This is a genomic window from Candidatus Binataceae bacterium, assembly GCA_035308025.1.
Lineage (GTDB): Bacteria > Desulfobacterota > Binatia > Binatales > Binataceae > JAJPHI01.
This window is the reverse complement of sequence record DATGHL010000003.1, coordinates 1-53,333: the sequence shown is the minus strand read 5'-3', so window position 1 is coordinate 53,333 and position 53,333 is coordinate 1. Positions and strand designations below refer to the sequence as shown.

57 protein-coding genes and 1 tRNA gene are annotated in these 53,333 nt (G+C 63.6%); 35 read left to right on the top strand and 23 right to left on the bottom strand.

What is annotated here, in order from left to right; translation table 11 throughout:
• Positions 1 to 543, top strand: a 543-nt coding sequence (locus VKS22_00500) for a helix-turn-helix transcriptional regulator (protein ID HLW69080.1), incomplete at its 5' end; no start/stop codon positions are given.
• Complete coding sequence (locus tag VKS22_00495; GenBank protein HLW69079.1) at positions 540 to 1,202, top strand: hypothetical protein; 663 nt, start codon at positions 540 to 542, stop codon at positions 1,200 to 1,202. The genes VKS22_00500 and VKS22_00495, both read left to right, overlap by 4 nt.
• A gap of 274 nt (positions 1,203 to 1,476) precedes the next feature.
• On the opposite strand, the gene VKS22_00490 is transcribed toward VKS22_00495, so the two are convergent.
• Both VKS22_00490 and VKS22_00485 read right to left on the bottom strand, forming a co-directional pair.
• Entirely contained in the window at positions 1,477 to 2,133 is a 657-nt protein-coding gene (locus tag VKS22_00490; GenBank protein HLW69078.1) for an ATP-binding domain-containing protein, read from the bottom strand.
• 14 nt (positions 2,134 to 2,147) lie between these two features.
• On the bottom strand, positions 2,148 to 5,270 hold the full coding sequence (locus VKS22_00485) for an AAA family ATPase (protein ID HLW69077.1): 3,123 nt from the start codon (positions 5,268 to 5,270) through the stop codon (positions 2,148 to 2,150).
• A 267-nt stretch (positions 5,271 to 5,537) separates the two neighbouring features.
• On the opposite strand from VKS22_00485, the gene VKS22_00480 reads away from it, so the two are divergent.
• The 24 genes from VKS22_00480 to VKS22_00365 all read left to right on the top strand — a co-directional run bounded on the left by VKS22_00480 (position 5,538) and on the right by VKS22_00365 (position 25,693).
• Entirely contained in the window at positions 5,538 to 6,488 is a 951-nt protein-coding gene (locus tag VKS22_00480; GenBank protein HLW69076.1) for an ATPase, T2SS/T4P/T4SS family, read from the top strand.
• Positions 6,488 to 6,883: a hypothetical protein gene (locus VKS22_00475; protein ID HLW69075.1), complete on the top strand. Its 396-nt coding sequence runs from the start codon at positions 6,488 to 6,490 to the stop codon at positions 6,881 to 6,883. Before VKS22_00480 ends, VKS22_00475 begins: the two co-directional genes overlap by 1 nt.
• Positions 6,884 to 6,912: 29 nt before the next feature.
• The gene (locus VKS22_00470) at positions 6,913 to 7,104 is read left to right on the top strand and encodes a hypothetical protein (protein HLW69074.1); all 192 of its coding nucleotides are present in this window, start codon (positions 6,913 to 6,915) and stop codon (positions 7,102 to 7,104) included.
• Between the two features lie 11 nt (positions 7,105 to 7,115).
• The gene (locus VKS22_00465) at positions 7,116 to 7,415 is read left to right on the top strand and encodes a TrbC/VirB2 family protein (GenBank protein ID HLW69073.1); all 300 of its coding nucleotides are present in this window, start codon (positions 7,116 to 7,118) and stop codon (positions 7,413 to 7,415) included.
• Positions 7,416 to 7,438: 23 nt separating this feature from the next.
• Positions 7,439 to 7,735: a hypothetical protein gene (locus VKS22_00460; protein HLW69072.1), complete on the top strand. Its 297-nt coding sequence runs from the start codon at positions 7,439 to 7,441 to the stop codon at positions 7,733 to 7,735.
• Complete coding sequence (locus VKS22_00455; GenBank protein HLW69071.1) at positions 7,732 to 10,191, top strand: hypothetical protein; 2,460 nt, start codon at positions 7,732 to 7,734, stop codon at positions 10,189 to 10,191. The genes VKS22_00460 and VKS22_00455 overlap by 4 nt, the downstream gene beginning before the upstream one ends.
• A complete protein-coding gene (locus VKS22_00450; protein ID HLW69070.1) occupies positions 10,188 to 11,417 on the top strand; it encodes a hypothetical protein in 1,230 nt (409 codons plus the stop codon). Before VKS22_00455 ends, VKS22_00450 begins: the two co-directional genes overlap by 4 nt.
• Positions 11,404 to 12,579: a type IV secretion system protein gene (locus VKS22_00445; GenBank protein ID HLW69069.1), complete on the top strand. Its 1,176-nt coding sequence runs from the start codon at positions 11,404 to 11,406 to the stop codon at positions 12,577 to 12,579. The genes VKS22_00450 and VKS22_00445 overlap by 14 nt, the downstream gene beginning before the upstream one ends.
• Before the next feature lie 29 nt (positions 12,580 to 12,608).
• The gene (locus tag VKS22_00440; protein HLW69068.1) at positions 12,609 to 13,265 is read left to right on the top strand and encodes a type IV secretion system protein; all 657 of its coding nucleotides are present in this window, start codon (positions 12,609 to 12,611) and stop codon (positions 13,263 to 13,265) included.
• A complete protein-coding gene (trbG, locus tag VKS22_00435) occupies positions 13,265 to 14,143 on the top strand; it encodes a P-type conjugative transfer protein TrbG (protein ID HLW69067.1) in 879 nt (292 codons plus the stop codon). Before VKS22_00440 ends, trbG begins: the two co-directional genes overlap by 1 nt.
• 3 nt (positions 14,144 to 14,146) lie before the next feature.
• Positions 14,147 to 15,292, top strand: a complete 1,146-nt coding sequence (locus VKS22_00430) for a TrbI/VirB10 family protein (protein ID HLW69066.1) — start codon at positions 14,147 to 14,149, stop codon at positions 15,290 to 15,292.
• Entirely contained in the window at positions 15,289 to 15,942 is a 654-nt protein-coding gene (gene traF, locus VKS22_00425) for a conjugative transfer signal peptidase TraF (protein HLW69065.1), read from the top strand. The genes VKS22_00430 and traF overlap by 4 nt, the downstream gene beginning before the upstream one ends.
• Positions 15,943 to 15,953: 11 nt before the next feature.
• Positions 15,954 to 16,214: a DUF2274 domain-containing protein gene (locus tag VKS22_00420; protein ID HLW69064.1), complete on the top strand. Its 261-nt coding sequence runs from the start codon at positions 15,954 to 15,956 to the stop codon at positions 16,212 to 16,214.
• A gap of 168 nt (positions 16,215 to 16,382) precedes the next feature.
• Positions 16,383 to 16,823: a hypothetical protein gene (locus VKS22_00415; GenBank protein ID HLW69063.1), complete on the top strand. Its 441-nt coding sequence runs from the start codon at positions 16,383 to 16,385 to the stop codon at positions 16,821 to 16,823.
• Positions 16,824 to 16,830: 7 nt separating this feature from the next.
• On the top strand, positions 16,831 to 18,702 hold the full coding sequence (locus VKS22_00410) for a type IV secretion system DNA-binding domain-containing protein (GenBank protein HLW69062.1): 1,872 nt from the start codon (positions 16,831 to 16,833) through the stop codon (positions 18,700 to 18,702).
• A gap of 3 nt (positions 18,703 to 18,705) precedes the next feature.
• On the top strand, positions 18,706 to 21,489 hold the full coding sequence (gene mobF / locus VKS22_00405; GenBank protein HLW69061.1) for a MobF family relaxase: 2,784 nt from the start codon (positions 18,706 to 18,708) through the stop codon (positions 21,487 to 21,489).
• An 18-nt stretch (positions 21,490 to 21,507) separates the two neighbouring features.
• The gene (locus VKS22_00400) at positions 21,508 to 22,236 is read left to right on the top strand and encodes a hypothetical protein (protein ID HLW69060.1); all 729 of its coding nucleotides are present in this window, start codon (positions 21,508 to 21,510) and stop codon (positions 22,234 to 22,236) included.
• A gap of 275 nt (positions 22,237 to 22,511) precedes the next feature.
• On the top strand, positions 22,512 to 22,721 hold the full coding sequence (locus VKS22_00395; GenBank protein ID HLW69059.1) for a hypothetical protein: 210 nt from the start codon (positions 22,512 to 22,514) through the stop codon (positions 22,719 to 22,721).
• Between the two features lie 49 nt (positions 22,722 to 22,770).
• Positions 22,771 to 22,923 (top strand): hypothetical protein, encoded by a 153-nt coding sequence (locus tag VKS22_00390; protein ID HLW69058.1) that lies wholly within the window; start codon positions 22,771 to 22,773, stop codon positions 22,921 to 22,923.
• A gap of 59 nt (positions 22,924 to 22,982) precedes the next feature.
• Positions 22,983 to 23,387 (top strand): single-stranded DNA-binding protein, encoded by a 405-nt coding sequence (gene ssb / locus VKS22_00385; protein HLW69057.1) that lies wholly within the window; start codon positions 22,983 to 22,985, stop codon positions 23,385 to 23,387.
• Complete coding sequence (locus tag VKS22_00380; protein HLW69056.1) at positions 23,387 to 23,674, top strand: helix-turn-helix domain-containing protein; 288 nt, start codon at positions 23,387 to 23,389, stop codon at positions 23,672 to 23,674. Before ssb ends, VKS22_00380 begins: the two co-directional genes overlap by 1 nt.
• 27 nt (positions 23,675 to 23,701) lie before the next feature.
• Positions 23,702 to 24,844, top strand: coding sequence for a site-specific integrase (locus VKS22_00375; GenBank protein ID HLW69055.1), 1,143 nt, complete (start codon positions 23,702 to 23,704; stop codon positions 24,842 to 24,844).
• Positions 24,822 to 25,181 carry a DUF1778 domain-containing protein gene (locus VKS22_00370; GenBank protein ID HLW69054.1) on the top strand — a complete coding sequence of 120 codons (360 nt, stop codon included), beginning with the start codon at positions 24,822 to 24,824 and terminating at the stop codon, positions 25,179 to 25,181. The genes VKS22_00375 and VKS22_00370 overlap by 23 nt, the downstream gene beginning before the upstream one ends.
• A complete protein-coding gene (locus VKS22_00365; protein ID HLW69053.1) occupies positions 25,178 to 25,693 on the top strand; it encodes a GNAT family N-acetyltransferase in 516 nt (171 codons plus the stop codon). Before VKS22_00370 ends, VKS22_00365 begins: the two co-directional genes overlap by 4 nt.
• Positions 25,694 to 25,774: 81 nt before the next feature.
• On the opposite strand, the gene VKS22_00360 is transcribed toward VKS22_00365, so the two are convergent.
• From VKS22_00360 to VKS22_00335, 6 genes are all read right to left on the bottom strand, one after another.
• Entirely contained in the window at positions 25,775 to 26,524 is a 750-nt protein-coding gene (locus VKS22_00360; protein ID HLW69052.1) for a hypothetical protein, read from the bottom strand.
• A 310-nt stretch (positions 26,525 to 26,834) separates the two neighbouring features.
• A tRNA-Ala gene (locus VKS22_00355) sits at positions 26,835 to 26,911 on the bottom strand.
• Between the two features lie 86 nt (positions 26,912 to 26,997).
• Positions 26,998 to 28,695, bottom strand: coding sequence for a DNA repair protein RecN (gene recN, locus VKS22_00350; GenBank protein ID HLW69051.1), 1,698 nt, complete (start codon positions 28,693 to 28,695; stop codon positions 26,998 to 27,000).
• 9 nt (positions 28,696 to 28,704) lie between these two features.
• Positions 28,705 to 29,571: an NAD(+)/NADH kinase gene (locus tag VKS22_00345; GenBank protein ID HLW69050.1), complete on the bottom strand. Its 867-nt coding sequence runs from the start codon at positions 29,569 to 29,571 to the stop codon at positions 28,705 to 28,707.
• A gap of 122 nt (positions 29,572 to 29,693) precedes the next feature.
• A complete protein-coding gene (locus VKS22_00340) occupies positions 29,694 to 30,956 on the bottom strand; it encodes an FAD-dependent monooxygenase (GenBank protein HLW69049.1) in 1,263 nt (420 codons plus the stop codon).
• Positions 30,957 to 30,961: 5 nt separating this feature from the next.
• The gene (locus tag VKS22_00335; protein ID HLW69048.1) at positions 30,962 to 31,363 is read right to left on the bottom strand and encodes a hypothetical protein; all 402 of its coding nucleotides are present in this window, start codon (positions 31,361 to 31,363) and stop codon (positions 30,962 to 30,964) included.
• 127 nt (positions 31,364 to 31,490) lie between these two features.
• On the opposite strand from VKS22_00335, the gene VKS22_00330 reads away from it, so the two are divergent.
• Both VKS22_00330 and trpS read left to right on the top strand, forming a co-directional pair.
• On the top strand, positions 31,491 to 32,393 hold the full coding sequence (locus VKS22_00330; protein ID HLW69047.1) for a deoxyribonuclease IV: 903 nt from the start codon (positions 31,491 to 31,493) through the stop codon (positions 32,391 to 32,393).
• Between the two features lie 88 nt (positions 32,394 to 32,481).
• The gene (gene trpS / locus VKS22_00325) at positions 32,482 to 33,483 is read left to right on the top strand and encodes a tryptophan--tRNA ligase (protein HLW69046.1); all 1,002 of its coding nucleotides are present in this window, start codon (positions 32,482 to 32,484) and stop codon (positions 33,481 to 33,483) included.
• On the opposite strand, the gene VKS22_00320 is transcribed toward trpS, so the two are convergent.
• Positions 33,480 to 34,439: a hypothetical protein gene (locus tag VKS22_00320; GenBank protein HLW69045.1), complete on the bottom strand. Its 960-nt coding sequence runs from the start codon at positions 34,437 to 34,439 to the stop codon at positions 33,480 to 33,482. The two genes, trpS and VKS22_00320, sit on opposite strands and share 4 nt — an antisense overlap.
• Before the next feature lie 85 nt (positions 34,440 to 34,524).
• On the bottom strand, positions 34,525 to 35,100 hold the full coding sequence (locus VKS22_00315; GenBank protein HLW69044.1) for a sigma-70 family RNA polymerase sigma factor: 576 nt from the start codon (positions 35,098 to 35,100) through the stop codon (positions 34,525 to 34,527).
• A 335-nt stretch (positions 35,101 to 35,435) separates the two neighbouring features.
• On the opposite strand from VKS22_00315, the gene VKS22_00310 reads away from it, so the two are divergent.
• The 3 genes from VKS22_00310 to VKS22_00300 all read left to right on the top strand — a co-directional run bounded on the left by VKS22_00310 (position 35,436) and on the right by VKS22_00300 (position 37,452).
• Positions 35,436 to 35,693, top strand: a complete 258-nt coding sequence (locus VKS22_00310; GenBank protein HLW69043.1) for a hypothetical protein — start codon at positions 35,436 to 35,438, stop codon at positions 35,691 to 35,693.
• 76 nt (positions 35,694 to 35,769) lie between these two features.
• Positions 35,770 to 36,624 carry a DUF692 domain-containing protein gene (locus tag VKS22_00305; protein HLW69042.1) on the top strand — a complete coding sequence of 285 codons (855 nt, stop codon included), beginning with the start codon at positions 35,770 to 35,772 and terminating at the stop codon, positions 36,622 to 36,624.
• Positions 36,625 to 36,627: 3 nt separating this feature from the next.
• On the top strand, positions 36,628 to 37,452 hold the full coding sequence (locus VKS22_00300) for a DNA-binding domain-containing protein (GenBank protein HLW69041.1): 825 nt from the start codon (positions 36,628 to 36,630) through the stop codon (positions 37,450 to 37,452).
• Here VKS22_00300 and accD read toward each other — a convergent pair.
• The 10 genes from accD to argS form a co-directional block, all read right to left on the bottom strand.
• Positions 37,382 to 38,287 (bottom strand): acetyl-CoA carboxylase, carboxyltransferase subunit beta, encoded by a 906-nt coding sequence (accD, locus tag VKS22_00295; GenBank protein HLW69040.1) that lies wholly within the window; start codon positions 38,285 to 38,287, stop codon positions 37,382 to 37,384. The two genes, VKS22_00300 and accD, sit on opposite strands and share 71 nt — an antisense overlap.
• A 5-nt stretch (positions 38,288 to 38,292) precedes the next feature.
• Positions 38,293 to 39,141, bottom strand: a complete 849-nt coding sequence (gene trpA / locus VKS22_00290; protein HLW69039.1) for a tryptophan synthase subunit alpha — start codon at positions 39,139 to 39,141, stop codon at positions 38,293 to 38,295.
• The gene (gene trpB, locus VKS22_00285) at positions 39,138 to 40,331 is read right to left on the bottom strand and encodes a tryptophan synthase subunit beta (GenBank protein HLW69038.1); all 1,194 of its coding nucleotides are present in this window, start codon (positions 40,329 to 40,331) and stop codon (positions 39,138 to 39,140) included. Before trpB ends, trpA begins: the two co-directional genes overlap by 4 nt.
• Positions 40,315 to 40,923, bottom strand: a complete 609-nt coding sequence (locus VKS22_00280) for a phosphoribosylanthranilate isomerase (protein HLW69037.1) — start codon at positions 40,921 to 40,923, stop codon at positions 40,315 to 40,317. Before VKS22_00280 ends, trpB begins: the two co-directional genes overlap by 17 nt.
• On the bottom strand, positions 40,920 to 41,744 hold the full coding sequence (gene trpC, locus VKS22_00275) for an indole-3-glycerol phosphate synthase TrpC (GenBank protein ID HLW69036.1): 825 nt from the start codon (positions 41,742 to 41,744) through the stop codon (positions 40,920 to 40,922). Before trpC ends, VKS22_00280 begins: the two co-directional genes overlap by 4 nt.
• Before the next feature lie 9 nt (positions 41,745 to 41,753).
• Positions 41,754 to 42,776 (bottom strand): anthranilate phosphoribosyltransferase, encoded by a 1,023-nt coding sequence (gene trpD, locus VKS22_00270; GenBank protein ID HLW69035.1) that lies wholly within the window; start codon positions 42,774 to 42,776, stop codon positions 41,754 to 41,756.
• A complete protein-coding gene (locus tag VKS22_00265; protein ID HLW69034.1) occupies positions 42,773 to 43,354 on the bottom strand; it encodes an aminodeoxychorismate/anthranilate synthase component II in 582 nt (193 codons plus the stop codon). The genes trpD and VKS22_00265 overlap by 4 nt, the downstream gene beginning before the upstream one ends.
• Before the next feature lie 5 nt (positions 43,355 to 43,359).
• A complete protein-coding gene (gene trpE, locus VKS22_00260) occupies positions 43,360 to 44,871 on the bottom strand; it encodes an anthranilate synthase component I (GenBank protein ID HLW69033.1) in 1,512 nt (503 codons plus the stop codon).
• 1,403 nt (positions 44,872 to 46,274) lie between these two features.
• Positions 46,275 to 47,000 carry an SPOR domain-containing protein gene (locus VKS22_00255; protein HLW69032.1) on the bottom strand — a complete coding sequence of 242 codons (726 nt, stop codon included), beginning with the start codon at positions 46,998 to 47,000 and terminating at the stop codon, positions 46,275 to 46,277.
• A gap of 36 nt (positions 47,001 to 47,036) precedes the next feature.
• Positions 47,037 to 48,698, bottom strand: coding sequence for an arginine--tRNA ligase (gene argS, locus VKS22_00250; protein HLW69031.1), 1,662 nt, complete (start codon positions 48,696 to 48,698; stop codon positions 47,037 to 47,039).
• 102 nt (positions 48,699 to 48,800) lie between these two features.
• On the opposite strand from argS, the gene VKS22_00245 reads away from it, so the two are divergent.
• Positions 48,801 to 49,439, top strand: a complete 639-nt coding sequence (locus VKS22_00245; protein ID HLW69030.1) for a CoA pyrophosphatase — start codon at positions 48,801 to 48,803, stop codon at positions 49,437 to 49,439.
• Here VKS22_00245 and VKS22_00240 read toward each other — a convergent pair.
• Positions 49,403 to 49,918 carry a class IV adenylate cyclase gene (locus VKS22_00240; GenBank protein ID HLW69029.1) on the bottom strand — a complete coding sequence of 172 codons (516 nt, stop codon included), beginning with the start codon at positions 49,916 to 49,918 and terminating at the stop codon, positions 49,403 to 49,405. The two genes, VKS22_00245 and VKS22_00240, sit on opposite strands and share 37 nt — an antisense overlap.
• A 72-nt stretch (positions 49,919 to 49,990) precedes the next feature.
• Here VKS22_00240 and VKS22_00235 point away from each other — a divergent pair, with 72 nt between their 5' ends.
• Both VKS22_00235 and VKS22_00230 read left to right on the top strand, forming a co-directional pair.
• A complete protein-coding gene (locus tag VKS22_00235) occupies positions 49,991 to 51,181 on the top strand; it encodes a hypothetical protein (GenBank protein HLW69028.1) in 1,191 nt (396 codons plus the stop codon).
• Positions 51,178 to 52,398 (top strand): CaiB/BaiF CoA-transferase family protein, encoded by a 1,221-nt coding sequence (locus VKS22_00230; protein ID HLW69027.1) that lies wholly within the window; start codon positions 51,178 to 51,180, stop codon positions 52,396 to 52,398. The genes VKS22_00235 and VKS22_00230 overlap by 4 nt, the downstream gene beginning before the upstream one ends.
• A 21-nt stretch (positions 52,399 to 52,419) precedes the next feature.
• On the opposite strand, the gene VKS22_00225 is transcribed toward VKS22_00230, so the two are convergent.
• Positions 52,420 to 53,058, bottom strand: a complete 639-nt coding sequence (locus VKS22_00225) for an MFS transporter (protein ID HLW69026.1) — start codon at positions 53,056 to 53,058, stop codon at positions 52,420 to 52,422.
• Positions 53,055 to 53,192: a hypothetical protein gene (locus tag VKS22_00220; GenBank protein HLW69025.1), complete on the bottom strand. Its 138-nt coding sequence runs from the start codon at positions 53,190 to 53,192 to the stop codon at positions 53,055 to 53,057. Before VKS22_00220 ends, VKS22_00225 begins: the two co-directional genes overlap by 4 nt.
• A gap of 63 nt (positions 53,193 to 53,255) precedes the next feature.
• Here VKS22_00220 and VKS22_00215 point away from each other — a divergent pair.
• Positions 53,256 to 53,333, top strand: a 78-nt coding sequence (locus tag VKS22_00215; GenBank protein ID HLW69024.1) for a transposase, incomplete at its 3' end; no start/stop codon positions are given.

Sequence of the window (53,333 nt, the reverse complement as noted above, 5' to 3'; positions counted from 1 at the left end):
CCGCACTTTGGCGACCGCGGGCAGGCAACGCTACGGAGGAACAAAGGAGTAGGCGCTTGGTTAGACCAGGAACCCAGAGGAACCGGCGATGTCGGCCTCGAAGACGATGAGGACATCAGCGGAAACCATCCAACCGACGCGTCGCACTACGTCGGCGACCGCCGGCCAAGAGAGCGCAACCATTCGAGGAAGACTGGCGCCGCGATGAAGACGCTGGGACAATTCCTGATAGAGAGACGCAAGGCGCAGGGGCTCAGCCAGAAGGAGTTTGCGGCGCTGATCAAGAACCGTGACGGCAAGCCGATTTCAGCGACCTACCTGAATTACCTCGAACACGACCGCGGCAAGCCGCCCGACTACCTGCTCGACCAGTTCGCCGATGTCCTGAAGGTGGAGCGCGACATGCTGTATTTCTGGGCGCAGCGAATGCCGCCCGACGTTTGGCCGGACGAGGCGAATGAGGAGCAGGTTACCGCCGCGTACCGTGCTTTCCGGCGCGAGCTCAAAAGTAAAGGAGGGGGGAAAGGTGGGAAACGATCATGAAAATGATTCCGGACCGGAGCGGCCGTTTTCCCCAGCGTCCGTTTTATGAAACCGAGGAGCTTGAGGAGGAGTGCGAGAGTATCATCGAGTCGCTCCTGCTAAGCCGGTACGGGCAGTACGCGATTCCGATCCCGACCGACGCGTTTGTTGAGCTGGTAGAGCGCGAAACGGCCAAGATCGACCTGTACTGCGATTTGAGCGCGGAAGGGGAGGAAGTGCATGGCGTAACTGAATTCTTCCCCGGCCAGAAGCCTCACGTGAGCATCGCGCGAGAGCTGTTGTTCCAGCACTGGCGGGAGCATCGCAAGCGGAGCACGCTGCCGCACGAGTACGGCCACGTACACTGGCATGCGTGGTTGTTCGACCGCTACTGCAGCCGGCAGGAGCGCCACAAGTGTTTGCGAGGCCAGATCGTACCGACCGATGGGATCTATTGGATGGAGTGGCAGGCCGGCTACATCTCGGGCGCGATGCTGATGCCGAGAAGTCGGATGCAACTGCATGTCGCCGCGTTTCATTCCGAGCGCGGCATTGACGGTCAGCTTGCGGTCAACTCGATTGAAGGGCAGGTACTGATTCAGCGCACGAGCGAGTTGTTCAACGTATCGCCCGAAGCTGCGAGCGTCCGTCTGCGGCAGCTCGGCCATCTACTGTCCTAATGGCACTTTAGTAGCCTTATTGGTTAACTCGAAGAACCCAAAATTTCGTAGCTGCTCGGGCGAAGACGCTCACCGGCGGCTAAACCCTTGGGTTTTGCGATTTAATCAAAACATCCGCGGTATCGGGGCGATGTCGGTACAGCCGCAAAGGCTCCAGCGAAGGCCTCTTTCTTGCCGTCGCACAAGCCAGAATTCGAGATTCGTCGATTGAGGCGGCGAGTCGTCGTCGCCGGCGGCGTCGTCGCCCAACTGGTCCGGTTTCCTTATGGGTTCGCTAGCCGCCGCTTTTGATTTTCTTAATCAGCCCCAAGATTTGGCCCTGATCGATGCCATCGGTCTCGGTACTTGTGAGCAGCATACCGTTCGGGCCGCCGCCTTCTTCTTCGAGGTCGATCCCGTTCCCGCGATACCATTCTAGCTTCAATTTCCATTTCCGCTCGTATTCTGCATCGCCGAGCATACCAAGATGCTCCCAGAACCAAGTCACGCCGGTGTCGGCATCCTCGATCGTGAAATCCGGATAGCGCCGCGTGTTGTCCTTGCCGATGTAGGGACGCTCGTATTCATACTCGATACCGGCTGAGGCGAGTTCGTTGGCGATGATGACTTCGGACTTGGAGATCATCAGTTCGCCGCGACGGGAGCGGTGAATGTGCTTGTTGTCATAGACGCGCTGTCCAACCCGAACCGGCTCCGGCGGCTCGAATAGATTGGTCAGCCTGCGGGCTGCATCGGAGAGATGCCGGTAGTCAAGCAGCTCGTTCGGCTCGCCCTGACAAAACAGGATCAGACGCGAATTCTGGCGCGTGAGGGCGGTGTATAGAAGTTCGCGCGACAGTATGCGGCAGGGATTGGGCAGCACCACAAACACCTTATCGAATTCGCTGCCCTGTGCCTTGTGGACGGTGAGGGCGTAGGCGAGCTCCAGCAATCTCCTATCTTCGTTCAGATCGTTCTCCCAGTACGTGTAACGATAACCGGGTTGCGATGAGAGAGTGACCTGCAGGTTGTCGAGACTGATGTTGCTGCCCTTCTTTTTGAATGGCCCGGTGACAATGCCGATTTCACCGTTGGCGACGTATTTTTAAGTGGCTCATTTCCATCCTTGTCTTCCTTTGGGAAAACGCTGTAGCGCCGGTGATTGCCCAGATTGATCACCTTGTCGCCGTAAATGATCCCGTCGCTTCCCATTGGCGAGGCGGTTTTCGCAAATCGTCGATCCTCGCTCTGAGCGCGTTTGCGTGTCACGCCGCGAAATCCGCTCTGAATGAGTCGGTTCAGGATCAGAGTCCCCGCCGCTTCACCTTTGACGGGTGACAAGACCTGCCATTTGTCGGCTGCCGGTCCCGCCGACCAGAAATTGAAATAGACGTAGCCGCCGCTTTCGGTGCCTCCGAGCGCTTGCAGCGCAAACGACTTTTCCAGATCGTTCTGGTCAACATCCAACTCCTCGCCGATGACCTTTGGCAGCAGGGACGCCAAATGGGATGGCGAAGTCCAAGGGCAGATGCGCAAATGATCGCCGCAGTTTCCTTCGGCGAGTTTGGAAATGATCTCGTCGCCACCAGGTCCGCTCGGGCGGCCGCTGAACAGTTCGGCCAGTTCCAGATCCTGGCGGTGAGCGCCTTTCTGGCGGCTGCCGATCGTGAGTTCTGCGTAACCTGCGGATACGCGGGGCTTGCTCACCGGGAATGTTTCCGGCGCGAGAAGCTTGACGATATCGATGAAAGGCCGGCCGGCACCAATCGGCGGAAGCTGGCTCGGGTCGCCGACCAGTATAATCCTGTCAACTCCGCTCAGACTGTCGAACAGAGCCGCCAGTTGATCCTCGGTGAGCATCGAGGACTCATCGACAATCACCGTCTTGCAACTTGAATATCGCTCGACGTCGCCGATAACGCGGTAACTCTGCGTTGCTTCGTTGTATCGATTCGGGCGCAGAAACTGCGCGAGCGTCCGGGCCTCGACGCCCGTTGCCTGTTGCAGGCGCACGCGCGCCTTTCCGGTTGGCGCCAGTAGCAGAACGCCCCGTTGCTGGATAGGCGCGGCCCGGCACAGAAACTTCAGCAGCGTCGTCTTGCCGGTTCCGGCAGCGCCTATCAGCACCGAGAATCTTGATGAGGCAAGTTCGGTCAGCGCCGCCGCCTTCTCATTGCGCCCGCGATCTTCGAGGGAACCCTTCGGCGCGGACATATCCTTGAATTCGCGGTCAATCTCCCTCCGCCAGTCGATATTGACCGTGAGACGCTTCCCCATCTTGACGCGCTTTTGCACCGATGATGCGATGACCTCGCGCGTCATGACGAGACGATCAATTTGGTAGGCCAGCTTGCCATTCTCCAGCGCGCACGGCGCGATTACCGGCGCGAGTTTATCGCCGTAAATCTCGTATTGGTCTTCGGTCGCTGGTAGCGAGGGGCTGAGATTGAATTTCTTAAGCCGCGCGATTATCTCCTCGCGCGACAGCAGCGTATGGCCTTCCACCGCCGCGTCTTCCAGAACCGCCGCCGTCGCGGACCGCAGGCGCCTACCATCGACCGGCCCTGACAACACCGACGGTGCGGGAATGGGATGGGCGTCTGCTACCGGCTTTTCTGGGAAGGCACCCTGATCGATGGTCCGAAACGCGATGGGTTCCGGCTGCAAGCGGTCGCATTCGTAGAGCGCGTAAGGATTCTTCAGGATTGCCGCATCGCTGATTTCGTCATTGGCAAGCCGAAGCCCGGCTGTGTTGCGCGCCGCGGGGTCCCACCACCGAGAGGCTTGGTCAAAGGTAATATCGAAACGCGCGAGCAGCTTCGCCAGCGCCATACGCGTTTTGCCTCGGTCGCTGGAGAGATACTTCCATGTGTCCACGAACCCTGCGACTTGGACCTTTAAGTCGCCCGGGAGAGTCTTTGGGTTTTTCACAAGCGCTGCGAGCACCAGCCATGGATCGCCGTTCTCTCCTGCCGCCTCCCAGCACTGATATGCGAGCTGATAGCCGTATTCGACGCCCATGGCGCACAGGATCGAACCCAATCCCGGATAGGGGCCGCGCAAAAGCCACAATTCTCCAAGGCGCTGATCGATCCACTTTAGTTGCGCTGTCCAGTCGCCGCCGAACCGCTCATTGTAAGCGGTCAGCGCTTCCTTCACCGAAAGCAGCCCGGCAATCGCGCTTGTCGGCGTGACGTGCTCGCTCGCGTATGAGAATTCGTTCCGATATTCCTCCGGCACAAAGGCGATGCAGTCCCGCGGATCAAGATCGGCGTTCTTTTCGCATCGGCTCAGCAGGTCATGATAGGGAAGCAGGACTCCGTCCCCGCCGTTGGGACGAATGCTATGGCACACCGACCGCTCCCACAGATAGGAGCGGATGGGAACGTTCTTTGGCGGATCGTAGTCCCATTCCTGAAGGTCGCCAATCGATGTGATGCGTCCGACGCCGACGATCATCCACTGGTCGTCGTCAATGAGCGGCGTGCGCTTCGCATAGACGAAAATCAGGCTGCGTTTCGGTTCGAGCGCTCCAAAAAACGCATCCAACAATGCCTTTTGATTGGCGTGACCTTGAATCCATGGCCTCTTGTCGAGCCAATCCGGCTCCTTAGGTTCGTAATCGGGGCGAGAGTCTATGCCGTAGCGCTCGGCAAGCGACTGGTTGTCGCTTTTGCCTTTGCGCCATTCCGCACCCCACGCCCTGTCTTTCAATAGCCAGCCGAACGGCGTTGCGGCGGCGGAGAAGGCGGGGTGCATGAACGGCGTATTTAGGATGTGCTTGTGATGGTCACTGGTCTTCGCATACGCGTGACGTGCCAGCCGCCGTTGCGGCTTGGGCGACAGGAAGTTCACGCGCTCGGCAAAGCAGGGCGGCACATTCTCGTCGGGAATGTCGCTGAGGAGCTGTCCGGCGTAACGCTCTTCAGCCGCTTCGTTCTTCGTCGAGCCAATGCGGTTAAGGGCCAGACAGCTCGAATTCAGCTGCGGTGACCGGCAGACCGTGCCGTCCCAACCGGCATCGTGCCACGGAACGCGAACGGACAGATGCCGTAGCGGAATGCGGGCGCCGCGTTCTGTTTTCGCCATCGCTTGGCCCCTTCTGGTCGTTCCCCGACAGGTTCAGGTCAGGGTACGGCGCGCCAGACGCGCAATCAACATGCGCGTCTTGCGATTACGGGAAACGTATGATCTCGAAAAAGAATTACATTCTTCGATTACGAGGCCCTTGACACGCGCCTCTTTTCTTCGCTACAACGATTGCACACTTTCAAAATCTCGGAGTTTCGGAGTTATCTCATCGAGGCTCGGGATTTTGGTGAAGAAGGTCGGCGACGGAGTAGAGGCGAGCCGGTCATGTCGCGAAGCCACGATGAGTTCCTGTGGCGACGAGCCGCGGAACTGCTGGAAGTCGAGAGGCTGCTCGAAGGCAAGCCCCAGGAGCTGTCGGGCAACTACGACGGCGCCACTGGCGCCTGCCCTTTGTTTGCGGACTTCGGCGCGGGCGGCATGCGGGCGCTGGGGGTCAGGTTGCCGGCGGCGCAGGTGGAGACGGCGATCCGGTTCCTCGCGGCGGCCAACGGCAAGGCGATCGACGCAGGCGCTCCCTTCCTGAATCTGGTCCTGCCCAACGGCGCGCGGTTTTCGGCCTGCCTGCCGCCGGCGTCGGACGGACCCACCTTTTCTATCCGGCTGCACTGGCGGGCGGTACGTCCGCTGGCGGAATTCATTGAAGCGCCGTGGCGACTGGCGGTCATCGACCACGCCATCCGCCGCCGCGACAACATCGTCGCCATCGGCGGGACCAGCGCCGGCAAGACCACGCTGCTCAACGCGTTGATTGCGCGAGTGTCGGAACTCTTCCCCGACGAGCGGCTGGGAATCATTGAGGACGAACCGGAGTTTCGCATCGACGCCAACAACGCGATCCGCAGGATTGCGCGCGGGGGCGCCGATATGCGCCGGCACGTGCGCGAGATGCTGCGGATGCGGCCCGACCGGATCATCGTCGGCGAGGTGCGCGGCGGCGAGGCGCTCGACCTGCTGAAGGCTTGGAACACCGGCCACTCAGGCGGTTTCACCACGATTCACGCCAACAGCGCCCGCGCCGCGTTGCTCAGGTTGGAGAGTCTTATGCAGGAAGCGGGCGTGCCGGCCAATCCGAGACTCATCGCCGAGAGCGTCAATCTCTTGATTTTCATCTCCCGCCGTCCGGAGGGCGCACGCAGGATTGCGGAGATCGTGCGGGTGGAGGGTTGCGCCCCGGACGGCGGCTACCTGCTCAAGGCGATCGAGGGAGGCGAATGATGCGAACGGTTAAAGGGCTGACGGTGATTGCCTGGCTGCTGGAAGCCGCGGGCCTGGAGATGGCGGCGCTTGTATGTGTAGCTCCGCTCGAAACGCCGCGGATGTGGGCCAGGACGATGGCGTGGCGGGCGCGGGCCGCCGCGCGCGGCGAGTTTGTCTGCGTTTACGAGGGTTTGCCCCTTCTGCATCGGCCGGCGGTCCACGCCTTTCTCACAAATTGGGCGGCGCTCTGGTGGGCGGCGGGACTGTTCGCGGCGGGTATAGCGGTCCTGGCCGCCGCGGCCAGGTTGGCGGAACGGTTGAATCTCGGCCCCGAGGCCGCGCTCAGCGAGAGAACGTTGATGGTGACGATGATGGCCTGCGCGAGCGCCTTGGGCGTCCTGCTGATGCTCTGAAAGGAGACGCCGTCGTGGCTCATCGCCTTGTGAGTTTCCTGATCTGGTTAAACGCGGCGCTTCACGGCGCGCCGCTGCTGGTTCTGACGGCCGTGGTTCTGGCCGTCTGGCTTACGACCGTGTTGAACGACGGTTCTTCCGCGCTGACGGCGATTCTTACCGCCGCGCTGCTCATCTGTTTCGCCATCCAACTGGCGCTGTTGCTGGCGCCGAGGTTTTAGGAGGTGTGGTCATGCGCAAATCGATCGTTATCGTTTCGTTGCTGATGCTGAAGACCGTTCCGGCCTTCGCCTACACGCCGACGGGACTGCCGTGGGACGGGCCGCTGACGATGTTGATCAATGGCATGCAGGGCGGACTCGCCCACGCGATGCTGGCGGTCGGGATCATCGTCGCCGGCATCGGCTGGACCTTCTGGCAGGAGTTCGGCCCGGCGGCCAAGGCGCTGGTCGGCGTAATCGCCGGCGGCGCGCTGGCAGGAGCGGCGCTGGAGATCATGACCTATCTGGGTCTGGCGGCGGTGATTCACTGATGCGCGCGCGGATTCATCAGTCGATGACAAGAGCGCCGCTTTTGGGCGGCGGTCATCCGCGCCTGACGGTCATCAACGCGGTGCTGGCGCTGGCGATTCTCTCCACCGGGCTTCACTGGTGGACGGTCGCCCTCGCCATTGGCGTCGGACTCGGCGTGCAGTGGGCGCTTAGAGCGGCGGCGAAGCGCCATCCGGAATGGCCGATCGTCTATCTGCGCCACCTGCGCGAACCGGCGATTCGGCCGGCGCACGGGCGGGCGTGGGGCGTTCCCGAAAAGCCCAGGCCGACCGTGCCGCCGCTGCCGAGGTGGACGCCATGAATCTCTGGAAATCGAACATCGATCATTCGCTGGCCGATCTGGCGCAGGTCGGCGGCTTCTCTGCCGAGGGCGAGGCGTTCCTGAAGCCGGGCGGCCTGATGGTCGCGTGGGAGATTCGCCACGACGACTTCGAGTCGCTGGCGGCGGAGGAGGTGGACGCCATCTGCGAGCGCTTCGAAGGAGCGCTCGGGCAGTTGGGCGACATGGACATGCTGCATGTCGTTCATCACCGGCTGCCGGCGCCCAACTATCCGGAGCGGGAGTTTCCCACACACGCGGCGGCGCTGGTGGACGCCGAGCGGCGGGCGGCGTTCGGCGCCGAACGCTACTGGATCACAAAAACCCGAATCCACCTGAGCCACTACTTCCCGCCCGACGCCAGGGCGCGAGTGTCATCGGCCTTCTTCGCGGGCAGCGGAGCCTCTGGAGGCTCGGCAAGCTGGCAGTACGAGGTCGAGCGTTTCCGCGAGCGGGCGCGCGCCTTCGGCGACGCGCTATCGGGAGCCGCACAGGCAAGGCGGCTCGGCTCCGCAGAGATGTTCCACGATCTACATCTTTGCCTCACCGGACTTGAGCATCCGATCGCCCTTCCATCGGTGCTGGTTCATCTGGACGAGGCGCTGGCGGATCAGAACTTCTTTGGCGGCCTCTATCCGCGCGTCGGGCAGCTCCATATCCGGCCGGTGGCGATCAACGGCTATCCCGCCGAGACCATCCCGCAACTGCTCTGGTTCATCCTTCATGAACGCGGCCGGATGCGCTTTACGCTGCGCTGGATTCCGCTCGATGCGATCACCAGCCAGCGCCACGGCAACCAGGTGCGCGGCCAGTGGGCGCGCCGCCGCCAGGGACTGCTGCAGATCATCCTTGCCGCGATGAACGTCCCGCGCACCCGCGCCAACCGTCACGCCGACGAGATGGTCGCAGACGCCGAGGAGGTGATTGCGCGGGCCGCCGGCGGGACGCCGTTCGGCTTTCTGAGCCTGTGGGCGCACATCTTTGACGAGGACGAAGGCCGGGCCGATCTGCGGGCGCGCGAGATGGTCAGGCGGCTGCAGAACGCCGGCGCCGGCGCGCGGGTCGAGGATGTGAACGCGGTTGAGGCGTTCAAAGGCTCGCAGCCGGGTAATGGCTGGTCCGATGTAACGCGCCCATTGGTTAGCGGCATCAACTTCGCCCATCTGGCGCTGGCAAGCGAGCCGTGGCCGGGCACGCCGACGATCGATTCGCCGCATTTTCCGCCCGATACGCCCGCGCCGCTGGTCTGCTGTTCGTCGGGACATGCGCCCTTCTGGCTTCCGCCCCATTCGGGCGGCGGCGTGCTGCACATGCTGATCGTCGGGCCGACGGGCGCCGGCAAGTCGGTCCTGCTCGCCCTGATGGCGATGGCGTGGACGGGACTTCCCGGAGCGCGGGTGAGATGGATTGACCTCGACTATTCGTCGTTCGTCGCCGCGCATGCGCTCGAAGCCGACTATCGCGAACTGGGCAACGAGGGTACGCCCGCGCTCTGCCCGCTCGAGCACGCGGGAACGCCGGATGAGGACGAATTCCTGCTGGCGTTCTTCACCCGCCTGTTCGCGCGCTGGCAGACCTCGCTCAGCGCCGCGCAGCAGGATGAGCTGGCGCATTCGATCTCATTGGGAGCGGGTCAGGAACTTCGGCGCTTCCGCCATCTGGCGGGACTGATTCAGGACCTCGCGCTGCGGAGCATCCTGAATCAGTACACGGAGGCCGGTCCGTGGGGCCACATCTTCGACGGCGAGCCGGGAAGCAATCGTGATTCCCAGGTGCGCGTTTACGAGACGCGCGGATTGATGGCGCTGGGCGAGCGCGCCGCCGCGCCGGCGCTGGAGTGGCTGCTGCATGACATCGAGCGCGAATGCACCGGCGCGCCGACATTGATCTTTGTGGACGAGGCGTGGCGGCTGCTCAACGATCCGGTTTCGGCCGACTGGTTCTACGCGGCGCTCAGAACGCTGCGCAAGCGCAACGCCGGCATCGTGATGGCGACGCAGAGCGTCACCGAGATCGCGGCGTCGCCCTACTGCAATCTGCTGCTGGAGAGCTGTCCGGCGAAGATCTTCCTGCCCAACCCCGAAGCGCGCGGCGAGCACGTGCGCGACTCCTATCAGAAGCTCGGCCTGACACTACGGCAGATCGAGATCATCGCGCGGGCCGCGCCACGCTCGCAGTACTACTACACGTCGCCGCTCGGCAGCCGCCTGTTCAACCTCGATCTCGGGCCGATCGCGCTCGGGCTGTGCGGCGCGACCGGACATCCCGATCTGCGGCGCGCCCGAGAGCTGCTGGCGCGGGGCGGAGAGTTTCTGGAGGCGTGGCTGGCCGAACGCGGCGTCGGCGAATTGGCCGCGCGGCTTGGGTCGCGGACTCCAGCTTCAGAGAGGTTTCCTTTGTTTCTCAACGGAGGGGCGGCGAAGGAGGAACGCGCGTGAACATCTTATTTATCCCGCCCATTGGGCGGCGCGGAATTGTGGTCGCCTCGTTGGTCATCGGCCTCATGTTGATCGGTACGCGGGCGGCGCGGGCGCAGTTCGGCGGATCGTGCGGCTGTCCAGTGATCGTGAGCGACCCGCAGATGTACGGCCGCCAGGGCGAGCAGCTCGCGCAGGAGGGCCGCCTCGCCGATCTGGCGGCGCAGAACACCACCGCCGGCGATGCTGGCCTCTGGCAGTCGCAGCTCGGCTTCCTGAACAGCCTCGGCGGCGCGATGAGCGAATCGGGCGGCTTGTGCTACGTGGCGCCCAACGCCGCGCAGCAGTTCAAGGCGGACTTTCCGGGCGCGGCGGCCCCGCCGGTCAACGCCGCGCAACAGATGCGGCAGCTTGCCGCGCTCACGCTCGGCACGCTGGGCGGCGCGCTCGCCGTAGCGCAGCGGCAGGCGGCGCACTTCCAGTACGAAGATCAACAGCTCGCGGCGCTCGAATCCAGAAACGCGTCGGTCAGTGGACGCCTTCAGGCGGCGCAGGTCACCAACGAAATCCTGCTGGCGCAGGCCCAGCAGCTTCCAACTCATCCGCCAATTGCTTATCACGCTGATCAACGCCGAGGCGGTCGACCGCGGCGCGCGGCTCAGCACCGACGCGCAGGGCGTCGCCCAGGCGAGCCAGTTCCTGAACGCGGGAGGCGTCGAGCCATGAAGAAAACCGTTGCAATCGCGCTCGCGGCGCTGGCGCTGGCCGCGTGCAAACCGCGTCCCGGCGCGGCGCCGGCGGTAAGCCAGAACGCCATCAAGGCGCTGGGCAGCACCGTGCCCGAGCCGAGCTTCGATCGCGCCTACTGGTTGAAACAGCACGACGCCGATACGCCCGAGTGGCGGCAGGCCAAACGGCTGTGCGGGCAGACCGTGCTCGCGAATTATCCCAACTGCCTGCCGGTCAACGACATCATGCAGGCCGATCAAAAGAAAAAGGCCGAAGCCGGGCACAACGCCGCCCTGAAAATGGAGAAAATGTTCAGGCGCGGCTACCAATACGACTTCGTCCGGAAAGAATGGCTGCCCTACCGCCAGATGCAGGCTGCCGGGTGCTGGTACGCAGACGCAGACCCAAACAATTCAAAGCTAATCCAGTCCTTTTGGAAGTGTCCGGACAGCGCGGTGATCCCAAACGGCATTCCGGATCCCGATTTCAGCAAGGAGGAAGAAGATGCCACCGACTGAATTCGGCGTCTTTCAGGACGTACTCACCCAATTCCAAACCGTCACGGCGACCTGGCTGGGCGGCCTTTATCAGATCGGCACGAATCTCTTCTACATGCTCGCCACGATCGAGCTGATTCTGGTCGGGATAACCGGCACGCTGCGGCGCGACTTCGACCAGCTTGCGATCGATCTGGTCCGTACCGTCGCCGGCGTAATGGCGATGTTCACGCTGTTCAAGTACGGACCGGACTTCCTGCAAAACGGCGTGATCCTGAGCTTTACCGGTTGGGCGTCGGTTACGGGCCATGTGCCGGCGAACGCGATGACTCCGGGCGGCGTGATGGTACAGGGCTTCAATCTCGCGCTCATTCTGCTCCAGGCGATCGCGTCGGGATGGACGGTGTTCCATCCAAGCGCGACGCTGAATGCGCTGCTGCTGCTCTTCTCCGCAATCGTGATTCTGATCTGTTTCGCAATCATCGCCTGCATTCTGCTGGAGGCGCTGGTCGAGGGTTACGTGGCGTGCGTCGCCGGCACGGCGCTGGTCGCCACTTCGGGAACGCGATTCACCTGGCGCTTCGGCGAGGGTTACTTCGGCTGGGCGCTCGGCGTCGCGGTTCGAATTTTCTTCCTCTACCTGATGGTAGGCGTCGGAACTCAGCTAGCAAATCAATGGAAGAACGGCGCTATGAACAACGCCGCCTACCTCATGACCAACTGGTACTACGGCATCGAGGCGGCGGTCGAGGCCTTCCTGCTGGCGGTGATCACGGCGCGGATTCCGACCAAGGCCGCCCAGATCGTCGATCACACCGTCAGCTTCACTCTGGGCGACATCATTCTGGGCATGACGCTGAGCGGCGCGATCCGCGACGGCATCAAAGCCATCCCCAAGGCGCTTGAAGTCAGCGGCAAGCTCGGCGGTCAAGCCTTCAACGGCGTGCTCAATCTGGCCGACGAGGGCGCCACCCGCGCGATGCGGATGTGGGATCGGCTGCGCAACGACCAACTCAAGCCGCCGGCCCCGCCGACCGCGGATGACCTCAATCCCAAACAGACTACATCTCTCGGACCGCGCGCCGAGAAGACCCGGCCCTTCAACCAGCCGGTGCAATTCGGCCAGCCGGCGCCGGGCACCAACCGTCTCAACGGCGGCAACAAGGGAACCAAAAAACTCTGAGCCCGAGCGCAACCATGTCGCTTACGTCGATGTTTAACGCGAATCCTGAAAATCCGTATGTGGCGGCCTCGGCCGCGCTGCGCTCCGAGTACGAGCGGCTGGCCAACAGCAACCGGGCGTTGCGTCACAGCCTGATCGCGGTCGCCGCGGCGCTGGCGTTCACGTCGACGCTGAGCCTCTACCTTGCGCGCAAGCCGCATGTCGTCCCCTACGTGGTCGAAGTCAACAAGGCGGGCGAGATCGTCGGCGTCGCGCCACCCTTCGTTGGTAATCAGGCGGTAGGCGAGGCGGTAATCCGCTTCGAGCTGGCGCGCTTCATCACGGACGCGCGCTCGGTGCTGGCGGACGGCGTGGCCGAAAAGGCGGCGCTGCATCGGGTCTACGACATGGCGCGCGGGGCGGCGGCCACGACGTTGCCGACTTGGTACCGCAAGCACCCGCCCTTCGAGACCGCGGCGAGAGAGACGATTCAAGCGGAAGTCGATTCGGTCCTGCGCGAACCCAACGGCGCCTACGAAGTGCGCTGGACCGAGACCAGCCGGAACCTCAACGGCGACGTGCTTTCCAGCGCGCACTGGCGGGCATTGCTCGCCGTGCAGCTCGCGCCGCCCGACCCGGAGCGGATGCTCAGCAATCCCATCGGACTTTACGTGACCGAGATCGACTGGAGCGAGGAGCAGGGATGATGAAGCGCGAAAAGAAGTTCATCTGCGTCGTTGCGCTTGGGTTGGCCGCAATGCTTGCGGGATGCGCGGCGCAGCCGCCAACTCCGCCGGTCGAATTGGTTCCGGCGAAGCTGCTCGAACCCACGCCGCCGCCACCGCCGCCCGAGAGCGTGCTGGACAATCAGCCCGCCAATGTGAAGGCGGCGATCGACGCCTACCAGCGGAGCAGTGTGGCGCCCGTGCTGCACGACGGCATCACCACCCGGTTTCCGTACGATGCGGACGCGGAATCAATAGTCTTCTGCAAGCCGCTGCGCATCACCGAAATCCTGCTCGCCCCCGGCGAGAGCGTCGCGCAGGCCGCCGCCGGCGACACCGAGCGCTGGATGATCCAGCCGGTCGAGGGCCGCGTGCTGGTCAAGCCCAAGGCGCCGGGCATCACGACCAATCTCATCATTCTGACCGCCCGTCACACCTACCATCTGACCTTGCAGTCCGGCGGACGGTACATGCCGCGCGTCGCCTTCTACTATCCGAAGGAAATCATCGCGGCCGATGCCAATCGCAAGCGCGAGCTTGAGCATCGCGCCGAACAGACCTCGACTCCGACCCCGCTGGCCAAACTTAACTTCGGCTACGCCGTCTCCGGACCCAATGTGCCGTGGAAGCCGGTGCAGGCGTTCGACGACGGCGAGCGGGTTTACATCGAGATGCCGGAGAAGCTGATGGCTTCCGACGCTCCGACGCTGATGGTGAACGCCGACGGCGCGGACGCGCTGGTCAACTACCAGGTCGAAGGGCGCTACTACGTGGTCGATCGGCTGTTCAAACAGGCGGTGCTGGTCTCGGGAACGGGCAACGAGCGTCAGGAGATCACAATCGCGCGCACCGGAGCCTGAGCCATGGATCAGAATCAACAGCCGGTGAAGAAGCCAGAGGACCTCGTGCGCAAGCTCAAGCCGTGGTGGGGCGTCGCGATCGCGGGGCTGCTGTCGGCGGGCGTGATGGGAGGCATCATCGCCATCCACTACGCCGGACAGATCGCGCCGGCCAAGAAATCTGTCAGCTATCAAAAGGCCGACGGCAGTTGGATCGACCACGAACCCGACCGCGTGGCGCACGCCGAGGCGTCGGTCGCGCGCGTCGCATCGCCCACGCCGACGCCTACGCCGCAGGCGGCGGCCACGGCCATTCCGCAGTATCAGCCGCCGGCGCAGAGTTACATTCCGCCGTCGATGCCCAACGCAGCGGCGGACCATCGCCGGCAGGAGTACGAAAAGGCGCTCGCCTCCGATCTGCTGGTCGCGCCGCGAGGACAGGGACAGGTGCTTGAAACGCCGCGCCTGGTGTCGGCCGGCGGTGTATCGCTTGAAGGCCAAGACAGCGGAGCCGCGCAGAGCAGCGGTCCGATTATCGCCGACGCGCATCCCGCCTCGTTCTACACCATCACCACCGGGACCGTCATCTACGGCACGCTGGAGACCGGCATCAACTCCGACATTCCCGGCGACGTGCTGGGGCGCGTCGCCCAGGACGTGAAGGACAGCATCAGCGAACGCTACGTCCTTATCCCGCAGGGCAGCAAGCTCATCGGCTCCTACTCGAACCAGCTCATCCCCTCGCAGCAGCGCCTTATGGTCAAGTGGAGCAGGATCGTCTTTCCCAACGGCGGCGAGCTTAATCTTCCCGACCTCACCGGAACTGACGCCGCCGGTTACGCCGGCTTTCAGGATCAGGTCAACCATCACTACGCCAAGGTTTGGGCGCCGGCGCTGCTCATGTCGGCGATCTCCGCAGGCATGATGATGTCCGACTATCCGATGATGTCGGGCGGACCGTACGGCGCCGGCGGCTACTACATGAGTCCCGGCCAGATGGCGGCGATGGGCGCGGGGCAGCAGCTCGGGCAGGAGGCGATGGGCCGCATGGCCAACGTGCAGGTCGCGCCCACGATTCAGATCCGGCCGGGCTATCACTTCCGCGTGCTGGTCACCCGCGACCTCGTTTTCTCGGGGCCATATCAGGACAACGGAGGCGCACAGCAATGAGCAGGCAATTGATACTCCGCTTCGCAGTCGGCCTCATAGGCGGCGCGATAGCCATGGACGTATGCGCCCTCGGCGGGTGGCTGCCGCTGAAAGTCGGCTATTGCTTCAACATCACGCCGAGCGAGCCGGTCGGAATTTATGAGCTGGTTTCCGGAGGCGCCAGCCGCGGCGCGCTGGTCCTCATCGATCAACCTCACGATTCGGCGGCCTCGACATTGCGCCGTTACATTCCGGCCAAACTGCCGCTGATCAAGCGCGTCGCCGCGCTCCCAGGCGACTCGGTGCGCGTGGAATCTGATGGCATTTACGTCAACGGCGTGCCTTGGCCCGACAGCGTTCCGCTGCACGACGATGAAGGGCGGGCGCTCCATCCATATCCCTTCGGCGTCTATCGCGTGGCGGCGGGGAAAGTCTGGGTGCTGTCCAATCATCCGCGCGGCCTCGACAGCCGCTACTTCGGCCCGGTGCCCGCGGCCAGCGTCATCTCGCGGCTCGAACCGCTGCTCACATGGACGAGCGCGCCGCTTGCCCAGTGGCTGGCGCTCGCCTACACGCTCTGCCTCGCGGCGTTCGGGGTTCTCGCCGCCACCGCAACCATCAACGCGCTTTCCGCATGGGTCATCGGTCCGTGCGAAGTCAGACAGCAATAAGGAGGTCTTCCATGAAGCTCGCCAAACTTGAGAAGCAGCTCCCATCGGCGCAGGTCAACATCACCCTGTCCGGCAGGCTCAAGGCTCAACTCGACGGTTATGCCGCCTACTACCAGCAGATCCACGGCGAAGCCATCGGCGTCCGTCGGCTCATCGTCGAGATCGTGCGCAACTTCGTCGATTCCGACCGCGAGTTCCAATCATGGCTCAAACGAAATTCCAGGCCCGTCGCAGGCGCCAACGGCGGCCCCGCCCATCCGGCAGTGCGGTGAGGTTGTGCATGTCCCGGCGTATCAGGTTCAGCGTGGCGTCCGTTGACGCGCTTCGCGCGTTTCAGGCTTTGACACGTCACTCATCCCCCGATGAAGGAGTTTTCGCGGAAAAGGCCCGGAATCCGGACGCTATCACGGATATCAGAAGCGGAGTTGGAGGAGAGGAAGATGCCCGACAACAAAAGGATATCGACTGATATCAACGAGAGCGGCGAGCAGCCGCGCGCGGTGCTGGTGCGATTCGCGCCGGAAATCGCCTCGCGGCTTGAAGCCGACGCGCGCGAGCGCGACGCGAGTCCGACCGAAATCGTGCGCGCGATCGTCTGCGAGCATTACAGCGAAGCGGGCAGGCAGACGGAGCTGATACGCGAACTGGGCGATCTGATCGAGGACCGCTTCCGCCACCTCGTCTATGAGATCTCCCGCACCCGCTCATCGCTCTACAACATGGTCGAGCAGGGCAACGGTTTCGGCCTTGACCGCGCCAGGCTCAAGCACATCCAGCAGCTGTCGCGCCAGGACGCCAGCGACTATCTGACCCGCCTCGACGCCGAGATCGAGGGCCGAAAGAGCCTCGGCAGGGCAAGCGGCGCGGCGCTGAAGGAGTAGCGGAACCATGTGGTCGGGCGGACGGCAGGCGGCGAGCTGGCAGGCGTATGCGACCGGGGCGCGGATGAACGCGCGCTTCGTGCTGGTCTGGCTCAAGCTCTGTATCTTCTCATGGCTCGCGGCGACCCTCGGGCTGGTTTGGTACTGGACCGGATGGTATTTCCGCGACTTCGGCCACCAGCTCTTCATTCCGTGGTTCGCCGCGTGGGCGCTGACCAGGCTCGGCCTGCCGCTAATTCAGCCTACCCTGCCGTACCAGGGCAAGCGCTATCCGTATCAGGTCCTCTATGCGTTCCTGAACGGGAAGCATTTCTACCAGCACTCGTTCGGCGAATGGGTGGTCCATTACTGGCGCTGGGGCCTGGCCGGGCCGGCGTTGGTGACGATTGCGGCGGTCATGCTGCTGCGGCGCAAAGGCTCCGATGCGCGTCACGTGCGCGGCCTGCGGTTGATCGAAAGCCGCGAACTGTCCGGAGCGATCGAGAGTTCGAACGCGCGCGGAATCTTCCGCGTGCCCGTGATGCGGCGGCTGGCGAGCCGCGATGACGGCGCGATCCACGTCGCCGACGTGCCGATTCCGCCGGAGCTGGAGCCGCAGCACTTCCTGGTCACCGGCAAGACCGGCTCGGGCAAGTCGAACTTCATCCGTCAGACGCTCCGCCAGATCGAGGCGCGCGGCGGGACGGCCGTCGTGCTCGATCCCGATGCCGAGTACATCTCGGAGTTCCACCGGCCCGAGCGCGGCGACGTGATTCTGAACCCGCTCGACGAGCGCTGCCCGGCATGGTCACCGTGGGCGGAGCTCCGGGCCGAGAGCTTCCGCATGGACGCCGAGGCGCTGGCGCAATCGCTGATTCCCGACGCGCCCAACAGCTTCGCCCAGAGCGGGGCGGACAGGTTCTTTCGGCGCTCCGGCCGGACGACCTTGGTCAGCATCTTCGAGACGGCTAAGCCGCGGACCGCGGATACCATCACGCAACTGCTCACCCTGCCGCGCGACCGGCTCAAACAAGCGCTCAAGGGTACGGCGGCGGAGCCGTTGATCGATCCCGGCGCGCACGACCAGGGCGCGGGGATCGTGGCGATGGTCACCAACGCGACTAACCCATTCCGCTTCCTGCCGCCCGAGGAACCTGGCCGCCCAACATGGAGCGCCGTGGAGTGGGCAAAACAGCGAAGCGGCTGGCTCTTCCTGACCTCGACCGAGGATTCGCGCGCAGCGGCGCTGCCCCTGCAGAACGTCTGGCTCGACTGTCTCGTTCGGCAGCTTTTGACTTCGGACCTCAGCCTTTCGAACGAGCAGGTCTGGATCGTGATCGATGAGTTGGGCGCGCTGGACTATCAGGGCCAGCTCGAAAACCTCGTCGTGCGCGGGCGCAAGCGCGGCCTCTGCGTAGCGCTCGGCTTCCAGGCGGTTTCACAGTTGCATTCGATTTACGGGCGCGACCGCACGGTGACGCTGCTTTCGGCGCCTGCCACCAAGCTGATTCTGCGCTCAGACGAGGCCGAGACGGCGGAATGGGCCAGCCGCACGCTCGGGCAGCGCGAAGTCGTTCGTCTACAGATGACGACGCTGACCGGGCCGTCGCTGTATCGCGACGGCTTCAACCTGCAACCCCATCAGACGCTGGAGCGCGTGGTGCTGCCGTCTGAGATTCAGAAGCTGCCGGCGCTCGAGGGCTATCTCTGCATCGCCGGCTACGACCGCGCGCGCGTCAAGATGCAGTGGGCGGAGCCCAGGCGAAACGCGCCCGCCTTTACCCTTCGCCGCAGCGCTGACGCGGTTCAACCGGCGCTGACAGGAACGCGCGAGTCGAAAGTCGCAAGTTCGCAAGCGGGCACGCCGGGCAAATCGGCGAGTGACGGCGGCTGGGGGTAACCGATGCTGGTGATGTCGAAAGGCGCGCTGACCGCCGGCCAGGCTGAGACCTACTACGAAGAGAAGTACAGCCGCGACGACTACTACACCGAAAAGCGGCGCGTCGTCGGACGGTGGTTCGGCAAGGGCGCGGCGGAGCTGGGCCTCGGTGGCGAGGTCGATACCAAAGATTTTCGCGCGGTTCTGGGCGGACTCGATCCGAGTACCGGCGAGATCATCGTCCACGCCGCGCAACGCGAGGGTGAACAAAGACGCGCCGGTTGGGACGCGACCTTCAACGCGCCCAAATCGGTCAGCGTGCAGGCGCTGGTCGGCGACGATTCGCGTTTAATTGCGGCGCATCGCCGGTCGGTCGAACGCGCGCTTGAGGAGCTGGAGCGCTTCGCGCAGGCGCGCATCCAGCGCGGCCAGGAATGGGTGACGACCGCCAATGTGGTCGCCGCGCGCTTCGATCACATTGCGGCGCGGCCGACCGACGCTGCCGCCAATGACGGCTACGGCCCCGACCCGCACCTGCATACCCACGTCGTGGTGATGAACATGACGCGGCGGCCGGACGGCGCCTGGCGCGGACTCGATCCGGTCGAAATCTACCGCTCGCAGGCTTTCGCCACCGCCGTCTATCGCGCCGAGCTGGCGCGCGAAGTTCAAAAGCTGGGATACGCGATCGTTATCGCGGGGAGCGACGGGCGCTGGGAGCTGGAGGGCTACGGACGCGAACAGGTGATGGCGTTTTCGCTGCGCCGCCAGGAGATCGAGCGGGAACTGGCGAAGCTGGGAGTGAACGGCGCCGCCGCAGCCCAGATCGCCGCGCACCGCTCGCGCCTTTCCAAGGACCAGCGCGACGAGCAGGCGCTCAAGGCCGAATGGCGCGAGCGCGCTGCGGCGTATGGAATTCCAATCGAGCGTATCGCCGCCGTGGCGAACAACCGTGGAACCCTTAGCAACGAGATCGACGCGCAGAAACTTGACGAGGCGGTGCGCCACGCCACGGCGCACGCGGTCGAGCGCGACGCCGCGCCCGACCGGCGCGAGCTTGAGGCCTTCGCCCTTCAACATGCGATGGGCCGGACCGTGCTCGAACGCGTTCGCAGCGCAATCGATGCGCATAGAAGCGACGGCAGGCTGATCGATCTCGCTGCGGACCATCGCCATCCGATTGGAGCTTTCACCACGCCGCGGATGGCGGCGCTGGAACAAGACAATATCGCGCTGATGCGCGAAGGCCGGGGCCAAGGCGAGGCAATAGCGAGCGCCGACGAGATCAGGCGCCGGACGGCGCGCCGTGGACTGGCCGCGGATCAAACCTCAGCCGCCGGGACCACGCTTTCCACCCGCGACTGGCTGAGCGCGATCGAGGGGCGCGCGGGCGCCGCCAAGACCACCACGGTCGGGGCGATCCGCGAGCTGGCGCGGGAGCGGGGCTGGTTCGTGCGCGGCTTTGGACCGACCAGCGGCAGCGTCAAGGCGCTGAGCGAGGCGGGCGTGCTCGCACGAACCGTGGCGAGCCTGCTCGAAAACCCAGGCGTCGAGAAACACGGCCGCGAACTGTGGATCGTCGACGAGTCGAGCCTGCTCGCCACCCGGCAGGTGAATCGTCTGCTCCACCTCGCCAAGGTGGTCGGAGTCGAACGCGTCGTTTTCGTCGGCGACGAGCGCCAGCATCACGCGATCGAAGCCGGCCGGCCGCTCCACCAGATGCGGCAGGCGGGCATGACGACCGTGTCTCTGACGGTGATTCGCCGTCAGCGCGATCCTCAGCTGCGGCACGCCGTCGAGCTGGCGGCGGCGGGAAAGCTGGCCGAAACGATTTCCGCGCTTTCCGAACAGCAGCGCATTAATGCGATCGCTCCACCCGTTGAACGCTACCGGGCGATCGCCGAAGACTATCTGCGCTCCCATCAGGCTGGACAGACCACGCTGGTCGTGAGTCCCGCCATTGAGGAGCGCACCGAGCTTAACCAGGTCATCCGAGAAATCTTGGTCGAGCGTGGCACCGTGGCGCGCGAGGGCATCGAACTGGCGACGCTCTCGAATCTCGATTTGACTCGCGCGCAGCGGGCGCATGCGCGCCATTACGCGGCCGGCGACGTGATCCGTTTCCGGCGCGGCAGCGCGAAGCTCGGCGTCGCCGCCGGCGGCTACGCCACCGTCGAAGCGTTGGATACGAAACGCAACCTGCTCAGAATCAAAAACGAAAGCGGCGCCATCGTCGAATACGCGCCGGGACGTTTCAGGGGCGTCGAAGCGTTTCGCGCGGAGTCGCGGAACTTGGCCGCCGGTGACCGTATCCAGTTCCGCGCCCCGGACCGCGCGCTTGGCGTCGCCAATGGCGAATTAGCGACCGTAGTCGCGATCGATGCCGGCCAGATCCGGCTTCGCACGGACAAGGGCCGCGAAATCGCAGCGACGAACACGCGGCTCCGCCATATCGATTACGGCTACGCCTCGACCTCGCACGCCAGCCAGGGCGCGACCGTGGATAGAGTAATCATCAACGTCGACACCGAGCGGAGCGTGCGGCTGGTAAACCGCCGGCAGTTCTACGTGTCGCTGAGCCGCGCCCGTCACGACGCCCGCATTTACACCGACAACGCCGACGCGCTGGCGCGCGCCGTGGGCCGCGAGCAGCTCAAGCCGACCGCGCTTGAAAATCTCTCTCCGGCTCAGCGGCGCTCGCTGCCGAGGTTCAAGCCGTTCGATATCGAAGAGCCGTTCGCCGCCCGCCTCAAACAGGGCGTGGGTCAGGATCGCAAGCTCAAGCGGAGCCAGGGAATCCGATGGTGAGTAAGAGGAGGTAGCGTCATGAACTTTTGCACCCGTTGTGGTTCGAGGATGGCCGGTCTGGAAATTTGCCGCGTGTGCGGCGCGCGTCCATACAGGACGGAACGCCGCCTATCGGCCACCGAGTATCCTCCAGCCGGCGATCTGCCATCGTTCACCTTCAAATACAACGTCGCGCTTCTCGGTTTGGTCGAGCGCGAGCAGCAAGTGAGCGTTCCTTTCAGCTACATCAACGGCTTGCTGGTGGACGTTCGCACCCACGAAGACCCGGCGAATGCGGTCCATACGAAGCTTTGGCAGCAGCAGGACGATCCGAACTCAGGGCCGCGCGGCCCGATCGTCGGCAGGGAATCGCAGCCGTCGATCAGAAATATCGTCCGGCTCCGACTGGGAAACGGCGCCGAGCGCTCCTTTGTGCTGACCCAGGTAAGACTTCGAACCAAAGTCGGCAGTCGCGTGACGTTGATCTTTCCGGTTTCCATCGAGCGCGCCATCAATCCGGTTTACGACTACGCCGCGATCGCGGCGGTCGAGTACGCGGCGAATCATTTCACGTGGAGCACGACCCATCCGGAGATTCACGCGATCCGCTCGCGCCTGCCGGAAGACCAGGCCGAGCCGTTCGCCGATTCCCTAGCCGGTTATCTCAACGGACTCTGCCGCCGCTGCCTGCGGCTTTTCGGAATGCACGGCCGAGTGGCGGAACGCCGGTACCAGGCGGGCGCTCGGCATGGGGAGTTAATGCGATGAAGGCAAAGCCCGCCCACCAGCACCCCGCCTTGCGCCGGCTTCGCGCAATTCCGCCGCGCCCGTCCCACGGGAGCGCTCCGCTCGGGCACGTCGGAATTGCACGGCTTCGCCGGCGCTCATTGGTGGCGGCGCCGCGCGCCGCGTCGAGTCCCTTTCCGCCGTCGCCCTTCCAGATGTTTGCGAGAAGGGCGGCGGCGAAAGATGGCGCTGGGTTTCCAAGCCCAAGCCATGCGCGCCCTGGCCGCAGGCAAGCGGGCGCGAAAGGAGAAAGACCGATGCGTCGTTACAAGTGCGATCCGCGCTGGATCACCGTCAGGTTCGAGGGCAAATGCGTGCGCTGCAAGCGTCCGATTCACACGGGCGAACGTGCCTTCTACTACCCCGAGGATCGTTCGCTCTACTGCGAAGGAGAGGAGTGCGGTAAGGCGGCGAGCCGCGAGTTTTCGGCGCGGGCGTTCGACGAGGAGAACAACACTTCGATGTAGGGAGTGGAGAACGATGTATCAGGGAAATTGTGGCCGCTGCGGTCAGAAGGTGAGGACGGACGAAAACTACTTGAAGGCGCATCTGTGGGCGAGCACCGCAGTGTTCCATTGGTCGTGTTTTGTGGCGCTGATGAAGGAGCACGGCGAGGCGACGGCCGAGGACGCCACGTGGAAGGCGAGCAGGGTTACGCGGGAACGGTAAACGAAAGCTCCGTGTCGAGGCCGCTACCCCCGGCACGGAGCGCAAAAGGAGAAACAGTCATGTCGCTCAACAAGGTAATGGTTATCGGGCACCTCGGGCAAGACCCGGAAGTCCGGTACACGCCCGCCGGCCTGCCGGTCGTAAACTTCTCGGTCGCGACCGACGAGCAGTACACCGACAACGACGGCAAACGCCACGAGCGGACGGAATGGCACAGGGTCGTGGTCATCGGAAAGCTCGCGCTGACCTGCAACGAGTACCTCAAGAAGGGACGGCAGGTTTTCGTCGAGGGCCGATTGCACAACCGCGAATTCGAAACCAGGGACGACGGACGCAAACAGCGCCGCACCGAAATCGTCGCGATTCGCGTCCAATTCCTCGGAGCGCCCCCGGCGGAGAAGGTTGAAGACTGTACTGTCGCGACCGACCCTGTCTTGTCCGTTGAATCCGAGATTCCATTTTGATGTTGCGGGTAGCGGTGGAGGTGCCGGGTAATGCCTCCACCACCACGCTTTCGACGATCAACATAGCCTTGGGGAGATCGGTGGTCATGGAGCACGATAAAACTGTTAATCAAAAGCTCGGTTGGACTCTCGATGAACTCGCGAACAGCCTGGGCGTCTCGGTTCCTTTTCTGCGCCTGGAAATCAAGCGGGGAAAGCTTCGCGCGGCACACCTCGGCCGCCGAATTGTTCTGCTTGATGCGGAAGTGCGGCGGTACTTGGCGGAAGCAAGCGATCGCGCCGCTTAAACGCTGGCCGAGCAGGAGTAAGAGACGATGAGCGTTTACAAACGAGGGGAAACCTACTGGTTCAAGTTCCTGTTTCAGGGGCAGCTTATCCGCGAATCAGCCAGGACGAACTCGAAGACGGTCGCGCGCGAGGCCGAACGTGCGCGTCGCCGCGAGCTTGAGCTCGCGGTCAACCGCATCCAGCGTCGTGAACGCATGCCGTTATTTTCCGTCGCGGCCCATCAATGGCTTGATACGAAAGCATCTCTTGCGGTCAAGACTGTTGCGGCCTACCGGCAATACGTGAAGAGCCTAACGAAATACTTCGGCAATCGTCTCGTATGCGACATCGGTCTACAGGAAATCGCGAACCTTCAAACAGAGCGCAAGGCTGCGGGCCTATCCGCGCGCACTATAAACTACGAGGTTCACACTCTTAGGGGCATCCTCAAGCACTTCAGCCTTTGGTCGTCTATCGCGGACAGAGTAAGACCCATGAAGGGCGAGCGGCAACCCGGTCGGGCCCTGAGCCGCGAAGAGGAAGCACGGCTTCTTGCAGCGATTCGGAAGAGCAATTCGCCCGCGCTTCTGCCTCTATTTGTGCTATCGATCGATAGTGGCTTGCGTGCGTCCGAGGTACGCGCACTACGACGCGGTAACATGAATGCGAGGTGGAAAAACGATGAGATCGAGGAAGCCGAGATCGTCGTTCCAAAATCCAAAACCGAGGCCGGAACGGGGCGCGTCGTGCCTCTCACAAATCGCGCGAGGGAAGCGATCGCCGAATGGTTGAAACTTGTCGGTGAGGCTGGACCGGACGCATTTCTGTTTCCGCGCCATGGCGTTGGCTTTAGTCCAGGCGGTAATAAAACCAGCATGCGCGATGTAGATTTCGGCAGACCGATCGGTGAATGGAAAAGCGCCTGGCGACGCGCCCTGAAGATCTCCGGCGTCAAGGTTCGTTGGCACGATCTGAGGCACACGCTCGTTTCGCGCCTGGCGGAAAACCCTGCCGTTAGCGAAGAAACGATTCGGGCGCTCGCCGGTCATGTTTCACGTTCGATGCTAGCTCGATACAGCCACATTCGCGCAGACGCCAAGCGCGCAGCGATCTTGGCCTTGGAGCAGCAAGAAGCCGCCAGCGAACCCTCCGCTTCGGGCACAGATCGTGGACACGCTGACGAGCACTGAGGACTCCGGCCTTGTCCGGACAACGTCCGGATGCTATAAAGAGCAAGAAGAGGTGATTTCGATGCCGGTGACAGTTTCAAAAACAAAGCGTATAGACGTGCGGGTCAGCCCCGCCGCTAAGGACACGTTGCAGATGGCCGCAACGCAAGTAAACAAGACGGTGAGTCAGTTTCTTTTAGATGCCGGTCTGACTGCAGCGGCCGAGACCCTCGAAGACCGGCGCTCTTTCGTGCTCGACAAACAGCGATGGAATGCATTTCTTAAGATTTTAGACCGTCCTGCCCGAGAGAAGCACCGGCTTGCCCGGCTGCTAGCCGAGCGGAGCGCCCTTGAGTGACCAAGGCCCCGCCCGAAGGACTCTCGCCAGTCCACAAGCTGAGCGCTCAGGACATCACCGATCCGTTCGACTGCGGACAAGAAGAGCTCAATCGGTTCCTGAAGAGATTCGCGCTCTCGAACCAGGCGGCCAACGCGGCGCAGACATACGTCACCTGCCGCACGAGCCGCGTTGTCGGCTATTACAGTCTCGCGGTTGGATCCGTCCAACCTGAAGAGTCGCCTCCGCGCGCGGTCAGGGGGCTGGCGCGGCATCCGGTCCCCGTGATGATGCTGGCCAGATTGGCCGTGGACGGGTCCGAGCAAGGAACCGGCATAGGCAAAGCTCTCCTCAAGGACGCCTTATTACGAACGGTGCAGGCTGCGGACATTGCAGGAATTCGCGCCCTTGTCGTGCACGCAAAGGACGAGAATGCGCGCCGCTGGTACGAGCAATTCGATTTCGAACCAAGCCCTACCGACCCTCTTCATTTATTCCTCCTGCTGAAGGACCTGAAAAAGCTTTTGAAATGACTCTCTGGCGCAAGAACTGAATGATATCAGCGCCGCGATTTCGCGGTGTTTTTCCGGTTGCTTAAGGAGTTCTGAAATCGATCAGTGCTTGACGACAACGACTGACACGCCAGGCGCATCCTCGAGATCACGCTTGAATTCAAGCTCGTCTCGTATGATTCCGAGATCGTAGACGATGTAGAGTTGGCGTTCGTATCGCGTGCTGTACGATCTTATGTCGGCGTTTATCTCATCCACTATTTGCCGAAGCTTGTCCGGCGACTTCGACAGTTTAACCTCGAGGCAGAGCTTTAAACTTGGAAAGATAAAATCGGGAACCGATTCCTTTCCCGAGGTCTTAACCCTTCCGGTCTCCCTATCGTAATCTACCCCCTTTGCCATACCCCTGCCGACTATCAGGGATTCGATGGCGTTCTGGACCTCCACCTCTTTGTCAGGGATGGCGAAAACGGCCCTTCGCAAGTGGGCTTGAATGAAGTCCCTCAAATTGTGCGTTTCGTTTTCGGCGTATCCGATCGCTCCTTCCAGGAGTGACTTCAAGATAGCAGCGTTGGAGTCGGCGGCATCGAATAGGACTTTCTGCTCCGGCCACGTCGTGTCTCCGATTCCTTTGACCTTGTCTAGGTCAATACCGTCCAGCATCGTTGTGTCTGAGAGAAGAGGTGCGGCCTGTTTGACCAAATCGTTGTACTTGCGAATAAACGTTTGATAGCTACTGTACCTTCCGATGTTTGCATGTTCTCCGCTAGCAGTGCCAGCGCTGTACCGCATTGCCTCAAGCAGAGCATTAACATTGCTCAGAAGCTGCTTTAGCTGGTTTTTTTGATCCATTTTCGGCCGCCCCAGCTTATCGTATTTCCGTCGAGGGCGTTAGACTGCCAAGGGGAGCGGCTTGCAGACGAGCCAAGGAACAGGCTTGCCGGGCGGCGAAGCATGTTGTTTTGGCGACGGCCGTCATGTTCGAGGAATTCGCCGAAGAGGGTTCGTTTTTCAGAGACGACTGGGGTGAAAGCCGGGTTCGGACTTTATTTTCCGGCCGCAGGTCAGTGTCTTGCCCGAGACGGCTGGCGCGGGAGGGCACAAAATTGGGCACAGAAACTGGCCAGCTAAAAGTGGGATGCCGATAAAGCCTTGATTTTATTGGTGGAGCTGACGCGGATCGAACGCGCGACCTCCTGAATGCCATTCAGGCGCTCTCCCAAACTGAGCTACAGCCCCACCGCCAAGAGAGAGCTTCAACTAAGCCGAAGCGCCCGCCACAGTCAACCGAGGACGGCTGCGGCCGGCGCCCCGCAAGGTCGTAATCAGACGCCGGCATGATCGATTAATTCCCGCGCGGCGCGCAGGAACTTGTCGTTGGTTTCGTCGCCACCCAGCATCCGGGCGATTTCCGCGGGACGATCATTCGGGGCGAGCGTGACGACGCGGCTACGGGTTACCCCGCGCCGCTCCTCCTTCTCGATGACAAAATGGCCGTCGCCAAAGGCCGCGATCTGCGCCAGATGCGTCACGCAGAGAATCTGATGGAAACGCGCGAGCTGCTTGAGCTTGCGCCCGACGATCTCGGCGACCGCCCCGCCGATACCGGCGTCAACTTCGTCAAAGATGAGCGTCGCGACGCCGCGACGCTGCGCCTCGAGCCGCTTGAGCGCGAGCATCATGCGCGACAGCTCGCCGCCCGAGGCGATCCGCGCCAGCGGCATCGCCGGCTGCCCGAGATTGGGCGCGAGGTAGAACTCGACCGCGTCGCCTCCCGCGGGTCCCAGCGCGACGCCATCGCTGACGAGTCCGCTGCCGTCGGCGGCTCGCGGCGACAGGCGTGGTTCAAAGACCGCGCTGCGCATCCCGAGAGTCTTCAGCTCGGCGTTCATGCGGCGGGCCAGTTCCGCGCCGCTTTGGGCCCGGCGGGCGCTGAGCTTGTGCGCGGCGCTCGCGAGGGTCGCGAGTGCTTGCGCGAAGTCAGCCTCGAGCGCGGCGCGATTCTCTCCAAGAGCCTCGAGCTCGGCGATCTCGATGCGCAAGCGCTCAAGCGTCGAGAGCGCCGCGGCGAGTGTCCCGCCATACTTGCGCTTGAGCCGCGCGAGTTCGTTGAGCCGCGCGTCGACCTGATCGAGCCGCGCGGGATCCGCCTCGAGGCGGGCGGCGTAGGCGCTAATCGCGTGCGCCGCCTCTGCGAGATTGGCGCGCGCGCCGCCGAGCAGATCCCGCGGCGCCCGCAGCCGCGGGTCGAGCGCCGCAGCTTCCGCCAGCCGCGTCTCGGCCTTCGCCACGATGTCGACCACCGCGCCGTCACCCGCATAGAGCAACTGGTCGACCGCTTCTGCCGCATCGGCGAGTTTCGTGGCGTTGGCGAGCAGCAGGCGCTCGGCTGCGAGCGTCTCGTCCTCGCCTGCGACCAGTTCGGCGCGTTCGAGTTCGTGCGCGCGGAAGCGCGCAACTTCAAGCAGCTCGGCGCCTTCCCGTTCGCGCCGTTCAAGTTCACTCCGACGTGCGTTGAGCTGGCGCACTCGTTCGTACAAGTTCGCGTACTCTGCCAGCGCCTGCTCGAGTCCGGCGTGCCGATCGAGAATCGTCAGGTGATTATCGCGCTGCAACAGCGCCTGCTGCTCATGCTGCCCATAGATCTGCACCAATGGGAGGCCGGCGCGGGCGAGCGCCTGCACGGTCGCGAGCTGGTCGTTGATCGTGACACGGGTGCGCCCGCTCTCCGCGATCACGCGCCGCACGAGCAGCTCGCGCGGACTCTCCTCATTGAGCCACTCCTCAAGGCCCGGAGGCGGCGTCTCGCCGTCGAGCTCGAAGATACCCTCGACCACCGCCTCCTTCGCGCCGCTGCGGATTAGGTCGGGCGAGGCGCGGCCGCCGAGCAGCAGGCCCAGCGCCGTCATCAGGATCGTTTTGCCGGCGCCGGTTTCGCCCGAGAGCACGTTGAGGCCAGGCCCGAAGACGAGTGCCGCTTCTTCGATCACCGCGAAGTTGCGGATGCGCAGCTCGGTCAGCATCGCGCGCGGTCACCCCCAGCGCAGCTTGTCGCGCCAGATTTCAAAATAGGCATGAGCGGAGCGGACCAGCGAAACCGGATGCTTCGCGCGATGGACACGAATCAGATCTGCGGGTCCGAGCTGCGCCGACTCCTGACCGTCACAGGTCAGCATCGCGCCGTGATCGTCCGACTTCACGCGCAGTTCGAGCTCGAACGCATCGGGCAGCACGACCGGTCGATTGCTCAGGGTATGCGGGCAGATCGGCGCAAGGACCAGGACGCGCAGATTGGGGAAGACGATCGGGCCGCCGGCGCTCAGGGCATAGGCGGTCGAGCCGGTCGGCGTCGCCACGATCAGGCCGTCGGCGCGATACGAACAAAAGGTCTTGTGATCGGCGACGACGTGCAAATCGAGCATCCGGCCCAGCTCGCGCTTGGCGATCACGACATCGTTGAGCGCGCGGAAGTGCGCGGCGGCTTCCCCGTTTTCACGCTCCACCACAGCTTCGAGCGCGATCCGACGATCGACTTCGTAGTCGCCGGCGATGACCCGGCTGAGGGTCTGCAGGGCCTCGTCGACGTGAACTTCCGTAAGGAAGCCAAGGCCGCCGAGATTGATCCCAAGGATGGGCGTCTCGCGCGCGCCGAGCAGGCGCGCGATTCCGAGCAGCGTGCCGTCGCCGCCGAGCACGACAATCAGATCGGCGGTCTGCACTATCTCTGCCGGCTCTGCCGCGCGCGCACCAATCGCGGCGGCGACGCCAGGCGCCGTCATCGCTACGAGGTTGCGGGATTTTATCCAGCCGACGAGTTCAGTTGCGAGCGCAATCGCGGCGGACGGCGGATCGCGCCTCACAACGAGGCCGATCGAGGCTATGGATTGCTTCGCCGACACCGCGTTTTGGGATTATCACGCGCTCCCGAGCGGGGCAACGCGGTCTTGAGAACTCATAATTTGCGGCCGCTCATTAACCGAGCAATCGATTGTCTGTTTTGCGTGAAATCGCGCTCACGCGACTAGATCGGTTGCGGACGATTCTGCTCGAGCACCGCGACCGGAACGTCGACGATCGCGTCAAACCAACGCTTCATACCCGCGGCATCCATCGTCGACCAGTCCGGAATCTCCTCCACGAGGGCACGCCCCAACTGCTGGCCGTAAATGACCAGCCGGTTGTTGGTGTCGACCCGGCCTTGATTCCAGGTCGCGAGCGCCGCTTCGAGCGAACGATGCGCCTTGAGCGCCTCGGCGAGCGCGATTGCATCATTAATACTTTTGAGCGCGCCCGCTGCGGTATGCGGTCGCGCGAAGGCGCCCGCGTCGCCCGCGAGACAGATGCGGCCGTGGCGAAAAGCCGGCACCTGGCAATCATAAATCGCGTAGGCGAAGGTGTTTTCGCTGCGCCCGACGATTTCGTTGTAGTAATCCGGCAGCCCGGCGCGCGCCCGCCGTCTGAGTTCGCTCTCGGTTGCGAGCGGCATCGCGCCCGGCGGCATCGAGCCTTCGTGCGTGCGCCCATCGCGATCGGTGAAAAACGCGGCCAGCTCGTCCTCCGGCACCGACAGGTACATGCCCCAATTGACCAATCTTCGGCCTGCCGCGACTGAGCCGTCCGCGCCCGGCACGAAGTAGAAGATTCCGTGCCCGCCCGGATAACCCGGTGAATGCACTCCGCGGTCGAGCGGTTCAGCATCGCGCATCGCGTCCTCCCGAAGGATGCCGCGCCACAGGACATAGCCGGCGTACTCGATTTTGATGTCAGGAAAGAGTCGGCGGCGTCCCAAAGAGTTGTAGCCGTCGGCGCACACGACCAGGTCAAAGGAGGGCGTGGCGCCGTCGCTCAGCTCCACGCGCGCCCGCCCGCTCGGCGCTTCGCGCAGATCGACGACGCGTTTGCCGGCTTGATAGATGCGATCGGGCACGCGCGTGCGCAGGTTCCGATAAAGCCCGCCCCAGTTGAGCAGCGCCAGGTCGGCGGGTTGATTCCAGGCGACGTAACCGAGCCGCGGCGCGCCCGACGTGCGCCACGACCGGATCATCGCGTGACCGGCAAAATAAGGCGTATCCGCATCGACCAAATCACGCCGAATCAAAGTGTCGATCACAGGCTTCGGGATGCCGATTCCTGCTCCACGATCTTTGAGCGCCTCGCCGGAGCGCTCGAACAGCGTAACGTCGCAGCCAATTCGCAAGAGCTCGATCGCGACGGCGCATCCCGCGATCGAGCCACCGACAATCGCCACTTTCAGCCCTTCGGCAATCGTCGCTTCGTTCGCCATTTCAGTCACATACCACGGTCGGACTTGAGCGTCAGGCCGCAACTGTCGCATCGGCGGTTCAGCAAGCCGCTCCAATAGGGAAGCTGCTCGCGGCCGCTGAACTGCTCTCCGCAGCGCGGACAGGGGATCGCGCTGACGCGCTGGGCGAGAACCATCCCGGCGACGATCCAGAAGAGCGTGAGCGGCACGAGCAAGTCGCTTGAGCCAGTGGCGATCGCGGCTATAACTCCCGCGGGCAACAAGCCAATAAGCCATATGATTACGAGATTTTGCCGGCGCTTGAGCCGGGTCAGCGCGGCGCGCTCGCGCGGATTGGGCGGAAGCCATGACGGATAGTATCGACGCGGCTGCATCGTGATTGTGTGGCGCCCCGCGTGAGTAGCGGCCGGGAGTGCGCGGGCCTTCACTTCCTCACTACCGCAACGCCTCGCGCCGCGCCAACTCTCCACGTAAGGGGTTCTGCCACGCGCAGGATATGGTGTCGCGCGGCGGACGCGTTCGTATAGAATTGCGGCTCTAGCCGAGAGGTTACGTATGGCCGGGGCAATGGAAAAGGCGGAGGGTACTTCGGCATCGAGCCGGCCCCTGCTCGGTGCGCACATATCGATCGCGGGCGGAGTCAGCCAGGCGCTCGGACGCGGCCGTGACGCCGGATGCGAATGCATCCAGATCTTCACCAAGTCGTCGCGGCAATGGGCGGCCAAGCCCTATCCGCGCGAGGAGATCGAGGGCTTCCGCGCCGCGCAGCGCGAGTCGGGCATCAAGCTCGTCGTCGCGCACGATTCCTATCTGGTTAATCTCGGCGCGACCGACGAGACTCTGCGCAAGAAGTCGATCGCCGGCGTGATCGACGAACTCGAACGCTGCGAGCAACTCGGCATCCCGTTTTTGATTGCTCATCCGGGCGCGCACGTGGGCGCCGGCGAGGAGGCTGGGATCAGGAATATCGCGCGCGCCATCGACGAAGCGCATACCGCCTGTCCCGGTTATCGGGTCAGGCTGGCGCTCGAAATCACCGCTGGGCAGGGCAGCAACCTCGGCTACAAGTTCGAGCAGATGGGCCAGATTATCGACGCGGTGGCGGACAATGGACGGCTGCGCCTGTGCTTCGATACCGAACACGCCTTTGCCGCCGGCTATGATCTGCGAGATGACGAGGGCTATGAGCGGACCTTCGCCGAACTCGATCAACATGTCGGACTCGAGCTGCTCGCCGCCTTTCACATCAACGATTCGATGAAACCGCTGAACTCAAGGGTCGATCGCCACGAGCATATCGGCAAGGGCCATCTGGGGCTCGAGCCTTTCCGCCGCCTGGTCAATGACCCGCGTTTCGTGGGCGTTCCGATGTGCCTCGAAACCGAGCCCGGTCCCGAGATGCACGACATCATCGAGGACCTCCAGCAACTCCATCGGCTGCTCAAAGCCGCCGCCTGACTGACACTAGGCGGAACGAGGCTCTGCGAGTAGAGCCGAGCAAAGGAGTCTGCGACGTGCGCACAGCGAACGAAGTGAGCGATTAAGAATGAGCAAGCGCATCCTCACCGGCGACCGGCCGACCGGCCCGCTGCATCTCGGGCACTACGTAGGCTCGCTGCAGAATCGGGTCAAGCTGCAGGACGAGTACGACACCTTCGTCCTGATCGCGGACGTGCAGGCGCTCACCGACAATTTCGAGCACCCGGAGAAGCTCGCCGGCAATATCTTTGAAGTGGCGCTCGACTACCTCGCCGTCGGTCTCGATCCGACGAAGGCCAAGTTCGTCGTGCAATCGATGGTGCCGGAGCTGGCCGAGCTGACTATCTATTTCATGAACCTCGTGACGGTCGCGACGCTGGAGCGCAATCCCACCGTCAAAGAGGAGATTAAACAGCGTAATTTCGTCAAGGGCGTACCGGTCGGCTTCTGGTCGTATCCGATTTCGCAGGCGGCCGATATCACGATCTTCAAGGCCGACCTCGTACCAGTTGGTGAAGACCAGTTGCCGATGATCGAACAAGCGCGCGAGATCGTGCGCCGCTTCAACCGGCTCTACGGCAAGGTGCTGATCGAACCGCGCGCGATGCTCGGTGCCGTCGCGCGGCTGCCCGGCACGGACGGCGACGCGAAGATGTCAAAATCGATCGGCAATTGTATCTACCTCGGCGATCCGCCCGAAGTCGTCCGCAAGCGTGTGATGTCGATGTTCACCGATCCGACGCGGATTCATCCGACCGACCCGGGCCATGTCGAGAACAATCCGGTCTTCACCTATCACGACGTTTTCAATCCGAATAAGGCGGAAGTCGAGGAGCTGAAGGAACGCTATCGCGCCGGCACGGTAGGCGACGTCGAGGTCAAGCAGCGACTCTATGATGCGCTGGTCGAATTCCTGACACCAATCCGTGAGCGCCGCGCGGAGTTCCAGGCAAAGCCCAAGCAGGTTTACGAGATCATCGCCGAGGGAACTCGCCAAGGGCGCGCCCTTGCGCAGGCCACGATGGCCGAAGTGCGCACCGCAATGAAGATCGCCTACCGCTTCGACTAGGAGGTCGATGCTGTCTGGTCCGCGAGGGTCACGTCGCGAAGGAGATCGATCGCCGGCTCGCGCGCAACCAGCATCGAAACGAAATGGTCCTGCGGATGGAAGGTCAGACAGATGCTGTAACCCTTGTACTGATAGAAGGTGTGCGCGCCAGCCCAGTAGCGAGCGCCAGTCGGGGCGACAAAGCCCGGCGCGTGAAGACAAATGCTCAGAATTTGCCCCTTCTCTCCTCGATAGAGCGTGTACGTGACCGGATCGTCGCCTGCGGTATGCTTCGGTAATAGCCCCGCTAACTGATCGATTCGGCCGCCATATAGCCCGTAGCCTGACGCGCGAAAGTCATAAATCTCTTCTGGAACGTTGGCTTCGCGGTACGAGCGCGCCAGGTCGGCGGACTCGCCGGCCGAAGGCGACTCCGAATCCCTGTCCATCACCCATGCATAGTAGGAATCGCCGTGGCCGCTTGCATCCTGATCCGTTGCATTGGCGACGAAGTTCGAACCGAAGGCGTTGAACTTATTCACAGCCAAGTCAAAGAGTTGAGTAGGCGGCACTTGCGGCAGCGCGATTCCAGTTCTGACGTGACCAACGATGAGTCCCAACGCAAGAATTAATGAGCCGAGCGCCGCGATAGGTAATGCGATTCTGGCGGAACGGGATCGCGCCCAAACTGCGATACGACCGCCACGATCGGCAAAAGCTGGTCTCACCGCGGGACGCGAATCGGCTTCAATCAGTTCGCCCAAGGCGGCGCGAATCCGCAGTCGAACGTCGGCGGGAACTTTGGCAATAACGCTATGCGTCCTGATCAGCGTCTTCAGTTGACGCTCGCTGATAAAGCGCTCGCGACACCTGAGGCAATCCGCGATATGCTCGTCGGCAAGCCGATGTTCGTGGCCATCCAGCTCGCTGTCGGCGTGAGTGGCTAAATAATTTTCAATGTAGGTTTGGCAGGTCATTGGAATTCAAGACTTCTTCACGGGAATCAGTGACAATCGCTTATCATTCACCCTTTTCGAATGCTTTGCGTCTTTAATTTGCGAGTCAAGTACCAGTTTTCCCACGCACCATTGAGAGCTTCTCGAGACTCAGCCGCATCAGCATTCGCCCGCGCGAAACTCGCGACTTGACGGTTCCCAGGGGAATCTCCAAAACTTCCGCGACCTCGTGATAATTCAATTCATGCAGATCGACGAGGAGCAGCGCTTCACGATACTCCGACGGCAAAGTCGCGAGGGCCCGCTCGATCAACCGCCCGGTCATGCGTTGGGCCGCCAAGTCCTCGGGATTTTCCTGTGGCGAATTTTCAGCGAAACTTTGCTCTTCTATCTCCTGATCGAACTCCTCACTCGTTGCCGCAAGTTGCTCTCGCGCATTACGGCGGTAAGCCGTGCGAAAGATGTTATACAGGATGGTTAACAACCAGGCGCGGCAATTCGTTCCCGCCTTGAATTGATGGAAGCATCGGTAGGCGCGCAGGACTGTCTCCTGCAGGAGATCTTTGGCGTCGTCGGGATTGCGGGCGAGTCTAAGCGCGGCGGTATAGACTACGTCGAGATAGGGAAGCGCGGTCTGCTCGAAGCGCTGGCGCCGATTACGGGACGTGCCGCTCTTTCCCATGTTCCGCTTGGCTAAACCCTAGTATGCTGGTACTCAAACCAATTCAATAAATTAGCTACGCAGGCAATTGCCGGCGCGGATGGATTCGCGGTGATCCGAAGCCGCGCCAGGTTTGTAGTTCAAGAGGTATCATCATAGTCACAACAATTTCAGGTGCTGCGGGCTGAATAAGTGGCCTAGAACATTCGTTACTAAGCGCATCGGCAGTCAGGCGAGCGCGGCCGACCGTTGCTCCATCATCGGTAATCCGGGGGCACTTTGGCAAGAGCTCCAATCCGGGGGTAGAATCGCGGCGCAAGCCTCTTTATTTTTGACCGGTAGAAAAGGAGATGGACATGGATAAATTGAAACTTTCGGGTGCGGTGCTTGCGACTGCGGTTGGGCTGCTGTTCATGGCGCAGCCGCTGGTGCTGGCCGACGACTCTGGCGGCGCGCAAGTGAAATGTGTCGCGGGCAACAGTTGCAAAGGCCAGAGCGCCTGCAAGAGCGCAAGCAACAGTTGCAAGGGGCAGAACTCGTGCAAGGGCAAGGGCTGGGTGATGACTCCCACCGCCGCCGCATGCTCGCAGGCGGGCGGACACGTCGAGTCATAACGACTGTGTTGCGGCCGTGCGCGTTGGCGAGTGGACGCGCACGGCCGCTCGACTTTTTAATCTTTCCGCCATTCTGATGAACCGTTTTGGCCTGCCTGCTCTCGGGACCGGGGTGGGGCTACGGCCCCCGCACTACGCAGAGGTGATTGCGGAACGGCCCGCGATCGACTGGTTCGAGGTCATCACGGAAAATTTTATGGTCGCGGGCGGGCGTCCGCTCGAAGTGCTCGAGCAGGTTCGCGCGAATTATCCGATCGTCCTCCACGGCGTCTCGATGTCACTGGGTTCCGCCGATCGGCTGAACCGCGGCCATCTGCGCGGCGTCGCCGAACTCGCCAAGCGCTTCGAGCCGGCGTGGATTTCCGATCATCTCTGCTGGACCGGGGTGGGCGGGCGGAATCTTCACGATCTCATGCCGCTGCCCTACACCGCGGAAACCGCGATGCATGTGGCCGGACGCCTCCGCCAGGCGCAGGAGCTGCTTGGCCGCCGCATCCTGATTGAGAATGTCTCGAGTTATCTTTCCTATACTCAGTCGACGATGCCGGAATGGGAGTTCGTGTCGGCAATCGCCGAAGAAGCTGATTGCGGGATTTTACTGGACATCAACAATATATTTGTCAGTTCGTTTAACCATCGCTTCGACGCCAAACAATATATCGAGGGGATCCCGCTTGATCGGGTCGTGCAGTTCCATCTGGCCGGCCATAGCGATCACGGGAAGTACCTGCTCGACACGCACGACCATCCGATTCGGCCGGAAGTTTGGGCGCTCTATGACTACGCAGTGCAACGGTTTGGCGCGGTCTCGACGCTGATCGAGCGCGACGACAATATCCCGGAATTCGCGGAGCTGCAGGCCGAAGCTGACGAAGCGCGCCGGCGAAGCGATCTTACCATTTCGCCGGCCCAAAGCCTTGTCGCGGAATAAGCGATGGAACTTGAGCGTATCCAGAGTCTGCTCTACCGCTTGATCACTGCGCCGAGCGGAGTCGCGGAAGGACTCGCTGCGGAGGGCTTGCGCGGCGCCGACGAGCTGTCGGCGCTGATTTCCGGCGATGAACGGCTGACGGCATTTGAGCGCCTCGGAATATACGCGGACGCCTATTTTTATCGGCTGCTCGAGGTGCTCAAGGAGGACTATCCGGCAACTCTCGCGATTCTTGGCGACGCGCAGTTTCACAATCTCATTACCGGCTATCTGCTCGAGGATCCGCCGACCGAACCCTCGATCATGTACGCGGGCAGCAAACTGCCTGCCTTTCTCCGCGGGCATCCGTTAGCCGAGCAACGGCCCTTTCTGGCCGATCTGGCGACGCTCGAACGCGCGCTGATCGAGATCTTTCATGCGGCGGACGCGATTGCGCTGGACGCCGCCACGATGAAGGCGATCGCGCTTGCGGAATGGCCGGCGATCACTATTCGGCGGCATCCGGCGTCACGCATTCTGGAACTCGACTGGCACGTCGAGGGGGTGCTGCGGGCCGTCGAGCGCGCGGAGGATTGGAGCGTTCCCGCCTGCGCGCCAGTGAACCTTCTCGTTTGGCGGCGGAACGCGCAAGTTTCTTACCGCGAGCTCGAGCCCGGCGAGCGCGACGCCCTGATGCTCGCGGAGCGCGGCGCCAGCTTCGCGACGATCTGCGGCGCCGTTGCGCAGGAGACCGGTGATCCGGCGCCGGCCGTGCGGATCAGCCGCCTACTGAACGGCTGGATCGCGCAGGGGCTTTTGCTCCGCGACGAGACCGGCGCGGCGGTTTGAGCATCGCCAAGACCTGGCCGAGCATGTAGCGGAGCTTGTTGCGCGGCACGATCGCGTCGATCATGCCATGCGCCAGCAGAAACTCCGCGGTCTGAAAATTCTCCGGCAGTTGCTGACTGGTGGTCTGCTCGATTACCCGTCGTCCCGCAAAGCCGATCACCGCGCCGGGCTCGGCGAAATTGAGGTCGCCGAGGCTCGAAAACGAAGCGGCGACGCCGCCGGTGGTCGGATCGCACAGCACCGAGAGGTACGGGATGCGGGCGTCGCGCAGGCGCGCGATCGCGGCGCAGACTTTCGCCATCTGCATAAGAGAGAGCGCGCCTTCCTGCATCCGCGCACCGCCGGACGCCGAGAAAACGATCACCGGCAAACGCCGCCCGCGCGCGTAATCCATCAGCCGCGCGATTTTGTCGCCAACTACCACCCCCATACTGCCGCCCATGAAGTTGAAGTCCATGATCGCAAGCGCGGCCGGACGTCCTTCGATCTTGCCGAGCCCGGTGACCACCGCGTCGTTGCGGCCGCTGGCGCGTCGCGCGGCTTCGAGGCGCGTGGAATAGGGTTTGGAATCAACGAAGCCCAGCGGATCACCGCCGGCGACTTCGGCAAACAGCTCGCACCACTCGCCACGATCAATTGTAACTGCGAGGCGCTGCTCAATCGTGAGCCGCAGATGCCAGCCGCATTTCAGACAGACATTGAGATTGCGTTCGACTTCCTTGCGGAAGGCGATTTCACGACAGCCCGGGCATTTGAGCCAGATGTCATCAGAGGCTTGCGCGGGGGCGGCCTGCGGCGAGGGAGTCTGCACTGCTGCTTGGAGCTTTTGCGCCATGGGCGTCAAGCCTCGGCGACAGCGCTGGGGTTGGCCGGGCGCATCGCGTCCTTGAGAGCGGCGGCAAAATCGCCGATCACCGTTACCAGACGATCGGAGGCGGCGTGGTCTTCGATGAGTTGAGAAATCGCGCTGCCGACCACCACGGCGTCGGCGAAGGCGGCAACCTCGCGGGCTTGCTCCGGCGTCGAAATGCCGAAGCCGACGCCGATCGGCAACTCGGTAATTGCCCGCAGCGCACGCACCTTGCCCGCGAGCTCGGCGGCGAGGGCGGCGCGCGCGCCGGTCACGCCGGTGACCGCGACGTAGTAGAGAAATCCACTGGCGCTGGCGGCGATCGTGCGGGCGCGCTCAAGTGGTGTCGTCGGCGCGAGCAGGTAGATCAGATCAAGCCCGGCGGCGCGCGCCGGCTTGGCCAGCTCGGCGCTCTCTTCGGGCGGCAGGTCCACCACCAGTAGGCCGTCGAGTCCGGCGCGCGCCGCGTCGGCCGCCAGACGGGCGGGGCCGTAATGGTAAATCGGATTGTAGTAGCCGAAGAGGATCAGCGGAATCTCGGTCTGTTTGCGCAACTCGGCCACCATCGCGAGGATCGCGGGCAAGGTCGCGCCGGCGGCGAGGCCGCGGGCGGCGGCGCGCTGATTGGCCGGGCCGTCGGCCATCGGATCGGAAAAAGGCACGCCCAGTTCGATCAAATCAGCGCCGCGCGCTTCCAGCTCGAGGACCAGCCGGCGGGTGCGTTCGAGGGCGGGGTCGCCGGCCACGATATAAGGGATTAGCGCGCTTTCTGCGCGGGCGCGCAGCTCGCGAAATTTCCGCGCGATGCGTCCGCGCGCCGGACCGCTGGTCGCGCTCATAGCGTCACCCCGAACTCGCGCGCGACGGTCTGCATATCCTTGTCGCCGCGGCCCGACAGATTAATGATCATCACCTGTTCCTTCGGCAGCGTCGGCGCGAGCTTCGCGGCGTACGCGATCGCATGGGAGCTCTCGAGCGCCGGGATTATGCCCTCGCTCTCGGAGAGCAGTTTCAGCGCCTCGAGCGCTTCGGCGTCAGTGACGGCGACGTACTCGGCGCGGCCCGTGTCTTTGAGCCAGGCGAGCTCGGGGCCGACGCCGGGGTAATCGAGTCCGGCCGCGATCGAATGGGTCTCGCGAATCTGCCCCATCTCGTCCTGCAGCAGGTAGGTGCGATTTCCGTGCAGCACGCCGACCGAGCCGGCGGTCATCGTGGCGGCATGGAGCGGACCACTGAGCCCGAGCCCGGCCGCTTCGACGCCAATCATACGGACGGCCGCATCTTTGATGAACGGATAGAACAGGCCGATCGCATTGGAGCCGCCGTTGACACAGGCGATCAGCACGTCGGGCAGCCGCTGTTCTTTTTCCACAATCTGACGGCGCGCCTCCGCGCCAATCACCGACTGAAAATCGCGCACGATCATCGGATAGGGATGGGGGCCCGCCGCGGTGCCAATTAGATAGTAGGTAGTACGCACGGTCGCGATCCAGTCGCGCAGCGCTTCGTTGAGCGCGTCCTTAAGGCTCTTGCTGCCCGCATCGACACTGGTGACCTTGGCGCCGAGCAGCTTCATGCGGAAGACATTGAGCGACTGACGTTCGACGTCGACGCTGCCCATGAAGACTTCGCACTCTTTGCGGAAGAGCGCGGCCATCGTCGCGGTGGCGACGCCGTGTTGTCCCGCGCCGGTCTCGGCGGTGATGCGCGCCTTGCCCATGCGCGCGGCGAGCAGCGCCTGGCCGAGCGTATTGTTGACCTTGTGCGCGCCGGTGTGGCAAAGGTCTTCGCGCTTGAGATAGATTTTCGCGCCGCCAAGGCGGGCGCTCAGGTTGGCGCAAAAGAACAGCGGCGTTGGCCGGCCGACATACTCGCGCGCCAACCGCTTCAATTCGAGCCGAAAAGCGGGATCGCGTCGCGCCGCTTTGTAGGCGCTCTCGAGTTCGAACAGCGCGGGCATCAGGGTTTCGGCCACGTAGCGGCCGCCATAGAGGCCGAAGCGTCCGTGCCGGTCAGGCAGACTTTGCATTGGCGATAAAGCTCCTCATGCGGGCGGCGTCCTTGATTCCGGGCGCGGACTCGACGCCGCTTGCGACATCGACGCCGAAGGGCTTCAGGCGGGCGGCGGCGGCAACATTGTCGGGCGCGAGTCCGCCGGAAATATAGACGCGGCTGAGATCGTAGCCGGCGAAGGCGTCGAGCGGGCGGGCGCGTCCCGCGCCGCCGTACAGCGCCGGATGGAATGAATCAAGCAAAAGATAGTCGGCGCCGCCGTGCGGCCGCGCATCCGGCGCGACGCCATCCTTGAGCCGGAGCGCGCGAATCACCTTGACCGGCCATCCGCGCAGCGCAGTCTCGTCCTCGTCGCCGTGGAACTGCAAAAGATCAAGCCGCAGCGCGCTCAAGCGCTCGGCGATGTAGGCGCGCGGCGCGTTGACGAAAACCCCGGCAATTTCGCAGCGCGATCCGATCGCCTCGCGGATCGCCTGCGCCTGCTCGAGACTTAGCGCGCGCGGGCTGGGCGGGTAAAAATTCAAGCCGATGACGTCGGCGCCAAGCTCGACCGCGCAGCGCGCATCCTCGACGCGGGTGATGCCGCAGATCTTGATGCGGACAGTCATATATTGCTACCAGCGGTTATTTTGTTGACTCTCGCAGATTCGCCAAGTGCTCCCGCTAGCGCAGCCAATGCTACGCGCGGATTGCCGCCGCGCAGCAGGCTCTCGCCGATCAGAAACGCGCTTGCGCCGGCGCGATCGAGCCGGGCAATCTGCGCGGGCGTCTCGATTCCACTCTCGGCGACGATCAGTGCGGGACCACGATAGTCCTCGAGCAATTGCTCGGTCAAAGCGATATCGGTCTTGAAGGTATGGAGGTCGCGGTTGTTGATGCCGATCAATTCTGCATCCATCTCCGCGGCGCGGGCGAACTCCGCGCGATTATGCACCTCGATGAGCGCGGCGAGCCCGAGCTTGCGCGCAGCCTCCGCCAGGGTGCTGAGCGCGCCCTGCGTCAACATCGCGGCAATTAGCAGAATACAGTCGGCGCCGGCTGCGCGCGCCTCGAACAACTGGTAGTCGTCAAAGATAAAATCCTTGCGCAGTAGCGGCAGATCAACGGCCGCGCGCACCGTGCGCAAATCTTCGAGCGAGCCCTTGAAGTGGCGATCCGTGAGCACCGAGATCGCCGCGGCGCCGCTGCTGGCGTAATCGCGCCCGACTGTTGCGGGGTCGAGGCCCGGCATGATGTCGCCCTTGCTCGGCGAGGCGCGCTTGACCTCGGCGATGATCGCCGGGCGGCGGGCGCGTAGCGCGGCGACGATATCGCGAGGTGCGGCGGTGCCGCGGGCGGCCGCGGCGATCGCGTCGCGGCTCACCAGCTGCTGCCGCTCACGCAACTCCTCGCGCTTGGCGGCGAAAATCCGGTCGAGAATCGAACTCATACGCGAACCTCAGGACGCCTCCTGACTCGCCACCCGCAATTGTTCGATCGTTACGAGTGCGCGGCCCGAGGCCAGCACTTCCTGGGCAATCCGCACGCCCTCGGCGAGCGACGCCGCACCCTGACCGGCGTAGATTGCAGCGCCGGCGTTGAGTGCGAGGACGTCGCGCGCGGGACCTGGTTCACCGCCGAGGGCGTGGCGCAGAATTTCCATCGCATCGCCGGCGTCGGCGGTCAAAAACTGCGCGGCGCTGGCCCCTTCGATCGCAAAATTCTCAGGCGCAATCCGATACGAATCGAGCGTACCGCGGCGCATTTCGATCACCGAGGTCGGCGCACTCAGCGAGATCTCATCGAGGCCATCGAGTCCATGCACCACAAGCGCGTGTTCAACTTCAAGCGCGACCAGCGCCTCCGCGATCGGTTGCAGGAGGCGGGGCTCGGCGACGCCCAGCAATTGGTAGCGCGGGCGGGCGGGATTGGCGAGCGGCGCCATCAGGTTAAATATCGTGCGAATGCCGAGCGTCCGGCGCAACACCGCGAGACGCGCGAGCACTGGATGCCAGGCGGGCGCGAAGACGAAACAGATGCGTGCGCGCGCGAGGCATCGACGCAGCCCGGCCGGGTCGAGCTCGAGGCGCACGCCGAAGCGTTCGAGCACGTCAGCCGCACCGACGCGGCCGCTGATCGCGCGATTACCGTGCTTGGCGGTGGCGACGCCGGCGGCAGCCGCGACCAGCGCGGCGCCGGTCGAGATATTGAAGGTGCCGGCGCCGTCGCCGCCGGTGCCGGCGGTGTCGAGCACGCGGCCGTCGTCGAGGTTCAACGGACGCGCGCGATGGCGCATCGCGCGGACGCCGCCCGCCAGCTCCGCCGCAGTCTCGCCCTTCAAGCGCAGCGCGACGAGGAAACCGGCGACCAGCGCGTCCGGCACCACGTCGTCGAGGATCTCACCAAAGACCGTCTCGGCTTCGGCGGCGTCGAGCGAGCGGCCCTTGAGGACCGCGTCGAAGGCTTCGCGCAGCGTGCTCATCCGGGGATGCCGTCGAGGAAGTTCTTCAGGAGCGCCTTGCCGTCGGGTGTGCCGATCGACTCCGGATGAAACTGCACGCCCTCGATCGGATAGTCCTTGTGGCGCAGCCCCATAATCTCGTCTTCTGCCGTCCGCGCGCTGACCTCGAGACAGGCTGGGAGGCGCGTCGCTTCGACCAGCAGTGAATGATAGCGCATCGCCGCGAAGGGATTCGCAAGGCCGGCGAAGATTGTACGGCCGTCGTGAATCACCGGCGAGGTCTTGCCATGCATCAGGCGGCCGGCGCGAATGATCTTCGCGCCGAAGGCGTCGCCCAGACACTGATGACCCAGGCAGACGCCGAGGATCGGAAGCGCGCCGGCAAGTTCGCGCAGCAGAGTGACCGAGATTCCGGCCTCGGCGGGAGTGCCGGGCCCGGGCGAGATGATTACGGCGTCAGGCTGCAGGTCGCGCACGGCGGCAACGGTGATCGCATCATTGCGATGGACGGTCACACTGGCGCCGAGTTCGCCGAGATATTGAACGAGGTTGTAGGTGAAGGAGTCGTAATTATCGATCATGACGAGCCGGAGCGCCATCGCGATTACCTCCGCGCCGCGGCGTCTTCGAAGTCGCGCGCGGCGCCGAGCGCCCGCACCATCGCGCGCGCCTTGTTGCATGACTCGTCGAACTCGGCCGCCGGATCCGAATCCGCGACCACGCCGCCACCGGCCTGGATATAGACGCGATCGCCCTTAATCAACAGCGTTCGGAGTGCGATCGCAGTATCGGTGTTGCCGGTGTAGCTGAAATAGCCGACCGCGCCGGCATAGACGCCGCGGCGTACGGCTTCGAGCTCGTCGATAATCTCCATCGCGCGGATTTTGGGCGCGCCGGAGACGGTGCCTTGCGGGAAGGTTGCGCGAAAAGCGTCGAAGGCGTCCATCCCGTCCTTCAGCTCGCCGACCACGTTTGAGACGATATGCATCACGTGTGAGTAGCGCTCGACCCCCATCAGCTCGGTAACTTTGACGCTGCCGATTTTGGCCACCCGGCCGACGTCGTTGCGCCCGAGATCGACCAGCATGACATGCTCGGCGATCTCCTTGGGGTCGGCGAGCAGCTCGCGTTCGAGGCGCAGGTCGTCGGCCTCGCTGGCGCCGCGCGGCCGCGTCCCGGCGATCGGGCGCAGCGTGATCTCGCGGCCTTCGACCCGCACCATCGTCTCCGGCGACGCGCCGACCAGCGTGAGATCGCCGAGGCGCAGATAGAACATATACGGCGAGGGATTGATGGTGCGCAGGCTGCGATAAAGGTTGAACGGATGCGCCGTCAGCGGGGCCTCAAAACGCTGCGACGGCACGACTTGGATGATGTCGCCCGCCGCGATGTACTCCTTGGCCGCATCGACCATCGCCATGTAGCCCTCGCGCGTGACGTTCGAGGTGATCGAGGCCTCGGCGCGGAAGTTCGGCGGCGGCCCTTCGAGTGCGGGCCGGATCGCAGCCTCACGCAACCGTTCGAGCGTCTGATCGATCTTCTGCTCGCCGCTGCGCCACGCCTCGTGGGTCGAGCCGAATTCTTCAACCGGCACGCTGGCGATGATCCGCAGGGTCTGGCGGACGTTATCGAAGACCAGCACGGTATCGGTGAACATCAGGTAGAGGTCGGGCACGCCAAGATCGTCGTGGACGCTCGCCGGGATTCGTGGTTCGAAGGAGCGCACGAGATCGTAGGCGAGGAAGCCGACCGCGCCGCCGAAGAAACGCGGCAGGCCCGGCAGTTCGGGAGCCCGAAGCCGCTTAAGCTCGCGGCGCAGCTCCTCGAAGGGATTGTCAACGCTGCGCGATTCGACCGCGCGGCCCGGCCGAATCAGGTCCATGCGATGGCCGCGGGCGCGCACCACGCGCGCGGGCTCCGCGCCGAGAAAGGTGTAACGCCCCCACTTTTCGCCGCCGCGGACGCTTTCGAGCAGGAACGCATAATCCCCACGCGCGATCTTGAGAAAGGCGGAGACCGGCGTCTCGAGATCGGCAGCAACCTCGTGCGCCACCGGAATCAGGTTGAATCCTGCCGATGCAAACTGATCGAATTCGCGTTCGCCAGGCGTAATCATCACGTGCTCCTTACTCGAGTCCGACGGTCTTTGCTCCCGACCGCTGCGACGCTCCCGCGACCGACAACAAAAAGGCCGCTGGGTTTGGTTGCCCGCGGCCTCTGAGGAAAATCGGTTGTGTTAAAGAACTACAAAACCGGAGGACGGGCACTTACGCCAGCGCACCAGCGCCAGCCCTCCCAGACCTTTCCGCTAAGCAAGCAGTTCTCCACGATGCTCCAGTTAGCCATCCAAGGTGGCGTTTGTCAATCTTTGATTCTTCTTCCGGCGGCGAGTCCGCGTCGCCGTTTAGGGAAAGCTGCCACACGTTTCGCTGCGCGCCGACGCGCTTGCCAGATGGTACGGATCGATAACCCGTTGGTAATTTTCGGCGCAAGATTGTCCAAAGTATTACCTTGGCCGCCCCTCCGAGGATGGAGCTTACACTCGGAGCCGGAGGATTCGCGCATGAGCGGAAAGCTTTCGAGTTTCGTAGCTTCGGCCGAAAGCCGGGCTGCAATCAGACGAGTCGTGGCTCGGCCTCGCGGCTTGCATACCAGTGTTATGGCACTCGCGATCTCAGCGGCTCTCGTGGGCGCTGTGGTGTTTGCGCAAGAGCCCTTCGCGTCATCGACGCCGATGCCCACGCCAACCGCGCCCGGAGGGACCGCCAGTAAGGCCCCGGTCGCCGAAGCCACTCGGGGACCCGGCAGCCCTGGAGTAATAGCGGTGCATGCACCAGAGATCATTTTCCACGTTGGAGGCGAATCGGTATTTCCACCGAGCAATGAGTGTTCCGGGGCAATCTTACATGCCCTAAAGAGTCATGCCCCGGTCTTGATTCCACCGTCGGGCAAGCCAGCGGTCGACCAGCGTTGCACTGAAGAGATGGATCGAGCGCTTTACTTTGAACGAACGAGGTCCGAGTGCGCAAACGGCCCTTGTTGGTGAGGCTGAGAGCCTAGATAGCCAACATCTCCAACGTGACCGCGAGGGGACTGAAAATGACACGACTCTGGATGGGCTTGTTTCTGCTATCTCTTTGCTCCCATACTGCACACGCTCAGCAGCCTACGAGCCCCGGGCCGTTCGCGACCGGAAACGCCAACTTCTGGAGCAGCGCCACCAATCCCAATGCTCCGGGAGACGAACATGGCGCGGTTGGCCGGACTTACATAGTCTTGAAGGCCAATCTGCAATTCAGCTTTATCAATCGTGCCAACATTAAGAATGGCTACAATCCACTTCCGTCTGGAATGCCCATTCCGGATCATGCAAATCTGGGTAACTCAAATGTAATGACTATTACGGATTCTCAGGTGTGTGCAATCTCGATGTTGGTGACTATTTCACGTTGGTCCACCAATATGGCGGATCCATAACCGATCCGGGGCCCTACGAGTTCAAATCGAAACGGATCGGCTTCATTCCTCTTCCGGCGCCGAGTCCGCGTCGCTCGGCGGGGAGGACGCACCGCCTCCGCCGTAAGTCGCGTTGTATTTCTTGCGCAGTTCGGCCTCGGCTGTCGCCGCCTCTTCCTTGGTCGTGTAGGGGCCGACCACGACTTTGTACCAGGTCGAGCCGTTGAGCTCAGTCGGCGTCATGTGCGGCCGGTAGCCGAGGCCTTCGAGCCGTTTCACCATGTCGTTGGCGCTCGCCGCGTCCATCGCGGCCTGAATCTGGATATTGAAGGGCTTGCGACGGATATTGCTCGGCGCCGCCGGGGTGGCGATCGCGGCGACCTGCGCGGGACTTGGTGAAGACTCCGGCGCTGACGTGTCGGCGCCGTCAGTAGAGTCAGCGGTCTCGTCGGCGGCGTCGGCCGCGTCAGGCTTGACGGGTATCTCGGATTTGGTCGCGCCGGCTAGCTGTTTTTTTGGCTTCCCGATCGGTGACGCGGCAGAAGGAGAGGAAACCGTTGCTGATTGGTCGGAGCCGCTCGCAGAAGCCGCAGCCACGGGCACTGCTGGCGACGGCGCAGTTGCCGGCGGCGGGATCGTATAGCTCTCGGTAACTTGCTGCGCGGCGATTTGGCTCTGATGGCCGATGTCGTAACCGGCCAGCAGCCCCATCACGAAGACCGCGCCGGATAGTAGCAGGATCCCGATTAGAATTCCGGCGATACCGCCGGACCTGATATCGAAACGCATCGCGTGCCGATCCCCTATTCCGCTATCTCCAATCTACTACATGCGCTCCGGCGCACTGACGCCGAGCAGTTCGAGCCCCGCCGCGAGCGCCGTCCGCAGCACGCTGGCGAACAATAATCGCGCGCCGCTCAATGGGCGATTCGCGACATCAATTATACGGTTGGCCGGTTTATTGTAATAGCGATGGAAATCGCCCGCCAACTCGAGCAGCGCAAACGGAATCCGATGAGGTTCGAGGGACGCGGTCGCCGCGACGACGATTTCCGGCAGGGCCAACGCTTTGCGCACTAACGCCAACTCTTCATCTGCCAGCACGCTTAGATCGACTTCTTCCGCATCCTGCGCCAGCTCGAGGCGTTCGGCCTCGCGGAAGATACTGGCGAGCCGGGCGTGCGCGTACTGCACGTAAAAGACCGGATTTTCCGGCGCCTGGCGCTTGGCCAGATCGAGATCGAAATCCAGATGGCTGTCGTGCTTGCGGAAGAGAAAAAAGAAGCGCACCACGTCGGCGCCGACCTCGTCAATCAGCTCGTCGAGCGTGACGTAGGTCGCTTTGCGGGTCGACATCTTGACCTTCTCACCCGCGCGCGTAAGCGTGACGAATTGATAGATGATCGCGGTGATCGGCGTCGTGTCGTAGCCGAGCGCGCGCACCGCGGCGATTACGCCCTCATGCTCTGCGATATGGTCGGCGCCGAAAACGTCGATGATCCGCGCGAAGCCGCGCGTCAGCTTGTCGATATGATAGGCGATGTCGGGCGTGCGATAGGTCGGTTCGCCGCTTGACCTCACCAGCACCTGGTCCTGCTGGTTGGGCAGATTCAGCGCCTCGCCCTTGAGCCAGACCGCGCCGTCGCGATCGGTAACCAGATCACGCGCGCGCAGCCTTTCGAGGACGGCCGCGACGCGTCCGTCGCGCATCAGGTCCAATTCGTTGGTGTAGACGTCGAATCTGACGCCGAGACGCTCGCAGGTCCGGCGGATGTCGGCGAAGATCGCCTCAACCGCGGCGTTGGTGTAAAACTCGGCCGGAGGATCAGCCCGCGCATCAGCAAGTTTCTCGGTCAGAGATCGCGCGATCTCGCGAATGTACTCGCCCTGGTAGCCGTCTTCCGGGAGTTCCGCGCCCTCTCCGAGTTCCTGCAGATATCGCGCCTTGACCGACTCGCCGAGCAGCTTCATCTGCCGGCCGCCGTCATTGAAGTAATATTCGCGAGTTACCTCGTGGCCGGTAGCCTCATACAGGCGCGCGATCGTATCGCCGAGCACGGCATTGCGGCCATGCCCGACCGTCAAGGGGCCGGTGGGATTGGCGGAGAGAAACTCGACCTGCACCCGGCGGCCCGCGCCGATCAGCGGAGTGAGGAAGCTCGCGCCCAGCTTTGCGGTCCGGCGCAGTTCACCATGCCAATAGGCCGGCGCCATGCGAAAATTTATGAATCCGGGTCCGGCCACCGTGACCTCAGCGATTTCCGGCGGGCGAAGCTGATCCAGTTCCGCCTTGACGACCTCGGCGATCGCGCGCGGAGCCTTGCCCTCCGCCCGCGCGAGCGTCAGCGCGACGTTGCTGGCGGCGTCGCCATGCGTTGGATCTTTTGGCGCTTCGATTACGATATTTGCGGCAGCGGTCTTGAGCTTGCCCGCGGCGTGCGCGCGCGCCAGCGCGGCTTCGAGGGTGGCGAGGATCAATTGCTTCATAGGAGATGGTCTAATCTGCCAGATACTTTCGGCGGCGGGTAGGCGGTGGCCGGGAGGCCTGCTACTCTGTCAATTCCACCTGGCGCTACTGCGCTATTCCAAATGAACGAAGTTCCCAACTATCTCAGTAATCTGCGTCGCGGCCTTATCCGCTCCGAGGCCATCCTCCGCCCGGAGAAAAAAAATACCGCAGCCGTGCTGGTCGCGATGGTCTTGCGGGGAAACGCCTTAAATATCATCTACACGCGGCGCTCGGACCGCCTGAGCAGTCATCGCGGACAGGTCGCCTTCCCTGGCGGGCGCTTCGACCGGCGGGATTCCAATCTGGTGGCGACCGCACTGCGCGAAACGCATGAGGAGATCGGCATCGCGCCGCACAGTATCGAAGTGCTCGGCGGCTTCGAGGGACGTGAGACGCGCAGCAGCGAAATTTTCGTCGCGCCCTTCGTCGGGCTCGTGCGCGAGCCGTTCGAACTGCGGCCGGACCCTAAGGAAGTCGCCGAAATTTTCGAAGTGCCACTCGCCGCGCTCGAGGATCGTCGTTACCGCGGCCATTACAATTGGAGCCCTGACGGCGCATCGCGCCGCTTCCCAGCGATCCTCTACGCCGGCCAGACCATCTGGGGACTGACCTACGAACTCACGCTGCGCTTCCTTGAATACAGCCGTCGCGCCGCTCGCTTGAGCCGGCAACCGAAGGCGCTTCAGGCCGCCGGCCTTGCCGCCATCAACTCGAAATAGGATTGGCGGATGAGTGCGCTCGGCTGCACGCCGAGCATCTCCAGAACTTCGCGCAGTGTGGCCTCATAAGCGGCCGGCGCCTCGCCATCGCGAACAATGATCTCAATCTCGCCAAACTCGCCGAGTCCTTCGACCACGTCGAGATGGAGCCTGAGATGGTCGCGCGTCAGCAGCATCCGGCGTTTGTCCACGACGGCGATAACGCCAAGCGCCCGCTCAAGCATCGCGCGGGTTGCGAGCGGTTCCGCTACTGCTACGATCGTATAGTCGCTGACTTCCAAATCGCCAGTGAGCTCACGGCGATAATGAATCAGCGCAGCGCCCGCAGACTCTTCGCGCAACTTGAGCTTGCCGTGAGCGACGCGGTAGAAGGTGTCGCGCTGAACCAGTGTCGCCCGATAGAGCAGGCCGGACCGCTCGGCGCGTGCTCGCGCACCCGGCAAATCCGTAAGTTTGAACTTGGCTTCGAGGTTACGCATCGCCGCGGCGTGCTTGACAGCTCAAAACGCCGCCACATAGGCTCGCACGATCCGTGAGGATTTCCGAGCGCGATGGCCAAAAAATCCAGTCACGATACTCCCCGGTTGCGCGAGATGGGTTTTGATCCAGGCGCGCCGCCGGCAGAGGCGTTAGCGACCCTGCGCGCCCTGCGCGAACGTCCCGACGCGCCGCTGGAGCTGATCGCCGAGGCGCTCGGCGGGATCGCCTCCCCGGAAGCGGCGGCCGCCCTCGCCGAGCTGGAGGCCAACGCTCGCGGGGGCTTGCGCCGAGCGATCCGTGGCGCGCTTTTCCGCCTGCATCAGCGCGGCATCGAAGCGCCGGTCTCCGCTCCCACTGCCGCCGCGGCGCCGACGTCAATAATTGAAGAAGGCTTAACCGCACTGCTCTCATTCGCCGACGCCGACGGCGCGCGCATCGTCTGGATGCTCAAGCCGCGCGGCGGGAGCGGGGGCGGCTTGCGGCGCCTCTGGGGCCTGGCCTCGGAAAGCGAGGGGTTGCTCGGCGCGACGCTCGAGAGCGTCACGCGCAAGGAGTATCGCGCGCAGCGCGCCGAACTCGAACGGCGCGCGGGAACTCCGCTGTTCGAGGCTGATGGCGCGCTCGCCGACTTCATCCTGTGCGAGGCGTGGCGGCAAACCCCTGAAGCGCGGCGTGGGCGAGTAGGCGACTTTCTGACGCTGCGCGCCGAGTTGCTCGCGAGCCCGCCGGCGGCTGATTTCCATCATCCGATCTATCGCGAACTGGCGGCGCAACTCGCGATTGATCCGCCCGCCGAACTGGTACGCGAACCGGACGTCGGCGCCTATAAACTGTCAGCGGCCGCCATCAAACCTTACGCCGAGGAGGTGAGCGGTTTGCAGCAGAGCACGATCGTGCTCAGCCGCATGCAGCAGGAGGAGCGCGTCGGCACCGTAGTCGAGCGCGCCCTCGGCGACCTGCTCGCGGGCGAGACCGCGTATCGCCTGCGGCGCCATCTCGAGGACACGGCTTACATCTTCGCGCGTAGCGGCAAGCTCGAGGCCGCCGGATGGGCCGCGGCTGCGGCCGCACGACTTCACGATCGCGTCGACCCGAAGCGTTCCGCCTTTTTCCAGGCCTTTATGCGCGCGCAACTCGGCGCGCTCCTGGTCGAGCAGAAGGAGGAAGCGCGCGACGAGCCCCGGCTCATCATGACGCCGGCGGAAGCGATGCGCGCGCGACAGGCCGCACAGGCGCGGATGCGCGGGCGCGGCGCGCGATGAGCCACGCTGCGGAAAGGGTGATAGCGCTGCGACCCCTCGAAGGCATCCGCGTCCTCGATCTCAGCCGCGTCCTTGCCGGACCCTTCTGCACGATGAATCTGGCGGATCTCGGCGCCGAAGTGATCAAGGTCGAGATGCCCGGGCGCGGCGACGACTCGCGCGGCTACGCCCCGCGCATCCCGAACTCGAACGACTCCGGCTATTTCTACAGCGTTAATCGCGGCAAGAGCAGCGTCACGCTCGACCTGCGTCAGCCAGCCGGCGCTGAGATTCTGCTGGCGCTTGCGCAGCACGCCGACATTGTCGTCGAGAACTTTTCGCCAGGGACGATGGAGCGCTTCGGCCTGGGCTATGCGCGGCTGCACGCCGCCAACCCGCGGATCATTCTGTGCTCAATCTCGGGCTTCGGACAGAGCGGCCCGATGGCGGCGGCGCCGGCGTATGACATCGTCGCGCAGGCCCTCGGCGGTACGATGAGCATCACCGGCGACGCGGGCGGCGCGCCGATGCGCTGTGGCGTTTCCGTGGGCGATCTCGCGGCGGCGCTCTACGCTGTGGTCGCGATTTTCGCCGCGCTGCGCGTCCGCGATAGCATCGGCGTGGGACAGCATCTGGACATCGCGATGCTCGATTGCCAGGTCGCGTGGCTTGAAGACGCGCTCGCGCGCTACTCGGCCACCGGCCGGGTGCCGGGTCCGGTCGGCTCGCGCCATCCGTCGATCACGCCGTTCCAACAATTCCGCGCGGCGGACGATTACTTCGTCGCCGGCTGCGGCAACGAAGCGATCTGGGGTCGTTTCTGCGACGCAATCGGACTGTCTGAGCTCCGGCTCGATCCGCGTTTCGCCCTCAATGCCGATCGCACCGCGCATCACGTCGAGCTTGAGCCGATTCTCGCCGATCACTTCGCGCGCCATCCGCGCGCACATTGGCTCGCGCGGCTCGAAGCCGCCAGTGTGCCCTGCGCGCCGATCGCGAATGTCGCCGAAGTCACGCGCAACCCGCATCTCGCCGAGCGTCAGATGATTCTGCACGCCGATCATCCGAGCTTCCCTGACCTCATCGTTCCCGGCTCACCGCTCAAAGTTGTCGGCGTCGATAGCGCTCCGAATACGCGCTCGCCGCAACTGGGTGAACACACCGATCAGGTTCTCGCCCGGCTGCTCGGCTACGACGCCAGCCGTCTCGCCGAACTCCGCACTCAGCAGATCATCTGAGACGTCGGCAGGGCGCGGGACTTACGTAGGGCCAACCGCGGTGCGGGTATGCATCTGAGTGATCGAGCGGCCGCGCGTCTCGGGCAGCATCCAGACCAGCGCAGCGCCGGCTGCCGAAAAGAGCGCGCCGAGCGCGAGGGTCGGCGCGAACCCTATCATGCTGAGCCACGTGATCAGCAGCGGCGTGAAAAATTGAACGCCCCGCGTGGTGTTGAGCAGCAGGCCGAGCGCGCTGTTGCGCACCCGCGTCGGCAGCATCTCGGAGACCATCGGGCCGACACCGGCCCACAGTCCGGTGCCAACGCCGGCGACGACCATCGACGCGCTGAGCAGGCCGCTCATCCCGCGCGCCCAGGTCCACAGAATCGTCGTCGGCAATACGCCCACCGCCATCAGGAGGCCGAAGAGGCTCACGACCGGACGCCGCCCGAAGCGATCGGCGAGCCAGCCGAACATGGCGTAGCCGAAAACCCCGCCGCATTGCATCCGGATCATGAGCGACCCGCCGGCCGCGGGACTTAAACCGCGCGTGAGCCGCAGATACGAGGGCATCCAGCTATAGGTGAACCAGTAGGCTTCGGAATTGACCAGCAGGATCAGGAAGAGCGTCGCCACAATGCCGCGATAGGCGTGCAGCTCATGCAGGTCCGCGCGACTCATCCAGCGGCGGCTCGTTGGCGGGTCCAGACGTCGCTCTCGGTCAGCCGGCGCCATACCGCGCCCGCGACGAGAAACGCGGGAATCGCAGAGAGAATGAAAACCGCGCGCCAGCCGATCGCGGGTTCGAGATCCACGTGGCCTTACCCCCTCGAAGTATCCCACCGATAGGTTAGTGTCTGCCGGAAAGGAAGGCGGACATGAAGCGAGCGCGGTTTAGCGAGGAGCAGATCATCGGCGTTTTGAAGGAGGCGGAGGCCGGGGCCAAGGTCAGCGAA

Excerpts from the sequence above, each read along its gene's own strand:
- VKS22_00465 (HLW69073.1), top strand. The coding sequence starts at position 7,116 with ATGCGCAAATCGATCGTTATCGTTTCGTTGCTGATGCTGAAGACCGTT.
- trpB (HLW69038.1), bottom strand. The coding sequence starts at position 40,331 with ATGCAAAGTCTGCCTGACCGGCACGGACGCTTCGGCCTCTATGGCGGC.
- traF (HLW69065.1), top strand. The coding sequence starts at position 15,289 with ATGAGCAGGCAATTGATACTCCGCTTCGCAGTCGGCCTCATAGGCGGC.
- VKS22_00240 (HLW69029.1), bottom strand. The coding sequence starts at position 49,918 with ATGCGTAACCTCGAAGCCAAGTTCAAACTTACGGATTTGCCGGGTGCG.
- VKS22_00410 (HLW69062.1), top strand. The coding sequence starts at position 16,831 with ATGTGGTCGGGCGGACGGCAGGCGGCGAGCTGGCAGGCGTATGCGACC.
- VKS22_00495 (HLW69079.1), top strand. The coding sequence starts at position 540 with ATGAAAATGATTCCGGACCGGAGCGGCCGTTTTCCCCAGCGTCCGTTT.
- VKS22_00475 (HLW69075.1), top strand. The coding sequence starts at position 6,488 with ATGCGAACGGTTAAAGGGCTGACGGTGATTGCCTGGCTGCTGGAAGCC.
- VKS22_00375 (HLW69055.1), top strand. The coding sequence starts at position 23,702 with ATGAGCGTTTACAAACGAGGGGAAACCTACTGGTTCAAGTTCCTGTTT.
- trbG (HLW69067.1), top strand. The coding sequence starts at position 13,265 with ATGAAGCGCGAAAAGAAGTTCATCTGCGTCGTTGCGCTTGGGTTGGCC.
- VKS22_00400 (HLW69060.1), top strand. The coding sequence starts at position 21,508 with ATGAACTTTTGCACCCGTTGTGGTTCGAGGATGGCCGGTCTGGAAATT.
- recN (HLW69051.1), bottom strand. The coding sequence starts at position 28,695 with ATGCTGACCGAGCTGCGCATCCGCAACTTCGCGGTGATCGAAGAAGCG.
- VKS22_00245 (HLW69030.1), top strand. The coding sequence starts at position 48,801 with ATGAACGAAGTTCCCAACTATCTCAGTAATCTGCGTCGCGGCCTTATC.
- VKS22_00420 (HLW69064.1), top strand. The coding sequence starts at position 15,954 with ATGAAGCTCGCCAAACTTGAGAAGCAGCTCCCATCGGCGCAGGTCAAC.
- trpA (HLW69039.1), bottom strand. The coding sequence starts at position 39,141 with ATGAGCGCGACCAGCGGTCCGGCGCGCGGACGCATCGCGCGGAAATTT.
- trpD (HLW69035.1), bottom strand. The coding sequence starts at position 42,776 with ATGAGCACGCTGCGCGAAGCCTTCGACGCGGTCCTCAAGGGCCGCTCG.
- VKS22_00315 (HLW69044.1), bottom strand. The coding sequence starts at position 35,100 with ATGGGAAAGAGCGGCACGTCCCGTAATCGGCGCCAGCGCTTCGAGCAG.
- VKS22_00360 (HLW69052.1), bottom strand. The coding sequence starts at position 26,524 with ATGGATCAAAAAAACCAGCTAAAGCAGCTTCTGAGCAATGTTAATGCT.
- VKS22_00460 (HLW69072.1), top strand. The coding sequence starts at position 7,439 with ATGACAAGAGCGCCGCTTTTGGGCGGCGGTCATCCGCGCCTGACGGTC.
- VKS22_00305 (HLW69042.1), top strand. The coding sequence starts at position 35,770 with ATGAACCGTTTTGGCCTGCCTGCTCTCGGGACCGGGGTGGGGCTACGG.
- VKS22_00430 (HLW69066.1), top strand. The coding sequence starts at position 14,147 with ATGGATCAGAATCAACAGCCGGTGAAGAAGCCAGAGGACCTCGTGCGC.
- trpC (HLW69036.1), bottom strand. The coding sequence starts at position 41,744 with ATGAGTTCGATTCTCGACCGGATTTTCGCCGCCAAGCGCGAGGAGTTG.
- VKS22_00310 (HLW69043.1), top strand. The coding sequence starts at position 35,436 with ATGGATAAATTGAAACTTTCGGGTGCGGTGCTTGCGACTGCGGTTGGG.
- mobF (HLW69061.1), top strand. The coding sequence starts at position 18,706 with ATGCTGGTGATGTCGAAAGGCGCGCTGACCGCCGGCCAGGCTGAGACC.
- VKS22_00340 (HLW69049.1), bottom strand. The coding sequence starts at position 30,956 with ATGGCGAACGAAGCGACGATTGCCGAAGGGCTGAAAGTGGCGATTGTC.
- VKS22_00440 (HLW69068.1), top strand. The coding sequence starts at position 12,609 with ATGTTTAACGCGAATCCTGAAAATCCGTATGTGGCGGCCTCGGCCGCG.
- VKS22_00225 (HLW69026.1), bottom strand. The coding sequence starts at position 53,058 with ATGAGTCGCGCGGACCTGCATGAGCTGCACGCCTATCGCGGCATTGTG.
- VKS22_00415 (HLW69063.1), top strand. The coding sequence starts at position 16,383 with ATGCCCGACAACAAAAGGATATCGACTGATATCAACGAGAGCGGCGAG.
- trpS (HLW69046.1), top strand. The coding sequence starts at position 32,482 with ATGAGCAAGCGCATCCTCACCGGCGACCGGCCGACCGGCCCGCTGCAT.
- VKS22_00280 (HLW69037.1), bottom strand. The coding sequence starts at position 40,923 with ATGACTGTCCGCATCAAGATCTGCGGCATCACCCGCGTCGAGGATGCG.
- VKS22_00235 (HLW69028.1), top strand. The coding sequence starts at position 49,991 with ATGGCCAAAAAATCCAGTCACGATACTCCCCGGTTGCGCGAGATGGGT.
- VKS22_00485 (HLW69077.1), bottom strand. The coding sequence starts at position 5,270 with ATGGCGAAAACAGAACGCGGCGCCCGCATTCCGCTACGGCATCTGTCC.
- VKS22_00445 (HLW69069.1), top strand. The coding sequence starts at position 11,404 with ATGCCACCGACTGAATTCGGCGTCTTTCAGGACGTACTCACCCAATTC.
- VKS22_00230 (HLW69027.1), top strand. The coding sequence starts at position 51,178 with ATGAGCCACGCTGCGGAAAGGGTGATAGCGCTGCGACCCCTCGAAGGC.
- VKS22_00265 (HLW69034.1), bottom strand. The coding sequence starts at position 43,354 with ATGGCGCTCCGGCTCGTCATGATCGATAATTACGACTCCTTCACCTAC.
- VKS22_00300 (HLW69041.1), top strand. The coding sequence starts at position 36,628 with ATGGAACTTGAGCGTATCCAGAGTCTGCTCTACCGCTTGATCACTGCG.
- VKS22_00330 (HLW69047.1), top strand. The coding sequence starts at position 31,491 with ATGGCCGGGGCAATGGAAAAGGCGGAGGGTACTTCGGCATCGAGCCGG.
- accD (HLW69040.1), bottom strand. The coding sequence starts at position 38,287 with ATGGCGCAAAAGCTCCAAGCAGCAGTGCAGACTCCCTCGCCGCAGGCC.
- VKS22_00255 (HLW69032.1), bottom strand. The coding sequence starts at position 47,000 with ATGCGTTTCGATATCAGGTCCGGCGGTATCGCCGGAATTCTAATCGGG.
- VKS22_00455 (HLW69071.1), top strand. The coding sequence starts at position 7,732 with ATGAATCTCTGGAAATCGAACATCGATCATTCGCTGGCCGATCTGGCG.
- VKS22_00380 (HLW69056.1), top strand. The coding sequence starts at position 23,387 with ATGTTGCGGGTAGCGGTGGAGGTGCCGGGTAATGCCTCCACCACCACG.
- argS (HLW69031.1), bottom strand. The coding sequence starts at position 48,698 with ATGAAGCAATTGATCCTCGCCACCCTCGAAGCCGCGCTGGCGCGCGCG.
- trpE (HLW69033.1), bottom strand. The coding sequence starts at position 44,871 with ATGATTACGCCTGGCGAACGCGAATTCGATCAGTTTGCATCGGCAGGA.
- VKS22_00395 (HLW69059.1), top strand. The coding sequence starts at position 22,512 with ATGCGTCGTTACAAGTGCGATCCGCGCTGGATCACCGTCAGGTTCGAG.
- VKS22_00320 (HLW69045.1), bottom strand. The coding sequence starts at position 34,439 with ATGACCTGCCAAACCTACATTGAAAATTATTTAGCCACTCACGCCGAC.
- ssb (HLW69057.1), top strand. The coding sequence starts at position 22,983 with ATGTCGCTCAACAAGGTAATGGTTATCGGGCACCTCGGGCAAGACCCG.
- VKS22_00480 (HLW69076.1), top strand. The coding sequence starts at position 5,538 with ATGTCGCGAAGCCACGATGAGTTCCTGTGGCGACGAGCCGCGGAACTG.